General features: G+C 56.8%; 56 protein-coding genes, 1 tRNA gene and 1 riboswitch (1 of these 58 cut by a window edge). Of the genes, 26 read left to right on the forward strand and 31 right to left on the reverse strand.

Features of this window, described 5'->3' with window-relative positions:
* Positions 1-175: 175 nt before the first annotated feature.
* Genes ACSVHP_RS17045 through ACSVHP_RS17065 form a run of 5 tightly spaced genes read right to left on the reverse strand, consistent with a single transcriptional unit; the run spans position 176 to position 4,852 of the window.
* On the reverse strand, positions 176-1,063 hold the full coding sequence (locus tag ACSVHP_RS17045; protein WP_417315641.1) for a MurR/RpiR family transcriptional regulator: 888 nt from the start codon (positions 1,061-1,063) through the stop codon (positions 176-178).
* Positions 1,060-2,010 (reverse strand): iron-siderophore ABC transporter substrate-binding protein, encoded by a 951-nt coding sequence (locus ACSVHP_RS17050; RefSeq protein WP_447552521.1) that lies wholly within the window; start codon positions 2,008-2,010, stop codon positions 1,060-1,062. The genes ACSVHP_RS17045 and ACSVHP_RS17050 overlap by 4 nt, the downstream gene beginning before the upstream one ends.
* A gap of 12 nt (positions 2,011-2,022) precedes the next feature.
* Positions 2,023-3,063, reverse strand: coding sequence for a FecCD family ABC transporter permease (locus tag ACSVHP_RS17055; RefSeq protein ID WP_447552522.1), 1,041 nt, complete (start codon positions 3,061-3,063; stop codon positions 2,023-2,025).
* Positions 3,060-4,043, reverse strand: a complete 984-nt coding sequence (locus ACSVHP_RS17060) for a FecCD family ABC transporter permease (protein WP_447552523.1) — start codon at positions 4,041-4,043, stop codon at positions 3,060-3,062. The genes ACSVHP_RS17055 and ACSVHP_RS17060 overlap by 4 nt, the downstream gene beginning before the upstream one ends.
* Positions 4,040-4,852 (reverse strand): ABC transporter ATP-binding protein, encoded by an 813-nt coding sequence (locus ACSVHP_RS17065; RefSeq protein WP_447552524.1) that lies wholly within the window; start codon positions 4,850-4,852, stop codon positions 4,040-4,042. Before ACSVHP_RS17065 ends, ACSVHP_RS17060 begins: the two co-directional genes overlap by 4 nt.
* Before the next feature lie 385 nt (positions 4,853-5,237).
* Between ACSVHP_RS17065 and ACSVHP_RS17070 the strand changes: the two genes are divergently transcribed.
* Positions 5,238-7,367 carry a TonB-dependent siderophore receptor gene (locus tag ACSVHP_RS17070; RefSeq protein WP_447552525.1) on the forward strand — a complete coding sequence of 710 codons (2,130 nt, stop codon included), beginning with the start codon at positions 5,238-5,240 and terminating at the stop codon, positions 7,365-7,367.
* A gap of 85 nt (positions 7,368-7,452) precedes the next feature.
* Here ACSVHP_RS17070 and parE read toward each other — a convergent pair whose 3' ends face one another.
* From parE to nudF, 5 genes are read right to left on the reverse strand one after another with little or no spacing between them, the layout of a single operon-like run.
* Complete coding sequence (parE, locus tag ACSVHP_RS17075) at positions 7,453-9,345, reverse strand: DNA topoisomerase IV subunit B (protein WP_234674329.1); 1,893 nt, start codon at positions 9,343-9,345, stop codon at positions 7,453-7,455.
* Positions 9,346-9,373: 28 nt separating this feature from the next.
* Positions 9,374-9,955 (reverse strand): esterase YqiA, encoded by a 582-nt coding sequence (gene yqiA, locus ACSVHP_RS17080; protein ID WP_447552526.1) that lies wholly within the window; start codon positions 9,953-9,955, stop codon positions 9,374-9,376.
* On the reverse strand, positions 9,955-10,782 hold the full coding sequence (gene cpdA, locus ACSVHP_RS17085; RefSeq protein ID WP_234674327.1) for a 3',5'-cyclic-AMP phosphodiesterase: 828 nt from the start codon (positions 10,780-10,782) through the stop codon (positions 9,955-9,957). Before cpdA ends, yqiA begins: the two co-directional genes overlap by 1 nt.
* A 27-nt stretch (positions 10,783-10,809) precedes the next feature.
* Positions 10,810-11,232 (reverse strand): DUF1249 family protein, encoded by a 423-nt coding sequence (locus ACSVHP_RS17090; protein ID WP_003862516.1) that lies wholly within the window; start codon positions 11,230-11,232, stop codon positions 10,810-10,812.
* The gene (nudF, locus tag ACSVHP_RS17095) at positions 11,229-11,861 is read right to left on the reverse strand and encodes an ADP-ribose diphosphatase (RefSeq protein WP_447552528.1); all 633 of its coding nucleotides are present in this window, start codon (positions 11,859-11,861) and stop codon (positions 11,229-11,231) included. The genes ACSVHP_RS17090 and nudF overlap by 4 nt, the downstream gene beginning before the upstream one ends.
* Before the next feature lie 195 nt (positions 11,862-12,056).
* Between nudF and tolC the strand changes: the two genes are divergently transcribed.
* The 3 genes from tolC (at position 12,057) to ACSVHP_RS17110 (ending at position 15,541) form a co-directional block, all read left to right on the forward strand.
* On the forward strand, positions 12,057-13,541 hold the full coding sequence (tolC, locus tag ACSVHP_RS17100) for an outer membrane channel protein TolC (RefSeq protein WP_234674325.1): 1,485 nt from the start codon (positions 12,057-12,059) through the stop codon (positions 13,539-13,541).
* A gap of 171 nt (positions 13,542-13,712) precedes the next feature.
* Positions 13,713-14,378 (forward strand): DUF1190 family protein, encoded by a 666-nt coding sequence (locus ACSVHP_RS17105; protein WP_234674324.1) that lies wholly within the window; start codon positions 13,713-13,715, stop codon positions 14,376-14,378.
* 2 nt (positions 14,379-14,380) lie between these two features.
* Positions 14,381-15,541, forward strand: a complete 1,161-nt coding sequence (locus tag ACSVHP_RS17110; RefSeq protein WP_447552529.1) for a glutathionylspermidine synthase family protein — start codon at positions 14,381-14,383, stop codon at positions 15,539-15,541.
* A gap of 88 nt (positions 15,542-15,629) precedes the next feature.
* On the opposite strand, the gene ygiD is transcribed toward ACSVHP_RS17110, so the two are convergent.
* On the reverse strand, positions 15,630-16,421 hold the full coding sequence (gene ygiD / locus ACSVHP_RS17115) for a 4,5-DOPA-extradiol-dioxygenase (RefSeq protein ID WP_447552530.1): 792 nt from the start codon (positions 16,419-16,421) through the stop codon (positions 15,630-15,632).
* 196 nt (positions 16,422-16,617) lie between these two features.
* Between ygiD and zupT the strand changes: the two genes are divergently transcribed.
* From zupT to ACSVHP_RS17140, 5 genes are all read left to right on the forward strand, one after another.
* Positions 16,618-17,391, forward strand: a complete 774-nt coding sequence (gene zupT / locus ACSVHP_RS17120) for a zinc transporter ZupT (protein WP_417315661.1) — start codon at positions 16,618-16,620, stop codon at positions 17,389-17,391.
* A gap of 374 nt (positions 17,392-17,765) precedes the next feature.
* On the forward strand, positions 17,766-18,341 hold the full coding sequence (locus ACSVHP_RS17125; RefSeq protein WP_417315290.1) for a fimbrial-like protein: 576 nt from the start codon (positions 17,766-17,768) through the stop codon (positions 18,339-18,341).
* An 87-nt stretch (positions 18,342-18,428) separates the two neighbouring features.
* Complete coding sequence (locus ACSVHP_RS17130) at positions 18,429-20,948, forward strand: fimbria/pilus outer membrane usher protein (protein ID WP_447552531.1); 2,520 nt, start codon at positions 18,429-18,431, stop codon at positions 20,946-20,948.
* Positions 20,949-20,963: 15 nt separating this feature from the next.
* Positions 20,964-21,698, forward strand: a complete 735-nt coding sequence (locus ACSVHP_RS17135; RefSeq protein ID WP_447552532.1) for a fimbrial biogenesis chaperone — start codon at positions 20,964-20,966, stop codon at positions 21,696-21,698.
* Positions 21,699-21,700: 2 nt separating this feature from the next.
* Entirely contained in the window at positions 21,701-22,753 is a 1,053-nt protein-coding gene (locus ACSVHP_RS17140; RefSeq protein WP_447552533.1) for a pilus assembly protein, read from the forward strand.
* A 55-nt stretch (positions 22,754-22,808) separates the two neighbouring features.
* Here the strand turns inward: ACSVHP_RS17140 and ribB are convergent, their stop codons facing one another.
* Positions 22,809-23,462: a 3,4-dihydroxy-2-butanone-4-phosphate synthase gene (gene ribB / locus ACSVHP_RS17145; RefSeq protein ID WP_234674320.1), complete on the reverse strand. Its 654-nt coding sequence runs from the start codon at positions 23,460-23,462 to the stop codon at positions 22,809-22,811.
* Between the two features lie 106 nt (positions 23,463-23,568).
* Positions 23,569-23,719: riboswitch (FMN riboswitch) on the reverse strand.
* 121 nt (positions 23,720-23,840) lie between these two features.
* On the opposite strand from ribB, the gene ubiK reads away from it, so the two are divergent.
* Positions 23,841-24,137 (forward strand): ubiquinone biosynthesis accessory factor UbiK, encoded by a 297-nt coding sequence (gene ubiK, locus ACSVHP_RS17150; protein ID WP_417315297.1) that lies wholly within the window; start codon positions 23,841-23,843, stop codon positions 24,135-24,137.
* 76 nt (positions 24,138-24,213) lie between these two features.
* On the opposite strand, the gene hldE is transcribed toward ubiK, so the two are convergent.
* The 3 genes from hldE to ACSVHP_RS17165 are packed head-to-tail and all read right to left on the reverse strand — an operon-like array spanning position 24,214 to position 29,863.
* Positions 24,214-25,644 (reverse strand): bifunctional D-glycero-beta-D-manno-heptose-7-phosphate kinase/D-glycero-beta-D-manno-heptose 1-phosphate adenylyltransferase HldE, encoded by a 1,431-nt coding sequence (gene hldE / locus ACSVHP_RS17155; RefSeq protein ID WP_447552535.1) that lies wholly within the window; start codon positions 25,642-25,644, stop codon positions 24,214-24,216.
* 40 nt (positions 25,645-25,684) lie between these two features.
* Positions 25,685-28,540 carry a bifunctional [glutamate--ammonia ligase]-adenylyl-L-tyrosine phosphorylase/[glutamate--ammonia-ligase] adenylyltransferase gene (gene glnE / locus ACSVHP_RS17160; protein WP_447552536.1) on the reverse strand — a complete coding sequence of 952 codons (2,856 nt, stop codon included), beginning with the start codon at positions 28,538-28,540 and terminating at the stop codon, positions 25,685-25,687.
* Between the two features lie 21 nt (positions 28,541-28,561).
* A complete protein-coding gene (locus ACSVHP_RS17165; RefSeq protein ID WP_447552537.1) occupies positions 28,562-29,863 on the reverse strand; it encodes a CYTH domain-containing protein in 1,302 nt (433 codons plus the stop codon).
* A 237-nt stretch (positions 29,864-30,100) separates the two neighbouring features.
* Here ACSVHP_RS17165 and ACSVHP_RS17170 point away from each other — a divergent pair, with 237 nt between their 5' ends.
* Positions 30,101-30,721 carry a TIGR04211 family SH3 domain-containing protein gene (locus tag ACSVHP_RS17170; protein WP_234674315.1) on the forward strand — a complete coding sequence of 207 codons (621 nt, stop codon included), beginning with the start codon at positions 30,101-30,103 and terminating at the stop codon, positions 30,719-30,721.
* 62 nt (positions 30,722-30,783) lie between these two features.
* On the forward strand, positions 30,784-32,025 hold the full coding sequence (locus tag ACSVHP_RS17175) for a multifunctional CCA addition/repair protein (protein ID WP_447552539.1): 1,242 nt from the start codon (positions 30,784-30,786) through the stop codon (positions 32,023-32,025).
* Between the two features lie 10 nt (positions 32,026-32,035).
* On the opposite strand, the gene bacA is transcribed toward ACSVHP_RS17175, so the two are convergent.
* On the reverse strand, positions 32,036-32,857 hold the full coding sequence (bacA, locus tag ACSVHP_RS17180; RefSeq protein WP_234674313.1) for an undecaprenyl-diphosphate phosphatase: 822 nt from the start codon (positions 32,855-32,857) through the stop codon (positions 32,036-32,038).
* A 106-nt stretch (positions 32,858-32,963) separates the two neighbouring features.
* The gene (gene folB, locus ACSVHP_RS17185) at positions 32,964-33,332 is read right to left on the reverse strand and encodes a bifunctional dihydroneopterin aldolase/7,8-dihydroneopterin epimerase (RefSeq protein WP_234674312.1); all 369 of its coding nucleotides are present in this window, start codon (positions 33,330-33,332) and stop codon (positions 32,964-32,966) included.
* 107 nt (positions 33,333-33,439) lie between these two features.
* Between folB and plsY the strand changes: the two genes are divergently transcribed.
* The 9 genes from plsY (at position 33,440) to ureG (ending at position 39,800) form a co-directional block, all read left to right on the forward strand.
* The gene (plsY, locus tag ACSVHP_RS17190) at positions 33,440-34,054 is read left to right on the forward strand and encodes a glycerol-3-phosphate 1-O-acyltransferase PlsY (RefSeq protein ID WP_234674311.1); all 615 of its coding nucleotides are present in this window, start codon (positions 33,440-33,442) and stop codon (positions 34,052-34,054) included.
* Positions 34,055-34,316: 262 nt separating this feature from the next.
* Positions 34,317-35,144, forward strand: coding sequence for an urease accessory protein UreD (locus ACSVHP_RS17195; protein ID WP_447552540.1), 828 nt, complete (start codon positions 34,317-34,319; stop codon positions 35,142-35,144).
* Positions 35,145-35,154: 10 nt separating this feature from the next.
* Positions 35,155-35,457: an urease subunit gamma gene (locus ACSVHP_RS17200; RefSeq protein ID WP_181620843.1), complete on the forward strand. Its 303-nt coding sequence runs from the start codon at positions 35,155-35,157 to the stop codon at positions 35,455-35,457.
* A 9-nt stretch (positions 35,458-35,466) separates the two neighbouring features.
* A complete protein-coding gene (locus ACSVHP_RS17205) occupies positions 35,467-35,781 on the forward strand; it encodes an urease subunit beta (protein WP_417314990.1) in 315 nt (104 codons plus the stop codon).
* Positions 35,774-37,477 (forward strand): urease subunit alpha, encoded by a 1,704-nt coding sequence (gene ureC / locus ACSVHP_RS17210; protein ID WP_447552542.1) that lies wholly within the window; start codon positions 35,774-35,776, stop codon positions 37,475-37,477. Before ACSVHP_RS17205 ends, ureC begins: the two co-directional genes overlap by 8 nt.
* A gap of 9 nt (positions 37,478-37,486) precedes the next feature.
* Entirely contained in the window at positions 37,487-37,951 is a 465-nt protein-coding gene (ureE, locus tag ACSVHP_RS17215) for an urease accessory protein UreE (RefSeq protein WP_447552543.1), read from the forward strand.
* 9 nt (positions 37,952-37,960) lie between these two features.
* On the forward strand, positions 37,961-38,500 hold the full coding sequence (locus tag ACSVHP_RS17220) for a HupE/UreJ family protein (RefSeq protein WP_447552544.1): 540 nt from the start codon (positions 37,961-37,963) through the stop codon (positions 38,498-38,500).
* Positions 38,500-39,174 (forward strand): urease accessory protein UreF, encoded by a 675-nt coding sequence (locus ACSVHP_RS17225; RefSeq protein WP_447552545.1) that lies wholly within the window; start codon positions 38,500-38,502, stop codon positions 39,172-39,174. Before ACSVHP_RS17220 ends, ACSVHP_RS17225 begins: the two co-directional genes overlap by 1 nt.
* 8 nt (positions 39,175-39,182) lie before the next feature.
* Positions 39,183-39,800, forward strand: a complete 618-nt coding sequence (gene ureG, locus ACSVHP_RS17230; RefSeq protein WP_417314999.1) for an urease accessory protein UreG — start codon at positions 39,183-39,185, stop codon at positions 39,798-39,800.
* A gap of 33 nt (positions 39,801-39,833) precedes the next feature.
* Here ureG and ACSVHP_RS17235 read toward each other — a convergent pair whose 3' ends face one another.
* The gene (locus ACSVHP_RS17235; RefSeq protein WP_447552546.1) at positions 39,834-41,933 is read right to left on the reverse strand and encodes a serine protease; all 2,100 of its coding nucleotides are present in this window, start codon (positions 41,931-41,933) and stop codon (positions 39,834-39,836) included.
* A gap of 308 nt (positions 41,934-42,241) precedes the next feature.
* On the opposite strand from ACSVHP_RS17235, the gene ACSVHP_RS17240 reads away from it, so the two are divergent.
* On the forward strand, positions 42,242-42,928 hold the full coding sequence (locus ACSVHP_RS17240) for a LuxR C-terminal-related transcriptional regulator (protein WP_417313781.1): 687 nt from the start codon (positions 42,242-42,244) through the stop codon (positions 42,926-42,928).
* A gap of 21 nt (positions 42,929-42,949) precedes the next feature.
* Here the strand turns inward: ACSVHP_RS17240 and tsaD are convergent, their stop codons facing one another.
* Complete coding sequence (gene tsaD, locus ACSVHP_RS17245; protein WP_447552547.1) at positions 42,950-43,963, reverse strand: tRNA (adenosine(37)-N6)-threonylcarbamoyltransferase complex transferase subunit TsaD; 1,014 nt, start codon at positions 43,961-43,963, stop codon at positions 42,950-42,952.
* A gap of 237 nt (positions 43,964-44,200) precedes the next feature.
* Between tsaD and rpsU the strand changes: the two genes are divergently transcribed.
* The 3 genes from rpsU to rpoD all read left to right on the forward strand — a co-directional run bounded on the left by rpsU (position 44,201) and on the right by rpoD (position 48,291).
* The gene (gene rpsU / locus ACSVHP_RS17250; protein WP_001144069.1) at positions 44,201-44,416 is read left to right on the forward strand and encodes a 30S ribosomal protein S21; all 216 of its coding nucleotides are present in this window, start codon (positions 44,201-44,203) and stop codon (positions 44,414-44,416) included.
* Between the two features lie 115 nt (positions 44,417-44,531).
* Positions 44,532-46,277 carry a DNA primase gene (gene dnaG / locus ACSVHP_RS17255; RefSeq protein WP_234674300.1) on the forward strand — a complete coding sequence of 582 codons (1,746 nt, stop codon included), beginning with the start codon at positions 44,532-44,534 and terminating at the stop codon, positions 46,275-46,277.
* A 130-nt stretch (positions 46,278-46,407) separates the two neighbouring features.
* Positions 46,408-48,291, forward strand: coding sequence for an RNA polymerase sigma factor RpoD (gene rpoD / locus ACSVHP_RS17260; RefSeq protein ID WP_420536306.1), 1,884 nt, complete (start codon positions 46,408-46,410; stop codon positions 48,289-48,291).
* 512 nt (positions 48,292-48,803) lie between these two features.
* Here rpoD and mug read toward each other — a convergent pair.
* A complete protein-coding gene (mug, locus tag ACSVHP_RS17265) occupies positions 48,804-49,310 on the reverse strand; it encodes a G/U mismatch-specific DNA glycosylase (protein ID WP_234674298.1) in 507 nt (168 codons plus the stop codon).
* A 124-nt stretch (positions 49,311-49,434) separates the two neighbouring features.
* Here mug and ACSVHP_RS17270 point away from each other — a divergent pair.
* Positions 49,435-49,510, forward strand: a tRNA-Ile gene (locus ACSVHP_RS17270).
* A 161-nt stretch (positions 49,511-49,671) separates the two neighbouring features.
* On the opposite strand, the gene ACSVHP_RS17275 is transcribed toward ACSVHP_RS17270, so the two are convergent.
* The 11 genes from ACSVHP_RS17275 to ACSVHP_RS17325 all read right to left on the reverse strand — a co-directional run.
* Positions 49,672-50,211, reverse strand: a complete 540-nt coding sequence (locus ACSVHP_RS17275; RefSeq protein ID WP_309470651.1) for a hypothetical protein — start codon at positions 50,209-50,211, stop codon at positions 49,672-49,674.
* A gap of 111 nt (positions 50,212-50,322) precedes the next feature.
* Positions 50,323-50,673, reverse strand: a complete 351-nt coding sequence (locus ACSVHP_RS17280; protein WP_309470652.1) for a hypothetical protein — start codon at positions 50,671-50,673, stop codon at positions 50,323-50,325.
* Positions 50,670-51,284 carry a tail assembly protein gene (locus tag ACSVHP_RS17285; protein ID WP_309470653.1) on the reverse strand — a complete coding sequence of 205 codons (615 nt, stop codon included), beginning with the start codon at positions 51,282-51,284 and terminating at the stop codon, positions 50,670-50,672. The genes ACSVHP_RS17280 and ACSVHP_RS17285 overlap by 4 nt, the downstream gene beginning before the upstream one ends.
* 13 nt (positions 51,285-51,297) lie before the next feature.
* Complete coding sequence (locus ACSVHP_RS17290; RefSeq protein ID WP_309470654.1) at positions 51,298-52,959, reverse strand: terminase large subunit; 1,662 nt, start codon at positions 52,957-52,959, stop codon at positions 51,298-51,300.
* Complete coding sequence (locus tag ACSVHP_RS17295; protein WP_086598361.1) at positions 52,943-53,299, reverse strand: phage terminase small subunit P27 family; 357 nt, start codon at positions 53,297-53,299, stop codon at positions 52,943-52,945. The genes ACSVHP_RS17290 and ACSVHP_RS17295 overlap by 17 nt, the downstream gene beginning before the upstream one ends.
* Complete coding sequence (locus ACSVHP_RS17300; RefSeq protein ID WP_447552548.1) at positions 53,257-53,448, reverse strand: terminase; 192 nt, start codon at positions 53,446-53,448, stop codon at positions 53,257-53,259. Before ACSVHP_RS17300 ends, ACSVHP_RS17295 begins: the two co-directional genes overlap by 43 nt.
* Positions 53,430-53,582: a hypothetical protein gene (locus tag ACSVHP_RS17305; protein WP_086598403.1), complete on the reverse strand. Its 153-nt coding sequence runs from the start codon at positions 53,580-53,582 to the stop codon at positions 53,430-53,432. Before ACSVHP_RS17305 ends, ACSVHP_RS17300 begins: the two co-directional genes overlap by 19 nt.
* Complete coding sequence (locus ACSVHP_RS17310) at positions 53,575-54,018, reverse strand: HNH endonuclease signature motif containing protein (protein ID WP_136484878.1); 444 nt, start codon at positions 54,016-54,018, stop codon at positions 53,575-53,577. The genes ACSVHP_RS17305 and ACSVHP_RS17310 overlap by 8 nt, the downstream gene beginning before the upstream one ends.
* Entirely contained in the window at positions 54,018-54,311 is a 294-nt protein-coding gene (locus ACSVHP_RS17315) for a head-tail connector protein (RefSeq protein WP_447552549.1), read from the reverse strand. Before ACSVHP_RS17315 ends, ACSVHP_RS17310 begins: the two co-directional genes overlap by 1 nt.
* The gene (locus tag ACSVHP_RS17320; protein WP_447552550.1) at positions 54,304-54,642 is read right to left on the reverse strand and encodes a phage head closure protein; all 339 of its coding nucleotides are present in this window, start codon (positions 54,640-54,642) and stop codon (positions 54,304-54,306) included. Before ACSVHP_RS17320 ends, ACSVHP_RS17315 begins: the two co-directional genes overlap by 8 nt.
* A protein-coding gene (locus ACSVHP_RS17325) for a phage portal protein (protein ID WP_447552551.1) crosses the window boundary here: on the reverse strand, positions 54,639-55,783 show its 3' portion. 91 nt of this gene lie beyond the right edge of the window; only the last 1,145 of its 1,236 coding nucleotides appear in the window; the start codon falls outside the window, past its right edge; the stop codon is at positions 54,639-54,641. Before ACSVHP_RS17325 ends, ACSVHP_RS17320 begins: the two co-directional genes overlap by 4 nt.

A 55,783-nucleotide genomic window follows, 5' to 3' on the forward strand; every position in this document is an offset into this window, starting at 1 on the left:
TGCCGGGAGCCCGGGTTGTCAGGGCGGTGGCGGTGAACCGCCCTGACACGTTCACGAGTATTGTGGCGACAGAGAAGCAAGGAACGTAAGGTGAACGGAATGACCACGATAGCCGTATGTTTCCCCTCACCCCTGCCCTCTCCCAAAGGGAGAGGGAGTAAACAGTGCCTGGAAATCACCCGCTCTTCTTCCCCGGCTTTAACCCGCGGTGAAGCTCGTTAATCCGCTTCATCGACTTAATGGTGCGCTGCGGCTCGGTGGAGGCCACCGACAAAATAATCATCTCCAGACACAGCAGCACCGTCCCGTGCAGGGGGATTTTGCCCTTCTCGCCGCCGCGCGGAACGTGGATCACCACGCTCGCCTCTTTGCTAAAGCGCGAGTCCGTCGCGTTGGTCAGCAAAATGGTGGGAATGCCCAGACGCTTTGCCTCGCGCAGCGTGGTTTGCCCTTCCCGGTGCGCCGATTTCTGCGCCATCATCACCAGCACGTCGCCGCGCTGAAGCGCAATCAGCTGCTCGGCAAGCCCTATCCCGGTGCGGTTAAGCGGCGTGGCGGGTAGGCCCATACGACTGAACAGCCGGGCGGTGTAGTCCGCGAGAATGCCCGATGCGCCAATGCCAAAAATCGCCACCTGCCGCGCCTGAGCCAGCAGTGATACCGCCTGCGCCATCGCGTAGCGGTTGCCCGGCTCGGACAACACTTCGCAGGTGTGCTGATGCCCTTCGAGCACGAAGTCGATGCTCGCGTTGACGTCGCTGGTGAGCGTATTCACCGTGGTGGAGATCTTCTCGCTGGAGGTCACCACCGGGCCAAACCACTGCTCCAGCGTCTGCTTCAGGTCGCGCAGCCCGGCAAAGCCGAGCGCCTGGATCGTTCGCACCACGGTGGCGTCCGAGGTTTTAAGCTGCCCGGCAATTTCCATTGCCGTCTGCTCCATCACCGCTTCCCGGTTTTCATTGATATAGCGCGCCACCTGCAACATACGCGGCGTGAGCTGGTGGGCGCGCGAGCGAAACCGCTCGCCGTAAACGTCAACCCGCGCTTTGTCCTTGCGGATCATTGCGATCCCTCCGGCAGCGGACGCCCGGCGATCTGCGACTGCACCTGCGCCGCCATCAGCCCTAAGGAGGCAAACGAGTTCGAAATGGCCTCTTCACGGGAGATCAGCACGTAATGCCCGCGACGACAGGCGTTGAGGAACTGGCACCAGCCCGGCATTACCGCCTCCATCGCCTTTAGCTCGTCCTGCGGCGTACCGCCCGTGTCGCCGCGCCAGGTGGCGAACACGAAATCGGCGTCCAGCTCCGGCAGGCGCTCGGCGCTGACGTCAATGCGCCCGCCCTCCGGGATGCTTTCAATCAGCGGCGGGAAGCGAAAACCGGCATCGCGCAGCACCCGTCCGAGAGAGTGATAGCTGTGCATGGCGGTGATTTTCCCCTGGTTGGCCTGGATCACCGACACGCTGATGTTGCGGGTGTCGATGGTCGCCTTCAGCGCCGCGATCTGCGCCTGATACCGACGCTCCAGAATCGCCAGCCGCGCCTGCGTGCCCGTCAGCTGCGCCAGCTTGCGGTAAATCTCCGGCGCGCCGCCGTCCAGGTGATCGATGCTCACCGTCGGGGCAATTTTTTCCAGCTGCTCAACGGGCGTGTTGCGGGTCGGCTCGGTAATGATCAGATCCGGTTTAGCGGCTGCGATGGCTTCGATATCAATATCCGCCGTGCCGATAAATTTAATCGTGGAATGATCAAAATCGACGCCCGTTAGCAGGCTGCCGGAGCGGATAAAGTGGCTGCCGTCCGGACGCGTGCGCCCGTGGCTCGCGACCGGCGGCACGCCAAGCTCAATCAGCGGAATGGTGATATCCAGATCGTGCAGCGAGACTATCCGCTGCGGATGAAGCGGCACGGCCACCTTGCGCCCCAGATCGTCGGTAAAGGTCCGGGTCGGCTCGGCGGCGTGCAGCGAAAAGCCCACCAGCAGCAGCATTGAAAACAGTAAGCGCATGATTATTCCTCGTTAAAATCTGTCCCGGCGCTGCCACAGCAGCAGCAGGAAAAACGGCCCGCCGATCAGGGAGATGACAATGCCTGCGGGCAGCTGCAACGGCAGAAACGCCAGACGCCCGACGTTATCCGCTACCAGCACCAGCAGCGCGCCGAGCACCGCGCTGCCGGTCAGCAACGCGGTCTGCCCGCCGCGCAGCAGGGCGCGCGCCATGTGCGGGGCAATCAGTCCGACAAAGCCAATGCTGCCCACGCAGGAGACGCAGGCGGCGGTCAGCAGCACGGGCGCGAGCACGCGCAGCAGCGCCAGCCGGGAGGTCGATACGCCTAACCCCGTCGCCGCCGGGTTGCCGAGCAGCGCCACGTCCGCCGCCCGGGCGGTAAACAGCAGCAGCGCAAAGGCGGGGATCGCCCAGCCCGCGGCGATAGCCACCAGCGTCCAGTTTGCCGCATGCAGGCTGCCCGCCAGCCACAGCATCGCGGTCTGCACGTCGCGCACGTCCGCGGTGGTCATAAAAACGCCCATTGCCGCCGCAAACGCCCAGGAGACACCGATGCCGATCAGAATAAATCGCGGGCGCGAGATATCCCGCGCCAGCACCACCACCAGCAGCGCCGTCAGCAGCCCGCCCGCCATGCCGATTACAGGACGCCAGAACAGGCTCACCGCCGGAAACTGGAAAATCAGCAGCAGCACCGCCGCGCTACAGCCCTCTTTCACGCCGATGAGCCCCGGGTCGGCAAGCCCGTTGCGGGTGATGGACTGCATCGCCGCCCCGGCTATGCCGAGCATCGCGCCGCACAGCAGCGCCATCAGCAGGCGCGGCAGACGAATATCCAGCACGATGTAGCGGGTATCCGCAGGCAAAGCGTCCGGATGAAACAGCGCGCGCCCGATGGCGGAAGCGGGAATGGGCAGCGAGCCGTGCGTCAGGCCGACGCCCAGCAGCACCAGCGCTACAAGTGAAAACAGCAACAGGCTCGCCAGCGTGCGGGGGCGGACAAGCCGTGAGAAGCCGCCCAGGCGCAGCGCGTGAAACCCCGCCCGGCTCATTTGAACAGCCTCGATGCCATCAGGATGAACACCGGCGCACCGACCAGGGCGGTCATCACCCCGGTGGCCAGCTCGTAAGGGGTAAAGAGCGTGCGGGCGGCGATATCCGCGAGCAGCAGAACCAGCGCGCCGCAGAGCGCGGAGAGCGGCACCATCACCCGAATATCCGCCGACACCAGACGGCGGATCAGCTGGGGCACCACCAGGCCGATAAAGCCGATCGGCCCGGCAATCGCCACCGCCGCGCCACACAGCAGCGCAACGGAGAGCAGCGCGAACAGGCGGGTTTTCAGCAGCGACACGCCCAGCCCCTGCGCCATTCTGTCGCCCAGCGCCAGCATGTTAAGCGACGGCGAAAGCCAGAGCGCCAGTGTAAAACCGATGCCTGCCACCCACGAGGCGGAGCGGATAGTCTCGCCGTTTAGCCCGGCTAAATCGCCCGCCAGCCAGGTGCGCAGGGCGAGCAGCGTCTGCTCATCCAGGATCAGCACCGCCGCGGTAATGGAGGAAGCAAAGGCCGACAGCGCCACGCCGCACAGGGTCACTTTCATGGGCGTTAGCCCGGCGCGCCCGGCGGAGGAGAAGGCCAGCACCAGCAGAAACAGCGCGGCGGCACCGGCGGCGGCAATCAGCGGGCGACCAAACGGCAGCGCCACCCCGAACGCGCTGGTCAGCACCACCGCCAGCGCCGCGCCCGCGTTCAGCCCGAGAATATGCGGCTCGCCTAACGGATTGCGGATCACCGATTGCAGCAGCACCCCCGCCACCCCAAGCGCCGCGCCGACGATCAGCGCCGCGCCCAGACGCAGCAGGCGCAGGTTAATAATGACGTTATGGTCAAAGCTGCGCGGATCGAAATGGACGAAGGCCTGCACCACCGTTTGCGGTGCGATGACGCGTGCGCCGGTGCCCAGGTGCGCGATCGCCCCGGCTAACAGCAGCAGCGTAAAGAGCACAACCGCCAGAGAGGTGCGGATCATGATGTCGCCGCCGTCTGGCGAAACGGCATAAAGAAGGGCTTGCCGGTCAAGGGGTTAATCGACATATGCACGTCGACGTCGAACACCGCTTTGATCAGCTCCGGCGTGCAGGCGTCGCCTTCGTGCAGCACGCCCTCTACTTTGCCCTGACGTAAAAAGACCAGCGAATCGCCGTAGTTCACGGCGAAATTCAGATCGTGGAGCACCACCACCACGGTGCGCCCGTGATCGCGGGTCAGCGCGTGCAGCAGTTCGAGGATCTCCACCTGATAGCGCAGATCGAGGTACGTCGTGGGTTCATCCAGCAGGATATAGGGCGTTTGCTGCGCCAGGGCCATCGCTATCCAGCAGCGCTGACGCTGGCCGCCGGAAAGACTTTCGACGGGCAGATGGGCAAATTCGGCGGTGCCCGTCAGGCGCAGCGCCTCTTCCACCGCGCGTTCGTCCTCCTCCGTCCACTGGCGCATCAGGTTCTGCCAGGGAAAGCGCCCGCGCGACACCAGCTCAAACACGGTTAGTCCTTCAGGCAACAGCGGGGACTGCGGCAGAATACCGAGGCGGCGGGCAACGGTTTTGGTGGGCTGGTCGTGGATCGCCTTGCCGTCGAGCAGCGCGCAGCCGCCCAGCGGCTGAAGCAGACGCGCGATGGTATTAAGAAGCGTGGATTTTCCGCAGCCGTTCGCCCCGACCAGGACGGTCATTTTCTGCTGCGGGATCGCAAGGGAGATATCATCAACGATGATTTTTTTCTGGTAGCCAGCAGAGAGGTTTTGCAAAACCAGCCCCGGCTTTGTCGTGTTATGAGCCACGTGAACGCCAACTTAATAAAATAACGAACAAATAAAAATAAAAATCATTCTCTTTTGAAAGTTTGCCGCTGCGCCCTGTAGTAGTCAAGCGGATAAACACCCTGCTTATGCCAGGGAATTAGCTACGCCACTAACATAGTCAACCTTATTTTTATTCCTTTAAATTCATAAAGTTAACTATTAACTAAACGTACCCGTCATCACGCAAACCCGCTGTAGCCGATTTTTTCGTTTTTCCATTTACTACTACATATCCGCATGATTGAATGATTCTCAATTACAAGTTCGATGCCTGAACAGGCTAACGAACAGCGCAGTAAGGGCAATGACTCACACATTTTTCTGCGAACAGCGCTTCGCAGAGTATTTCGGGAAAACAGATGTAATGGCTACGTTCACACCTTCTCTCTCCGGGATTAAAGGGCGCGCGCTCTTTTCGCTGCTGTTTATAGCTCCTCTGGTACAGGCGGCGACGCAGGACGGCGAAACGCTCACCGTAACCGCCGATCCTGATGCCGCGACCGAGGCCACGAACGGCTATCAGCCGCTCAACACCTCTACCGCCACGCTGACCAACATGCCGATGCTGGATATTCCGCAGGTGGTAAATACCGTGAGCGATAACGTGCTGGAGGATCAGCACGCCACCACGCTTGATGAAGCGCTGTATAACGTCAGCAACGTGGTGCAAACCAACACGCTCGGCGGCACGCAGGACGCCTTCGTGCGCCGCGGGTTTGGCGCGAACCGTGACGGCTCGATCATGACCAACGGCCTGCGCACCGTGCTGCCGCGCAGCTTTAACGCCGCCACCGAACGGGTAGAGGTGCTGAAAGGCCCGGCCTCGGCGCTGTACGGCATTCTCGATCCCGGCGGGCTGATCAACGTGGTGACTAAACGCCCGGAAACCCGCTTCGGCGGCGCGATCTCAGCCACCTCGTCGAGCTTTGGCGGCGGCACCGGGCAGCTGGATGTGACCGGGCCGATTGAGGGGACGCGTCTGGCGTACCGTCTGACGGGGGAGTATCAGGACGAGGATTACTGGCGCAATTTCGGCACCGAGCGCAGCACCTTTATCGCGCCGTCCCTGACCTGGTTTGGCGATGACGCGACCGTCACCGTGCTCTATTCCCATCGCGACTACAAAACGCCGTTCGATCGCGGGACGATCTTCGATCTCAACACTAAGCAGCCGGTAAAGGTCGATCGGGAAACCCGCTTCGATGAGCCGTTTAACGTCACCGACGGGCAGTCGGATCTGGCCCAGCTGAACGCGGAATACCGGCTGAACAGCCAGTGGACGGCGAAGTTCGATTACAGCTTTAGCCAGGATAAATACAGCGATAATCAGGCGCGCGTGATGGCCTACGATGCGAAAACCGGCAACCTGACCCGCCGTGTCGATGCCACCCAGGGATCGACCCAGCGGATGCACGCCACCCGCGCCGATTTGCAGGGCAATGTGGATATCGCGGGCTTCTACAACGAGATCCTCACCGGCGTGTCGTACGAGAATTACGATCTGCTGCGCACCGACATGATCCGCTGTAAGAACGTCAAAGATTTCAATATCTACAACCCGAGCTACGGCAATCTCGGGAAATGCACCACCGTGTCGGCCGCCGACAGCGATCAGACCATCAAGCAGGAGAGCTACTCCGCCTACGCGCAGGACGCGCTGTATCTGACCGATAAATGGATCGCCGTGGCCGGGCTGCGCTACCAGTACTACACCCAGTACGCGGGCAAGGGCCGTCCGTTTAACGTCAACACCGACAGCCGCGACGACCAGTGGACGCCGAAGCTTGGCCTGGTCTACAAGCTGACGCCGAACGTGTCGCTGTTCGCCAACTACTCCCAGACGTTTATGCCGCAGTCGTCCATTGCGAGCTACATCGGCGATCTGCCGCCGGAAACGTCAAATGCTTATGAAGTGGGCGCGAAGTTTGACCTGTTCGACGGCGTTACCGCCAATATCGCGCTGTTTGATATTCACAAGCGCAACGTGCTTTATACCGAAAGCGTGGGGGATGAAACCATCGCCAAAACCGCGGGCCGCGTGCGTTCGCAGGGCGTGGAGGTGGATTTAGCCGGGTCGTTGACCGAGAACACCAACATTATCGCCAGCTACGGCTATACGGATGCGAAGGTGCTGGAAGATCCGGACTACGCGGGCAAACCGCTGCCGAACGTGCCGCGCCATACCGGATCGCTGTTCCTGACCTACGATATTCAGAATGCGTTTGCCGGGAATACCCTGACGCTTGGCGGCGGCGGGCATGGCGTGAGCCGCCGCTCGGCCACCAACGGCGCGGATTATTACCTGCCGGGCTATTTCGTGGCGGACGCGTTTGCGGCGTACAAAATGAAATTGCAGTATCCGGTGACGCTTCAGCTGAACGTTAAGAACCTGTTTGATAAGACCTATTACACCTCGTCTGTCGCGACCAACAACCTGGGCAACCAGATTGGCGATCCGCGCGAAGTGCAGTTTACGGTGAAGATGGAGTTTTGACGTAAAAAAGCCCGGTGGCGCTAGCGCTTACCGGGCCTACGATTTTTCCCCTCTCCCTGTGGGAGAGGGTCAGGGTGAGGGGCTATCAGGCCTCAATATCCGCCATATCGCCTTTCTCCTGCAACCAGTTACGTCGGTCTTCCGAACGTTTCTTGGCAAGCAGCATATCCATCATGGCGTTGGTTTGCTGTTCATCTTCGTCGCTAATCGTCAGCTGCACCAGGCGGCGCGTGTTCGGATCCAGCGTCGTTTCACGCAGCTGCATCGGGTTCATCTCGCCCAGCCCTTTAAAGCGCTGCACGTTTGGCTTGCCCTTCTTACGCTTGAGCTGTTCCAGCACGCCCGCTTTCTCTTCTTCCGTCAGCGCGTAATAGACCTCTTTGCCGAGATCGATACGGTACAGCGGCGGCAGCGCAACGTGGACGTGACCGTTTTTCACCAGCGTGCGGAAGTGCTTCACGAACAGCGCGCACAGCAGCGTGGCGATGTGCAGACCGTCGGAGTCCGCATCCGCGAGGATACAGATCTTGCCGTAGCGCAGCTGGCTCAGATCGTCGCTGTCAGGATCGATGCCGATCGCCACGGAGATATCGTGAACTTCCTGCGAGGCCAGCACTTCATCTGACGACACTTCCCAGGTGTTCAGGATCTTACCTTTGAGCGGCATGATCGCCTGATACTCGCGATCGCGCGCCTGTTTGGCCGATCCGCCCGCTGAGTCACCTTCCACCAGGAACAGCTCGGTACGGTTAAGATCCTGCGCGGTGCAGTCCGCCAGCTTGCCCGGCAGCGCGGGGCCGCTGGTCAGCTTTTTACGCACCACTTTTTTCGCCGCACGCAGACGACGCTGGGCGCTGGAGATCGCCATTTCGGCCAGCATTTCTGCCGCCTGCACGTTCTGGTTCAGCCACAGGGTAAAGGCATCTTTCACCACCCCGGAGACAAACGCCGCGCACTGGCGTGAGGACAGACGTTCTTTGGTCTGCCCGGCGAACTGCGGATCCTGCATCTTCACGGAGAGCACGTAGGCGCAGCGATCCCAGATATCTTCCGCCGACAGCTTCACGCCGCGCGGCAGAATGTTGCGGTATTCGCAGAACTCGCGCATCGCGTCCAGCAGGCCCTGGCGCAGGCCGTTAACGTGCGTACCGCCGAGCATGGTGGGGATCAGGTTGACGTAGCTTTCGGTCAGCAGCTCGCCGCCTTCCGGCAGCCAGAGCAGCGCCCAGTCCACCGCTTCGGTGTCGCCGCTAAAATTACCGACAAACGGTTTTTCCGGCAGCGTTGGCAGGCCGTTGACCGCTTCGCACAGGTAGTCGTTCAGGCCGTCGGCGTAGCACCAGGTCTGTTCGGTATTGTTAACGTGGTCTTTAAAGGTAATTTCAACGCCCGGACAGAGCACCGCTTTGGCTTTCAGCAGGTGGGTCAGGCGCGAAACGGAAAAGCGCGGGCTGTCGAAGAAACTTTCGTCAGGCCAGAAGTGGACGCTGGTACCGGTGTTGCGCTTAGCGCAGGTACCCACGACCTTCAAATCCTGCACTTTTTCGCCGTTTTCAAAGGCGATATTGTAGATTTGCCCGTCGCGGCGAACGTTCACTTCCACGCGCTTAGACAGGGCGTTAACCACGGAGATCCCCACGCCGTGCAGGCCGCCGGAGAACTGGTAGTTTTTGTTGGAGAATTTACCGCCCGCGTGCAGACGACAGAGGATCAGCTCAACGGCCGGGACACCCTCTTCCGGGTGAATATCCACCGGCATCCCGCGCCCGTCGTCGATGACTTCCAGCGACTGATCGGCGTGCAGGATAACGTCGACGCGTTTGGCATGGCCTGCCAGCGCTTCGTCCACACTGTTATCAATAACTTCCTGGCCCAGGTGGTTTGGGCGCGTGGTATCGGTGTACATCCCAGGACGGCGGCGAACCGGCTCAAGCCCGGTGAGTACCTCAATGGCATCAGCGTTATAGGTTTGCGTCATGATTTAAACTAGCAATTCGCAGCGATTGTCAGAGGCTGTGCAGTCCAAGAAAATCGACAATCTGGGTGAAATGATCCTCAAAGCCCGTGAAAGCATGGTTTCCGCCCTCTTCTATAGTCTGGCGGCAGGATGCGTAATACGCCACTGCCTGGCGGTAATCCAGCACTTCATCTCCCGTTTGTTGCAATAGCCAGATAAGATCCGGCGCTTCAAGCGGGTCGACCTGCATAACTTTGAGATCGTAAATATGGCGTGACTCTAGCACATATTGCTGTCCGGTGTAGGGGTTCTCGTTTTGCCCAAGAAAGTCCCGTAACAGCTTAAACGGCCGCACCGCCGGGTTGACCACAACCGCTGGCAGCATGAAGCATTGCGAGAGCCAGGTGGCGTAATACCCCCCCAACGAGGAGCCGACCACGCCGAAGGATTCTCCGCCGTGTTCGAGAACGATGGATTCCAGCATCTCCGCCGCGTCCGCCGGGTAAGGCGGCAGCTGCGGGATAATCATCTCAATGTGCGGATGATGCTCGCCCAACCACGCACGAAACTGCGTTGCCTTTGCCGAGCGCGGGGAGCTGTTGAACCCATGTAAATAAAGAAGCGTAGACATCAATAGCCTTCTGAAGCGGTGTCAGGACGAAATTGCGTCCCCGACAGGCGGCACACTTCGGTGGTCAGCGAGCCGTCGGCGTGAAGTTCCAGCCAGCGCCAGCCCGGTGCGATGGTGTCCAGGGTGAAGTTGGCGCAGTGCGGCTTAAACTGAACGCAGGTGGAAGGCGTCGCCAGCAGACGGCGGCCATTCCAGTCGAGATCCTGTTCCTGATGAATGTGTCCGCAAAGCAGATTTTTCACGCGCGGGAATTTCACCAGCACGCTGTCGAGCGCCGCAGAGTTGCGCAGACTGTGCTGATCGAGCCAGCTACAGCCCGCAGGCAGAGGATGATGATGGAGCAGAAGCAGCGTATGGCGCTCTGGCTCGGCCGCGAGCCGGGTTTCCAGCCAGTCGAGCTGGAACTCGCTCAGCTCACCGTGCGGCACGCCAAATACCTGGCTATCGAGCAGCAGGATTTGCCACTGGTCACCCGTGAAAACGGTCTTTGCCGGAGAGATGCCCGCGTCATGGAGCGCGCCGAACATCGCAGGCTGGAAGTCATGATTACCCGGCAGCCAGACGCAGGGTGCGCTGAAGCTCGCGATGCCCTCAGCGAAGTGCTGATACGCCGCGGCGGATTGATCCTGCGCCAGATCGCCCGTCGCGACAATCAAATCGCACGGACGGTTTTCCGCATGAATCGCGCTCAGAACAGCCTGATAGCTCTCCCAGGTATTCACGCCAAGCAGGGTTTCATGCTTTTCGGCAAAGAGGTGGGTGTCGGTGATTTGTAATATCCTGACTGGCGCCCCACCAGCAACAGTCAGGTTCAACAGGCTTTCCAAATGGTGTCCTTAGGTAGGTTTATGACGCTAACAAACCGGAATCGCCATTGCTCCATGTGCTAAACAATATCTTAGCCAGTCAGCTAAAAACTGGTTAATTTGATGCTTTTCGTCGCGTTGATGCAACTTTTTATTCGGGTAATCATACCGCGCTTTGAAGCGAAAGATCTGCTGACTTGAACACACTTCAGCCACCATCGCGTCGTGATACAGGCGCACCGTCATTGACGGCAGGCTCCAGTAGCTAATGCTGGGCGCGGTTTGCTCGATTTCCACCAACGTAGTGTAGCGCGTTGATTCTGTAATCGTTAATCGATACTGCGCGTTGCTCACCTGATAGCTTACCGTTTCGCCGGGTGCGTCGTTTCGCGGCAGCAGGCGGCGCAATTGTGCGAAATTGGTCTCGCACAGGCGCATCATTTCTGGGAAGTCAGGTGTATAACGCTTCATTTTTTCCACTCGTTTCGTAATCTCTCATAATGCAGCTGTAGCCATTGCAGGGCGATGACAGACGCCGCGTTGTCGATTTTCCCCTCTTCTACCCATTGGTAAGCCTGCTCCCGGCTCACCACATGAACACGAATATCTTCGTTTTCATCAGCCAGACCGTGAATACCTTCCGCGGTCGTGGCGTCCACTTCACCCACCATAATAGACAAGCGCTCGCTGGTCCCACCCGGGCTTGCCAGATAGCTCAGCACCGGTTTCGTGCGGCCCACAACCAGACCCGCCTCTTCCTGCGCTTCGCGTCGCGCCACGTCTTCTACCGATTCGCCTTCTTCGATCATCCCGGCCACCATTTCCAGCAGCCACGGGCTTTCGCTGGTGTCATACGCGGCAATACGGATTTGCTCGACCAGCACAACTTCATCACGCACTGGGTCAAAGGGTAGCAAGACTGCGGCGTGACCGCGCTCAAAAATTTCACGACGGATTTCACCACTCATTTCGCCGTTGAAGAGGCGGTGCCGGAAACGGTAAAGATCCATTGAAAAAAAACCGCTATAGAGCGTTTCTCGTGCAATAATTTCTACATCGTTTTTGGCGAATGTCACTGGCAACTTACCTGGTTTTTGCATGAGTCATGTCCTGCTTGCAAATTGTGATGAAATCATGAATTTCAAGGCTGTGAGTAAGGCTATATGATAGATTGGTGCAAATTACAGCCGGATGGCACGTAACGCCAACCTTTTGGTGTGGAAGATTCTGTTAGAATCGACAAATATTTTTTTAATTAGATCAGCGCTAATACTGCTTCACAACAAGGAATGCAAATGAAGAAATTGCTCCCCATCCTTATCGGCCTGAGCCTGACGGGCTTCAGCGCAATAAGCCAGGCAGAAAACCTGTTACAGGTCTATCAGCAGGCACGTCTGGGTAACCCTGATCTCCGTAAGTCAGCGGCCGACCGTGATGCTGCGTTTGAGAAGATTAACGAAGCACGTAGCCCACTGCTGCCGCAGTTAGGTTTAGGTGCAGATTACACCTACAGCAATGGTTTCCGCGACTCTAACGGCGTGAATTCCAACGCCACCAGCGCATCGCTGCAATTAACCCAGACGCTGTTTGATATGTCCAAATGGCGCGCCCTGACGCTGCAAGAAAAGAGCGCGGGCATCCAGGATGTGACCTATCAGACCGATCAGCAGACGCTGATCCTGAACACCGCGACCGCCTACTTCAACGTGCTGAGCGCGATCGACTCGCTCTCCTACACCGAAGCGCAGAAACAGGCAATTTACCGCCAGTTGGATCAAACCACCCAGCGCTTCAACGTGGGCCTGGTGGCGATCACTGACGTGCAGAACGCCCGTTCACAGTACGACAGCGTGCTGGCGAACGAAGTGACCGCGCGTAACAACCTGGATAACGCACTGGAATCCCTGCGTCAGGTCACCGGCAACTACTATCCTGAGCTGGCGTCGCTCAACGTCGACAGCTTTAAAACCGACAAGCCGCAGGCGGTTAACGCGCTGCTGAAAGAAGCAGAAAACCGCAACCTGGCCCTGTTGCAGGCGCGTCTGAGCCAGGATCTGGCCCGTGAGCAAATCCGTCAGGCGCAGGATGGCCATCTGCCAACCCTGAGCCTGAGCGCATCTACCGGCGTGTCTGACACCAGCTACAGCGGTTCTAAAACTAACTCTGCCCAGTATGACGACAGCAATCAGGGTCAGAACAAAGTTGGCCTGAGCTTCTCTCTGCCGCTGTATCAGGGCGGCCAGGTGAACTCCCAGGTGAAACAGGCGCAGTACAACTTTGTTGGCGCGAGCGAGCAGCTGGAAAGCGCGCACCGCAACGTCGTGCAGACCGTGCGTTCCTCCTTCAATAACGTCAACGCGTCTATCAGCAGCATCAACGCCTATAAACAAGCGGTTGTCTCTGCGCAAAGCTCTCTGGATGCGATGGAAGCGGGTTACTCCGTGGGTACGCGTACCATTGTTGACGTGCTGGATGCGACCACCACGCTGTACAACGCAAAACAGCAGCTTTCCAGCGCTCGTTACCAGTACCTGATCAACCAGCTGAACATCAAGCAGGCGCTGGGTACGCTGAACGAGCAGGATCTGCAAATGCTGAACAGCACGCTGGGCAAACCGGTTTCAACGTCGCCTGAAAACGTTGCTCCGGAAAACCCACAGCAGGACGCCGCGGTTGATAACTTCAACGCTGACGGCGGCACCGCTCCGGCTGTACAGCCAGCGGCTGCGCGCGCTCCTGCGCCAGCCAGCAATAACGGTAAAAATCCGTTCCGCAATTAAGCCTTGCGAATTCCCTCTCCCGATGGGAGAGGGATCATAGAAATCACCTCTAAACGTAAGCCAACGTAAAGATCTCCCGCTTTACGCCCCTCTTAGCTTCATTTTCGACCACTCATCCTCTATCCTGAGCCTTATTTCCTTCGTTCTACCACTGGGTCCTGGAAGACAAAAATGAAACGGACAAAAACGATTAATCACGCGTCGTTCCGCAAAAGCTGGAACGCACGTCACCTCACTCCCGTCGCCTTCGCGATCACCGCTGCTTTTATGCTGGCGGGCTGCGAACAAAGCGACGAAACGGTATCCATGTACCAGAATGCGGACGACTGCTCTGCCGCCACCGGTAAAGCCGCAGAATGTACCACCGCGTATAATTCTGCGCTGAAGGAAGCGGAACGCACGGCACCGAAATACGCGTCACGCGAAGACTGTATCGCCGAGTTTGGCGAAGGCCAGTGCCAGCAGGCTCCGGCCCAGGCGGGCATGGCACCTGAAAACCAGGCGCAGGCGCAGTCCAGCGGCAGCTTCTGGATGCCGCTGATGGCCGGTTACATGATGGGCCGTATGATGGGCGGCGGTGCGGGCTATCAGCAGCAGCCGCTGTTCAGCTCGAAAAACCCGAACAGCCCGGCCTACGGCAAATACACCGATGCCAGCGGTAAAAACTACGGTGCAGCTACGCCAGGCCGTACCACGACCGTTCCGAAAACCGCGATGGCACCAAAACCAGCCACCACCAGCACCATCACCCGTGGCGGCTTTGGTGAGTCTGTTGCCAAACAAACGTCTATGCAGCGTAGCGCAACCGGCTCCTCTACCCGCTCAATGGGTGGCTGATCATGGAACGAGTCAGTATTATCGAGCGCCCGGACTGGCGCGAAAAAGCGACCGAGTATGGCTTTAACTTCCACACCATGTACGGCGAGCCGTACTGGTGTGAAGACGCTTACTACAAGCTCACCCTCGCGCAGGTTGAGAAGCTGGAAGAGGTCACCGCCGAGCTGCACCAGATGTGCCTGAAGGTGGTCGAGAAAGTCATCGACAGCGACGCGCTGATGACCAAATTCCGCATCCCTAAGCACACCTGGAGCTTCGTGCGTCAGTCCTGGAAGACGAACCAGCCTTCCCTCTATTCTCGCCTCGATCTGGCGTGGGATGGCGCTGGCGAACCTAAGCTTCTGGAAAACAACGCCGATACGCCAACCTCCCTGTATGAAGCCGCGTTTTTCCAGTGGATCTGGCTCGAAGATCAGGTTAACGCCGGGAACCTGCCGGAAGGCAGCGACCAGTTTAACAGTCTCCAGGAAAAGCTGATTGAGCGTTTCGCCCAGCTGCGTGAACAGCACGGTTTTAACCTGCTGCACCTCGCCTGCTGCCGTGACACGGAAGAAGACCGTGGCACCGTGCAGTACTTGCAGGACTGCGCCGCAGAAGCCGAGCTTGCCACCGAGTTCCTCTATATCGAGGACATTGGTCTGGGGGAAAAAGGCCAGTTCACCGATACCCAGGACCAGGTGATCAGTAACCTGTTTAAGCTCTATCCGTGGGAATACATGCTGCGCGAGATGTTCTCCACCAAGCTGGAAGACGCTGGCGTGCGCTGGCTGGAGCCTGCCTGGAAAAGCATTATCTCCAACAAAGCGCTGCTGCCGCTGCTGTGGGAAATGTTCCCGGATCATCCAAACCTGCTGCCGGCATACTTCGGGGAAGACGACTTCCCGCCGATGGATAAATACGTGGTGAAGCCTATTTTCTCTCGTGAAGGGGCTAACGTATCGATCATCGAGAACGGCAAAACGCTGGAGGCGGTCGAAGGGCCATACGGCGAAGAGGGCATGATCGTACAGGGGTTCTGTCAGTTGCCGAAGTTTGGCGATAGCTATACGCTGATTGGCAGCTGGCTGATCAACGACCAGCCCGCCGGGATCGGCATCCGCGAAGATCGCGCGCTGATCACTCAGGATCTGTCACGATTTTATCCGCATATATTTGTTGAGTAGAGTGCGGCCTGATGCCCTCACCCCAACCCTCTCCCACGGGAGAGGGTGCAAACACTAAAAACGGCAACCACAGGTTGCCGTTTTGCTTTTATTCCCCCACCTGCACCGACAGCATACTCAGGCTACCCATCTCAACACCGTCAACCGGGATCGAAATCGGCTCCTGGCCATCCCACGCCCCCAGCACATAAAGCAGTGGCAGGAAGTGTTCCGGCGTCGGGTTAGAGAGCGAGCCGCCCTCGTGATCCAGATAGTTCACCAGCGGGTGCGCCTCGGCAGGGCCCTGCCACGTCAGATTCTCTTTCACAAATTCATTGAACGATGTAGCCCACGGATAAGGCGTATTCTCGCCGTGCCAGCGCGCGGTGCGCAGGTTATGCACCACGTTACCGCTTGCCACCAGCATGATGCCTTCATCGCGCAGCGAGGCGAGCTTACGGCCCATCTCCAGATGCCACGCGGCGGGTTTGGTGCTGTCGATACTGAGCTGCACCATCGGGATATCCGCGTTCGGGTACATTTTGATCAGCACGCCCCATGAACCGTGGTCAAAGCCCCAGGCCTCTTTATCCAGCGTGACCGGAACAGGAGCCAACAGCTCGACCAGGCGCTGCGCGAGCTCAGGGGAGCCAGGTGCCGGATAATGCGTGTCATACAACGCCTGCGGGAATCCGCCGAAATCATGGATGGTTTTCGGGGCTTCCATCGCGGTAACGCCGGTACCACGGGTAAACCAGTGTGCGGAAATCACCACGATCGCTTTCGGGCGCGGTAATGTCTCCCCCAGATGCTGCCAGGTGCGGGTATAGACATTATCTTCCAGAACGTTCATTGGGCTGCCGTGGCCTAAAAACAGTGCTGGCATACGAGAAGAAGTCATGGTGATATCCTTACATAAGGTGTCATTTTGATGGGTCTACATTACGCGCAATCCGCTAAAGATGAACGCTGATAACCGTGAAGATCATCATCAGGAATTTTGAATGTAAGGAATCTGTAAATGCGAAGGTCGCCTCTCGCTTTGCGGACGATGAGTCATTAATATAAATGATAATCATTATCATAAGGAGTGATAAATGTCAGTTCCACTTCTCCTGACCATACTCGCGGGCGCAGCGACCTTTATTGGCGCGATCCTCGGCGTCATTGGGCAGAAACCGTCAAATCGCGTGCTGGCCTTTTCACTCGGTTTTGCCGCCGGGATCATGCTGCTGATCTCCCTGATGGAGATGCTGCCTGCGGCGCTGGCAGCGGAAGGTATGTCGCCCGTGCTGGGCTATGGCATGTTCGTTATCGGCCTGCTGGGCTACTTCGCTCTCGACCGTATGCTTCCGCACGCGCATCCGCAGGATCTGATGCAAAAAAGCGTGACGCCGCTGCCGCGCAACATCAAACGCACGGCCATTCTGCTCACGCTCGGCATTAGCCTGCACAACTTCCCGGAAGGTATCGCCACCTACGTTACCGCCAGCGCCAACCTGGAGATGGGGTTCGGTATTGCCCTGGCGGTGGCATTGCACAATATTCCTGAAGGACTTGCGGTAGCGGGCCCGGTGTATGCGGCAACGGGGTCTAAACGCACCGCCGTATTCTGGGCCGGTATTTCGGGTTTGGCGGAAATTCTGGGCGGCGTTCTGGCCTGGCTTATTCTCGGCAGCCTGGTATCGCCGGTGGTCATGGCGGCCATCATGGCAGCGGTGGCGGGCATTATGGTCGCGCTTTCGGTGGACGAGCTCATGCCGCTTGCCAAAGAGATTGATCCAAACAACAACCCGAGCTATGGCGTCTTATGCGGCATGTCGGTGATGGGTCTGAGCCTGGTGTTATTACAAACGGCAGGCATTGGTTAATTTTAACGAGCGCTTTACTTAAAGCGCTCTTTTTATTTTTGCAGCGTGATAAGCAATGTTCTTTATTATAAAAAACATATCATTCACTTGAGTGATAATATTATATTCCTGCAAGTATCATTCCGGATAATTTATTCCCCCTTCTGTTGGCGCGGACAGGTCAAAATTCGATTAAAAAACCCGCTTTCAATATGCCACCTAAATTCTTTCAAATAAAATAAAAGTTAGTTTAATTAAAGCTAAAATGCATTATTTTATCCAGAATGGTAAATTCTGTTACGCTGCATTATTTAACAAAAATTTTAAAATCATCCTAAAGATAGTTCACTGTTAACGCAATACATATTTAAAGCTGATTATAAAGGATTATATTAATGCGAAATAACACTGTTTTAGCATACCTCACCGCGGCCATTATATCCGGAACTGTCTGTAACGCTTTCGCTGCTGACGATCAGGGGGCTGGTACTATAACCTTTACCGGCAACATCATTAGTGCGCCTTGCTCCATTGCTTCAAGCGATCTCAATCAGACCGTCGAACTGGGCAATGTTTCTGACAGCATTATTAAGAGCGGCAACACCTCTTCCCCGGTTGATTTCAGCATCCATCTTCAGGACTGTATTTTATCCACCCGGAGCGGCGAAAGCACGACCACAATCGATAAGGTCAAAGTGACTTTCACCTCTTCAGCTACAAACACCACCGACACTAGCCTGATGAAAAACTCGCTAGAGGGTAGCCTGGGCGGCGCAACGGGCGTGGGCGTGCGTCTGCTCGACAGCAACAGCAAAAACGTGACGCTGGGCACCCCTGTTGCAGTGAATTTTGCCAACACTAACGCTAACCAGGAATTGAATTTTAAAGCACGTATGGAAACAGTAGCGGGCAGCACTGTCACGCCGGGCGCCGTACAGGCGCAGGCAAATTACGTTTTAGATTATAAATAATCCTTTTACGCACTTGCTTTCGTTTTACATTCAGTCAGCGCAAATTGTCGACAGAATGAGAAAGGATTGTTAAAAGGAATGGATTCCATGCTTATATTATCTAAAAATTTCTCCAACACCCCGCCCGTTTTAATAAAACGTTGCCTGTCTGCGTTTATTTTTACGTTTACACTCCCACTTTCCGTAGCGGCTGTTGAATTCAACGTTGATATGATTGATGTGGAAGATCGCGATAATATTGATATTTCCCGATTCGAAAAGAAAGGTCATATCACGCCCGGTAATTACCTTGTCAGGGTTCAAATAAATAAAAACACGTTGCCTGCACCGATCGCCATGACGTGGTTTGCCGCTGATAATGAATATGGCTCGCGGCTTTGCTTAACGCGGAAACATCTCATTCAATTTGGGCTTAACGACGATTTTATCAATGGTCTTAAGGCGTTAGAGGGTAGCGACTGCCTGGATCTTAGCGCTAATACTGAGCTGACCTGGTCGCTGAACAAAGCCAATATGGTGTTGCAGATCGTCGTGCCGCAGGCATGGATGAAATATCAGGCGCAAAACTGGACGTCACCAGAGTACTGGGATGAAGGCGTAACGGGAATGCTGCTGGATTACAACGTCTATGCCAGTCAGTATAACCCCGACAGCGGAAACACCAGCCAGAACGTCAGCGCCTACGGTACGCTGGGTTTTAACCTCGGTGCGTGGCGGCTGCGCTCCGATTTTCAGCACAACCAAAACTTCATCAACGGCCAGTCTGTCTATGCTGACAGCAGCCTGCCAAGAACCTGGCTCTATCGCCCTATCCCTTCGCTGGCGGCTAAGCTGTCGATGGGGCAATACAATCTGAGTTCGGACATTTTCGATACGTTCCAGTTTACCGGCGCCTCTCTGGAAAGTGACGAAAGTATGCTGCCGCCAGATTTAAAAGGGTACGCCCCACAAATCACCGGTATCGCGGAAACCAACGCCAAAGTCACCGTGTCCCAGTCCGGTCGCGTTCTCTATCAAACCAACGTCCCACCCGGCCCGTTCGTCCTGTCCGATCTTGGTGAAACCTATCAAGGTCAGCTGGATGTCGAGGTAGAAGAGGAAGACGGGCGTAAAAGCACCTTCCAGGTGGGCTCTGCCTCGGTTCCTTATCTCACCCGAAAAGGTCAGGTTCGCTACAAAACATCGGTGGGTAAGCCAGGCACCTCGGGCAGAAATAATCTGGTAGACCCGCTTTTCTGGACGGGGGAAGCCTCCTGGGGCTGGCTCAGCAACGTTTCTCTTTACGGAGGGGCACTGCTGACCGTCGAAGATTATCAGTCCTTAACCTCAGGCGTAGGTTTTAACCTTAACGCATTGGGCGCCCTGTCGGTCGATGCCACGGGGTCGCAGGCGCACCTGGGCCAGGAGAGCGAAAAGCAGCGCGGATTTAGCTACCGGGCAAACTACGCGCGGCGCTTTGAGTCCACCGGCAGCCAGATCAGTTTCTCCGGGTATCGCTTCTCCGATGAAAACTATGTCTCCATGAATGAGTATCTGGCCTCACGCAGCGGTAGTTCTTCGCAGAACAATGAGAAGGAGAGCTACGTGCTCTCCTTTAACCAGTACGTTGATGCGCTGGCCCTGAATACCTATCTGAACATCGCGCGCAATACCTACTGGGATGCCAGGAGCAGTACCTACTACTCGCTATCGCTCAGTCGGAGTTTTGATATAGGTCGCCTCCGGGGACTCTCTACGTCCCTGTCGCTCAGCCGCGTTCACTGGAATAACGAGGATGAAAATCAGCTCTACTTTTCGTTCAGCCTGCCGCTGGAGCCGGGTCGCAACCTGATGTACGGCTACCAGCGCTCGGGCAGTCACTCCCCTTCCCATATGGCCTCTTTCTACGACGTCACGGACAGGAACAACACCTGGAATTTATCGACAACGGCGACAGAGGATGACATGGGTAACGGCGAACCGTCCCTGCGCGCGGGTTTCCAGCACTACTCGCCGTATGGTCGCATGAGCGTCAACGGCAGCCTGCAACCCCATCATTACAACGCCGCTAACCTGGGATGGAACGGCTCATTCACCGCCACCCGTTTTGGTATGGCGCTGCACGATTACAGCCCGTCAGATGGCGCGCGCATGATGGTCGATGCGCAGGGCGTGCAGGGCATTGAGGTCAATAGCACCCGTTCGGTCACCAACAGCCAGGGGATCGCCGTTGTGCCTTCTCTTACCAGCTACTCCACCGCTACCGTTAGCGTAGACAGCAGCAAATTGCCTGAAGGGGTAGACATCACAACTCCGGTGCTCAGTACCACCCTCACTCAGGGTGCAATAGGTTATGCGCAGTTAAGCGCCACGAAGGGTTACCAGATCGTCGGCATTGTGCGCACGCAGGAGGGGAATGTTCCGCCGCTCGGTATTAGCGTCATCGAGGCGTCTTCCGGCAGGGAGGCAGGGATCGTTGCCGAGGAGGGGTTTGTATATCTTAGCGGTATTCAGGAAAACAGCACCTTGCGGCTCTCCTGGGCGGATAACACCTGTGAAATCACCCCGCCAAACCAGAGCAACATTCACGAAAGCGCCATTATTTTACCCTGTAAAACAGGACGTTAAATCAGGATGAATACTATGAAATTTCAACACCGTCTGGCCGGTCTGCTGTGTCTGATTTTTATCAGCAGCACCGCGTCAGCCATCGTTTCTCCAGACAGAACGCGCCTTATCTTTAATGCTTCCGATAAAAGCGTGTCGATGCGTCTGACCAACCAAAGCAAAAGCGATCCTTACCTTGCGCAGTCCTGGATTGAAGACAGCAGCGGCAAGAAAACGCGCAGCTTTATCTCCGTCATTCCTCCGATGCAGCGAATTGAGCCAGGCGAGCAGGCGCAGGTGCGGATGATGGCGCTGGCCGAACTGAATCAACTGCCCCAGGACAGAGAAACGCTGTTCTTCTACAACGTGCGCGAGATCCCGCCAAAAGCACAGGGAACCAACGTCATACAGATTGCCATGCAGAGCCGGTTGAAGCTTTTTTATCGTCCCGGAAACGTTGAGCTGAAATCAGGGGACGTAGTGCCGGTACAGAAGGTGCTGGTATCACGCACCGCCGGGGGAATGCGCATCAATAATCCGACGCCCTATTACATAACAATTGGCTATATCGGGATAAACGGAAAAACGCTGATGCCGGGTGCAGAGAGCGTCATGGTCGCTCCGTTCAGCCAGGCGGAGCAGCAGGTTAAAAACCTTCCGGCGCAGTTTCAGATTGGATTTGTCACCGATTATGGCGGCCTGGCGATGTTCAAAATCAGCTGCAACGCGGTTGAGTCTGCCTGTAAAAATACGCCCGTTCAGAGAGGCTAAAAATGATTCACTTTCTTCGTGTGCTGGTTGTGTTGAGTGCGCTTATTGCCTGCCCGGCATTTGCAGTCAATTGCTACCATAACAATATAGGTGGCGAAACCAACGTCACGACAACGCTCCCCCCTTTCACTATCCCTGCGAACGCGAAACTGAGGCAAAAATTCTGGGAAACGCCCGACATCACGGTCACCGTTTACTGTGATAACGCGAAGAGCTGGGAGGAAAATAACGCCACTGAAAACATTCATGCCTGGATCATGCTTGCTGCGTTTAACAGCGAAAGCGTAATCAACAACCCTTATCTCACCTTCGGGGTGACCTACGCAGGCGTGGATCATGATATGGCCGGACAAGGTATTGACACAGGCGCCTGTCTGGACAGATACGACAACTTATATAAAGAGACCTGGCGTAGCCCTGGCTGTAACGGCAGTACCTTACAAAAGAACGTCACGTTTACTGTCACTTTTCGCCTTTACATCAAGCTGAAAGCGTTGCCTCCCTCAGCAGGGTATACCTGGGACTTTGGTTCGGTAAACGTGCTCCAGTTTGATGGAGCAGGCGGCGCAAACCTGTTGAAGGGAGCGAAAAATTTTCGCTATTACATTACCGGGTTAGACAACATTCACTTTCTTGACTGCGGGGTGAATATTAAAATTTTCCCGGAGAGCCAGATTGTGGATTTTGAGGAGATTAGCGATAACGCCTTCTTACGGGGACAGCGGATCAGGATGCCCTTTAGCATCTCAACGGTCCGTGATTTGGAGGCTGACTGTACGGAACAGTTCGACGTTACCACCAGCTTTTACACCACTGACGCGCTCTATAATGATACCCATCTTGATATGGGAAATGGTTTGCTGATGCGTATCACCGATACCGTTGCGGGAGATGTGATTTACAACAGCTACCAGCCTTTTGCTTCATACCAGAGCGGTGACAACGTGGTCGTCGTAACCCATGATTATCTGGCGGAGCTTACCCAAAAACCAGGCAGCGATCTGGTTCCCGGGCCTTTCAGCAAAGACCTTATTATCAAGATCAACTACCAGTAGGTTCTGACAGACACAAAAAAGCCGGGATTCACCCGGCTTTTTTATTTCAGCATTTTCAGCTGGCTTTGCGCTCGTGCGCCTGGCGGTACTCAACCAAATCTTCAATCGTGACGACCGGCATGTTGTGCAGACGGGCAAAGGTGACGCACTCCGGCGCGCGGGCCATCGTACCGTCATCGTTGGTCAGTTCACACAGCACACCCGCAGGTTTGAAGCCTGCCAGGGTCACCAGATCGATAGTCGCTTCGGTATGGCCACCGCGCGTCAGCACGCCACCCGCCTGCGCGCGCAGTGGGAAAACGTGGCCAGGACGGTGCAGATCGGAAGGTTTAGCATCATCAGCAATCGCAGCACGAACCGTGGTCAGACGGTCAGCGGCAGAAACACCGGTGGTAACGCCGTGCGCCGCTTCGATGGTCACGGTAAACCCGGTACCAAAGGCGCTGGTGTTGTTTTCAACCATCATCGGCAGGTCGAGCTGCTTACGACGGTCTTCGTTGATACACAGGCATACGATGCCGCTGCCGTGACGGATGGTCAGCGCCATCTGCTCAACGGTCATGTTCTCGGCGGCGAAAATCATGTCGCCTTCGTTTTCACGGTTTTCATCGTCAAGCACCATCACACCGCGGCCTTCGCGCAGTGCATCGAGTGCATGTTCAACACGTTGAGTTGAAGTGCCAAAAGAGGAAAGTAGCGTCTGATTCATGGTAAAAAAAACCTCATTAAAATTATGGTTACCAGAATCAGGGCAGTCTTAGGAGCGCCGTATGTGCGGCAAAAAAATAACGTGAGCGGGCCTCGCCCGACTGGATCGTTACTCTCTCCCATCCGGACTCTAACCGTCGGCCCCGGAATTACACCGGATCTGCTGACCTTTGAGTGTTCACTCAAAGCGCTCGCGGGCTTTCAGCATGACGCTGATTTACCGCCGGTGGGGAATTTCGCCCCGCCCTGAGAATAAGCGGGATAACTATAACGCTATTGATTAACCTGGGCAATGCATAAGCTTCAAACAATATTGGTTTATCCTGCGCGATGACGCGCTACAATGTTTATTAACATTGTTTCATCAAGGGAAGCCACAATGATCGACCCGAAGAAAATTGAGCAAATTGCGCGTCAGGTTCATGAGTCCATGCCAAAAGGCATTCGTGAGTTTGGTGATGACGTTGAAAAGAAAATCCGCCAGACGTTGCAGGCGCAGTTGGTCCGTCTGGATCTGGTCAGCCGTGAAGAGTTTGACGTGCAGACGCAGGTGCTGCTGCGCACCCGCGAAAAGCTGGCGCTGCTGGAACAGCGTCTGAGCGATCTGGAAAACCGTCAGGCGCCGGACGAAGTAAAACCGGCTCCGGCAATCCCACCGGTGGATGACCAGGAGTAAGAGCAGCCTGATGCCCTCACCCAGCCCTCTCCCACAGGGAGAGGGTGAAAAACGAACGGGCCAACTGGCCCGTTTTTTACTGACTGTCTTTCTGGATCTTCTTAATGATGTTGGTGGTTGAACACCCGTCCTCAAAGTTGAGCACCATCACTTCGCCGCCGTTGGCCCAGACCTCTTCGCTGCCCGCGATTTGTTCCGGCTTGTAATCTCCGCCTTTTACCAGCAGATCCGGCAAGATCCCCGCAATCAGGCGCTGCGGCGTATCTTCTTCAAACGCGACCACCCAGTCCACCGCCTCCAGCGCGCCGAGCACGATCATGCGCTGCTCAAGCGGGTTAACCGGACGCGTTTCGCCCTTCAGGCGCTTCGTAGAGGCATCGCTGTTCACCGCCACAATCAGGCGATCGCCAAGCTTGCGCGCATTCGCCAGATAGGAAACGTGGCCCGCGTGCAGAATGTCGAACACGCCGTTGGTCATCACGACCTTCTCGCCGCGCTTGCGCGCAGCGGCGACGGCCACCTTCAGCTCATCTTCGCTCATCACGCCAAAGCCGGTATCGGCGCGACCGCGCACCGCATTTTCCAGCTCGATAGGGGAAACGGTCGATGTTCCGAGCTTGCCAACCACCACGCCCGCCGCCGCGTTCGCAAAATAGCAGGCCTCTTCGAGGGAATTACCCGCCGCCAGCGTTGCCGCCAGCACGCCGATAACCGTGTCTCCCGCACCCGTCACGTCGTACACTTCCTGCGCCTGGGTTGGCATATGCAGCGGGGCTTTACCCGGCTGGATCAGGGTCATACCCTGCTCGGAGCGGGTCACCAGCAGCGCTGACAGCTCGAAGTCGGCGATGATCTTCATGCCGCGCTCAACGATTTCCGCTTCGGTTTTGCACTTGCCCGCCACCGCCTCAAACTCAGAGAGGTTCGGCGTCAGGAGCGTAGCGCCACGGTAGCGCTCAAAATCGGTGCCTTTCGGGTCGATCAGCACGGGTACATTGGCTTTACGCGCCAGCTGAATCATGGTCTGCACGCTTGCCAGCGCGCCTTTCGCGTAGTCAGACAGCACCAGCGCGCCGATATTGCCCAGCGCCTGGCTGATGCGCTCGTGCAGCGGCTCAGGATCAACGCCTTCAAACCCCTCTTCGAAGTCGAGGCGGATCAGCTGCTGGTTGCGCGACAGCACGCGCAGCTTGGTGATCGTCGGGTGGGTTGGAACAGAAACGAAGTCGCACTTCACGTTCACGTCCGCCAGCGACTTGCTCAGCGCACGCGCCGCATCGTCGATGCCGGTCAGGCCCACCAGACGCGAATGCGCGCCCAGAGAGGCAATGTTCATCGCCACGTTTGCCGCGCCGCCGGGACGCTCTTCAATGGTATCGACCTTGACCACCGGAACGGGTGCTTCCGGGGAGATGCGGCTGGTCGGCCCATACCAGTAGCGATCCAGCATCACATCACCGACAACCATAACCCCAGCACGTTCAAACTCTGGCAGTGTTACTTTCATTCCTGACTCCAGAAAGATTCACAATTTGCGCGCGATAATATCACACTTGTTTTGTTACGCACGGTTCCACCAGCCACTTCTGCCAGCTGGCGGTGACCCGGGCGCGTTCCTGCGCGAAACAGTCCAGCGCCACGTGGCCCGGCTGTTCCTGTAGCGCCAGATGGTGCAGCTCGTCACGCAGCGTGGTGTAGGCGCGAGTTAAGGCCATCGCCTCCTGCTCGTCCATAATGTCGTTTTGCGCCAGCAGTTCCAGAATGCGCACGTTATCAGACCAGCGCGTCAGCTTCGGCTTGTCGTGTGCGTGGAGCAGCACCAGATACTGGGTAATAAACTCAATATCGGTAATACCGCCCTCGTCGGCTTTGATATCAAAACGATCCCGGTGCTTGTTGCCTAAATGCGAGCGCATTTTCTCGCGCATCTCGCGCACTTCCGTTTGCAGCGTCGCGCCGTCGCGCAGGGTGGTCATCACGTCGCGCCTAATCGCGTCGAACTGCACGTTAAGCTGCGGATCGCCGTAGACCACGCGAGCGCGCACCAGCGCCTGATGCTCCCACGTCCAGGCTTCGTTCTTCTGATAATCGGCGAAGGACTCCGTGGAGGTGACCAACATGCCCGCCGCGCCGGACGGACGCAGGCGCGCGTCCACCTCATACAAAATACCCGACGAGGTGCGGGTGCTGAACAGGTGCATGATGCGCTGCGCCAGGCGCAGATAGAACTGACGCCCGTCGATTTCCCGCTCGCCGTCGGTCATCACGTCGACCGGGCAGTCGTGCAGGAAGATCAAATCGAGATCCGAGCTATAGCCCAGCTCCCAGCCGCCGAGCTTGCCGTAACCAACCACCGCAAACCCGCGCCCTTCGCGTTCGGCCAGATGTTTCGGCTGGCCGTAGCGCGCCACCATCTGCACCCACGCCTGATGCACTACTGCGTCGATCATCGCTTCTGCAAGCCAGGTTAAGTGATCGCTCACTTTCATTACCGGCAGCGTGCCGGCGATATCCGCCGCCGCCACGCGCAGCATCTGCGCCTGCTTAAACTGGCGCAGCGCTTCAAGCTGTTGCTCTTCGTCCTCTTCCGGCACGCGCAGCAGATACTGGCGCAGCTCGTCGCGGTAGGCGTCGGTCGCCGTGGGCTGATAGAGGGTGTTCGGATCGAGGAGTTCGTCCAGCAGCAGCGGATAGCGCGCCAGCTTGTTGGCAACCATCGGCGACGCCGCGCAGAGGGAGATCAGGTGTTTGAGCGCGCCGGGGAATTCGCTCAGCAGCTCCAGATAGGTGGTCCGCGTGATAATCCCGCTCAGCAGCGGCATCATGCGCGACAGCGGCACCGGGGCGTCCGCGCGGGAGCAGACGTCGCTCAGCAGATGCGGCATCAGATGATCCAGCACCTGACGGCCGCGCGGGCCAATGGCGCGCTTGTTCAGCTCCAGACGGAAATCAGCAATCAGCGCCACCACGCGATGGCGGTCGTCGTCGCTCAAGTGCGTCAGCACTGGCGTGGTGTCGTCTTCCTGGAGCGCATCCTGCCACAGCTCGCGCCAGTGCTCGGACAGGTTATCGTCCTGGGATTCGCTCTCATCGTCGCCGATCAGGTCGTTAAAGATCCGCCGCACGCCCGCCATATGCACGTCGAGCCGTTCGGTCAGCGTCGCCCAGTCGTCCACGCGCATCCCCCACGCCAGACGGGCGCGGTTGAGATCGTCCCCCGGCAGGGTCTGGGTTTGTTCGTCATTAATACTTTGCAGCAGGTTCTCCAGACGACGCAGGAACAGGTAGGCGTCGCGCAGCGTCTGCGCGTCCTGCTCGGGCAGCAGGTGAAGCTGCTCGATAGCGGTAAGGGTTGGCAGCAGCGAACGGGATTGCAGGGACGGCTCGCGTCCGCCGCGGATCAGCTGGAAAACCTGAACGATAAATTCGATTTCGCGAATGCCGCCCGCGCCGAGCTTAATATTGTCCTTCAGGCCACGGCGGCGCACCTCGCGGGCGATCATCCCTTTCATGTTACGCAGGGACTGGATCACGCTGAAGTCGATATAGCGGCGGAAGACGAACGGGCGCAGCATGGCGCGCAGTTCGTTAGCGTACACGTCGTCGCTGTCGCCCATGATCCGCGCCTTGACCATCGCGTAGCGTTCCCAGTCGCGCCCCTGCTCCTGGTAGTAATCTTCCAGCGCGGCAAAGCTCAGCACCAGCGGGCCGCTGTCGCCGAACGGGCGCAGACGCATGTCCACGCGATAGACAAAACCGTCCTGCGTCGGCTGATCCAGCGCCTTGATCAGCCGCTGCCCCAGGCGGGTAAAGAACTGGGCGTTGTCCAGCTCGCGTCGCCCGCCGCGGGTAGAGCCTTTTTCCGGCCAGGCAAAAATCAGATCGATATCGGAGGAGAAATTGAGTTCCCCGCCGCCAAGCTTGCCCATTCCCAGAATCAACAGCGGTTGAGGAACCCCCTCTTCGCTGCACGGCGTCCCCCACTCTTTACAGCAGGCGGCGTAGAGCCAGTCGCGCGCGGCGACAATCAGCGTCTGCGCCAGCTCGCTGAGCTGCTGCAAGGTGCTCTCTTCCGTTACCAGCTCCAGCGCCTGCGCCCAGGCAATGCGCACCATCACCCGACGGCGGAACTGGCGCAGCTCGCGCATCAACGTGGCTTCATCGGCCACCTCGTCAAGCGATGCCCGCAGCCAGCTGGCGTAATGCCGCCATTCGTCGGCCTGCGGCGGGGCGCTTTCCAGCTCCGCCAGCCAGTCAGGATTCGCCGCCACGCTTTCTTGCACAAAATCACTGAAAGTGAGCACGCTTTTCGCCTGCTCGCTTAAGGATGACGCCGGTAATGACTCAGGCAGACGTTCGCAAACGGTCTGCCACTGCTGCTGTAACTGCAAAGAGAGCGGCATTGTAGGGGTTCCTTGCCAGAATTAACGTTTTCCGCTGTGCAGCCAGAAAGGCTCCTGCGAAATGGCCTCGTTTCGGAAATGCTCAATTTCAATATGCTGGCGGGTTTCGATGGCGTGCTTCAGCCCCTGCCAGTTTTCCAGCCAGGCCTGCGCCTTCACCTCGTCGTACGCGCCGGAGAGCAGCACCATGCTGTCGATATTACGCGCCAGACGCGGCAGCTGGTCGGCGTACTGATCGCCCAGCGGGTAAGCAAAGGTGGTTTTCAGCTCGGCGGCATGGCGTGACAGGTGAATATCGGCAAAGCGCTTGAAGGATTCGCCGATTTTGGTCTGGGCTTTTGCGTCGAGGAAGGCGCGCCAGCCTCGGGTCACCAGAAACTCGGTTAACGCCAGTTTTGCTGTGGCGGACTGCGGGCTGTAGATAGCGGTCTGGGCAGAGACGTCGGAGATCATTAGCGCTTCGGTCTGCACCAGAAGATCACGTAAGTGAGTACTCGCTTTACGTGGAACGATACCGCCGAAAAGGGCCAAAGTATGACGCACCAGGCCAATCGCTTCCTGCACGCTGGTTTTCGCGTTTTTCACGCCGCGCGCCCACAGCTCTTCGTGGTAGAGCCACTGGGACAGCGCCAGCTCCAGCGAGGCTTCCAGGCCCTGTTCAACGCTGGCCTTCGGCGCAACGTGAAGGATGGTGGTCGGTTTCAGCACGCGCGGCGCATTCCCGGCGGCGAGGTGATATCCACGCGCCGCTTTGCTCAGGCTGCCCTGACGTAAGCCGGACTGATTCACCAGCTTGCGCGCCAGCTTCAGCACGTCCTCGGCATCGCCTTCGAGCAGTTCAAGCTCCAGCTCGCAAATAGGTTCCTGATACTCTCCCGCCTTGACCTCGCCCAGATCGAGGGCGATTTCAATACGGCTTTTCCCTTCATTCACCAGCCATTTTTCACGCAGGAAATCGGTGCTGAATAAAGGCTGCACCTGCGCGCTAAGATCGTCAGGCAATTTGCCCTCCGGCCATGCTTCAGCCGGGAAACGATCCAGCTCCAGCTCAGGTTTAGCAATGTCGATGTTGTATTCCGGACGCTGATGCAACCCGCCGACCACGCGGCCCGCAATTTTCATCGTCATCTCATAACGACCGCTCGCCCCACGGATGCGCAGCCCCATGTCGTGACGACGCAGCCAGTTTTCCGGCGTTTCGTAATAGATATTCAGCAGCTGTTCCGGGTCAGAATGTTCACCGGAGAGCTGATGCAGGTGCTGACGCAGGGCATCAACGCTGTCTTTTTCGACGATAAATTTTAATTCAATCTCTTGAGCCATAGCCTTGTACTTTCGGTTGCGTCACAGCGGAAACAATTAAGGCGAACTATCTCGCCACATTCTTGTCAGTACATAGTATTTTGCGCCAAATTGCCACGCAATGAGCAATTTGACGGGCGTAAAAGTTTGAAGCAGTGATTATCAGGACACAGACGATTCCGATTGATGATGAATCCTTTGCGTAGAGACACTGATACCACTACTATCGTTCCACTTTTTATGAAAATAACGACTGATATGCTTAAATTACGCCTGATTGGACTCACTTTACTTGCTTTTAGCGCCGCAACGGCGGTCCACGCTGAAGAGAAACGCTACGTTTCTGATGAACTGAACACCTGGGTACGCAGCGGCCCCGGAGACAATTATCGCCTCGTGGGTACGGTAAATGCCGGCGAGGAAGTGGTTCTGTTACAGACCAACTCTGATACCAACTATGGCCAGGTTCGCGACAGCAGCGGCCGGACGTCCTGGATCCCCCTGAAAGAGCTGAGCAACGTGCCTAGCCTGCGCACCCGCGTACCGGATCTGGAAAACCAGGTGAAAACCCTGACCGACAAGCTGAACAATATCGACACCACCTGGAACCAGCGCACGGCTGAAATGCAGCAGAAAGTGGCGCAGAGCGACAGCGTGATCAGCGGCCTGAAAGACGAGAATCAGAAGCTGAAAAACGAACTGATTGTCGCGCAGAAGAAGGTCAACGCCGCGAATCTGCAACTCGATGACAAACAGCGCACCATCATCATGCAGTGGCTAGTGTATGGCGGCGGCGTGCTGGGTGTGGGTCTGGTGATGGGCCTGGTGCTGCCGTTCATCATTCCAAGCCGCAAGCGTAAAGACCGCTGGATGAATTAATTCGTTTTCGATGCCAGACTTACGTACTATCTTGCGAAAAGAGAAAACGGGAGTGTGGTGTCGTGAAGAGTTATTTGGTCGGTGGTGCGGTTCGTGATGCGTTGTTAGGTCTGCCGGTCAAAGACAGAGACTGGGTGGTGGTCGGCGCCACCCCGGAAGAGATGCTCGACGCGGGCTACCAGCAGGTAGGCCGCGATTTTCCTGTTTTTCTGCATCCACAGAGCCGCGAAGAGTATGCCCTGGCGCGCACCGAGCGGAAATCTGGCTCCGGCTATACCGGTTTCACCTGCTACGCCGCGCCGGACGTGACGCTTGAACAAGATTTACTGCGCCGCGATCTGACGATCAACGCCCTGGCGCAAGACGAACAGGGCAACATCATCGACGCCTACGGCGGCCAGAACGATCTGCGCGACCGCCTTTTACGCCATGTGTCCCCTGCCTTTTCTGAAGATCCGCTGCGCGTGCTGCGCGTGGCGCGATTTGCCGCACGTTACGCCCATTTGAGCTTCCGCATCGCCGACGAAACGATGGCGCTGATGACCGCCATGACGGACGCGGGCGAGCTGGAGCACCTCACGCCAGAGCGGGTGTGGAAAGAGACAGAAAACGCCCTCACCACCCGCAATCCGCAGGTCTTTTTCCAGGTATTGCGCGACTGCGGTGCATTAAAGGTGCTGTTCCCGGAAGTGGACGCCCTGTTCGGCGTCCCCGCCCCGGCGAAGTGGCACCCGGAAATCGACACCGGCGTGCATACCCTGATGACGCTCAGCATGGCCGCGATGCTCAGCCCGGATGTGGACGTGCGTTTTTCCACGCTGTGTCACGATCTGGGCAAGGGGTTAACGCCAAAAGCGCTCTGGCCGCGCCACCACGGACACGGCCCGGCTGGCGTAAAGCTGGTCGAAGGATTGTGCCAGCGCCTGCGCGTGCCGAACGAGATCCGCGACCTTGCGAAACTGGTCGCCGAATTCCACGACCTGATCCACACCTTCCCGATCCTCAAACCGGCCACCATTGTGAAGCTGTTCGATAACATCGACGCCTGGCGTAAGCCGCAGCGCGTGGAGCAAATCGCGCTCACCAGCGAAGCGGACGTGCGCGGTCGCACCGGGTTTGAGGCCAGCGATTATCCGCAGGGGCGTTTGCTGCAGGAAGCCTGGCTGGTTGCAAAAGCGGTGCCGACTAAAGCGGTCGTAGAGGCGGGCTTTAAAGGGCCGGAGATTAGGGAAGAGATGACAAAACGTCGAATTGATGCCGTTGCGGCCTGGAAGGAAACGCGTTGCCCTCAGCCCAAAGACTGAGGGCCGTTTTTCAGAAGAAGACCACGTAAACCGCTGCCGCCACGATAAAGCGGTAGATCGCGAACGGGATAAACGAGATCCGTTTGATCAGTTGCAGGAAGGTTTTAATCGCAATCAGCGCCACGATGAAGGCGGTGATAAAGCCGACGGCAAACATTGGGATATCGCCTGCGGTCAGGAAGTGGTAGCTCTTATACACGTCGAGCACGGTGGCGCCCATCATCATCGGCACCGCCAGCAGGAACGAAAACTCTGACGCCGCATAGCGGCTCACGCCCATCAGCATCCCGCCTGAAATGGTTGCCCCGGAACGGGAGAAGCCCGGCCACAGCGCCAGACACTGGAAGCAGCCGATGATAAAGGCCTGGCGATAGGTCATATCGTCGAGGCCTTCCGCACGCGGGGTTTTCGGCTTCAGCATTTCCGCCGCAATCAGCAGGAAACCACCGACCACCAGCGCATACATCACGTTAATCGGGTTAAAGAGCGATTTGATGGCGTCGTGGAATACCAGCCCCAGCACCACCGCCGGGATCATCCCGAGCAGAATATGGATCAGCGAGAGGCGGCCTTTGCCTAAGCCCTCATGCTGCGGCGGGCGACCAAAATGGATCCCAATCAGCCCGAACAGACGACGCCAGAACATCACCACCACGGCCAGAATAGAGCCGAGCTGGATAACCACTTCAAACGTCTTTGCCGTATCGCCCTCAAAGCCCAGCAGGTGGCCCACGATAATCATATGGCCAGTGCTGGAAACGGGCAGAAACTCCGTCAATCCTTCGACCACACCCAGTATTGCCGCCACCAGCAGCGAGTGCATATCGCTCATCTATAAACCCCTAAAAAGATATAAAAAAAACGGCGTACCCAAAGGCCCCCGTGAAAGATACAGCTTTAAGACCGGTATATCCGAAAATGGTTTAGCTATTATGACGTTAAATGTTTCCTTTCAGATTATTGCTACGCTCAATAACCACGCCGACATTTGCCGCGCGCGCCACGGCGCCTGGCTTACTGAGTTTGATACGTACCCAGGGTGAATTAAAACGGGTCAGCAGCAGCTCCGCGACCTCTTCAGCCACGCGTTCTACCAGCGCAAAACGCTGACCTTCCACATGACCGACCACCGCGTCACTGATGTCGGCATAGCTCAGACAGTCGTTCACGTCATCGCTTTTTGCCGACGTGCGATTATCCCAGCCCATTTCGATATCGAACACCAGCTTCTGTTCGATGGTCTGTTCCCAGTCGTAAACACCAATAGTGGTGATTACCGAAAGTTGCTCTATAAATACAATATCCATCACGACCTGCCTGCTTTTTGGCTAAACCGGATACCACTTCCGGCGAATTATGCGTATTATCCACAGATGCTGAGACTACAGATACATTTTCACAACGGAACAGCGTTATGAGTGCAATCGCGCCTGGAATGATCCTCCTCGCCTACCTTTGCGGCTCAATCTCCAGCGCCATTCTGGTCTGCCGCATCGCCGGGTTACCTGACCCGCGCGTCAGCGGTTCCGGGAATCCCGGGGCGACCAATGTACTACGAATTGGCGGCAAGGGAGCAGCCGTAGCGGTTCTGATTTTTGATGTATTGAAAGGAATGTTACCCGTCTGGGGCGCATATGCTCTGGGCGTCACGCCGTTCTGGCTTGGCCTGATCGCCATCGCCGCCTGCGTGGGCCATATCTGGCCCGTCTTTTTTGGTTTTAAAGGCGGCAAAGGCGTTGCCACCGCGTTTGGGGCGATTGCGCCTATCGGCTGGGATTTAACGGGCGTGATGGCGGGCACCTGGCTGTTGACGATCCTGCTGAGCGGCTATTCGTCGCTCGGGGCGATTGTGAGCGCGCTGATTGCCCCGTTTTACGTCTGGTGGTTTAAGCCGCAGTTCACCTTCCCGGTCTCGATGTTGTCTTGTCTTATTTTGCTTCGCCATCACGATAATATTCAGCGCTTGTGGCGCAGACAGGAAACGAAGATCTGGACGAAGCTGAAGCGCAAGAAGAAAGAGCCGCAGTAGCTGCCTGCAAATGCCGGGTGGCGCTGACGCTTACCCGGCCTACGAACTGACATTCCCTCAACCTTTTGTGCTGCCTGCAAATGCCGGGTGGCGCTTGCGCTTACCCGGCCTACGTGTTCGAGCTTTTTGTAGGCCGGGTAAGGCGAAGCCGTCACCCGGCTTTTTTATTGCCGATACCCCATCCATAAGCGACTCATATGACCCCGTTCATTTCCGCCAGGGCATACTAAAACCATCCCGAACACGCCCAAATGGATGCAGCATGTCAGCACCTCAGGTCACTGATAACGCACATAAAGGCTGGCAAGCATCCCTTGACCTGCGGTTTTGCCACACCCCTGAAAAAACCATCCTGTTCTCTGCTCACCACGTCGGTCCGCTCACCGTTCAACGCCCGTTTTATCCTGAAGACGAAACCTGCCACCTTTACCTGCTTCATCCCCCGGCGGGGATCGTGGGCGGCGATACGCTCGATATCGCCGTTCACCTGGACGCCGCGTGTCACGCGCTGATCACCATGCCCGGCGCGAGCAAGTTCTACCGCAGCAGCGGCCAGCTGGCGCGCCTTGAGCAGCATTTTTATCTCGACGACGATGCCACGCTGGAGTGGCTCCCCCAGGACACCATTTTCTTTCCCGGCGCGAACGCCCGGCTGCGATCCGTCTTTCATTTACAGCCCTCCAGCACCCTGCTGGCCTGGGAGCTGTACTGCCTGGGCCGCCCGGTGATTAACGAAACCTTCAGCCACGGCACGCTGGAGAGCCGCCTTGAGGTCTGGCGCGACGGCGAGCCGCTGTTGATTGAGCGTCAGCATCTTGCCGCCGGGGATTTATCCCCCGTGGCGCACCAGCCGTGGGTGGGGACGCTGCTGTTCCATCCCGCCAGCGACGACATGCTCGAGCGGGTGCGCGAGCAGCTTTCCCCCTTTGAGCATTTCGCCGGAGCCACGCTTACCGACGGCCTGCTGTCGGTGCGTTTTCTCTCTGACGACAACCTGATTTGCCAGCGGGTGATGCGCGATATCTGGCAGTCGCTGCGCCCGCTTTTAACCCCGAAAACCGCCTGTTCGCCCCGCATCTGGCAGACATAAGAGAAACGTTATGGAACTGACCCCCAGAGAAAAAGACAAGCTGTTGTTATTCACCGCCGCGCTGGTCGCCGAACGCCGCCTTGCGCGCGGGGTGAAGCTCAACTACCCGGAATCGGTCGCCCTGATCAGCGCCTTCATTATGGAAGGCGCGCGCGACGGCGAAACCGTGGCGGCATTGATGGAAGCGGGCCGCCACGTGCTTACGCGCGCCCAGGTGATGGAGGGTGTCCCGGAGATGATCCCCGACATTCAGGTCGAGGCCACCTTCCCGGACGGATCGAAGCTCGTCACCGTTCACAATCCGATCGTGTAAGGAGCCGTCATGATCCCAGGCGAATATCAGATCCAGTCCGGCACCATCGCCCTGAACGTCGGGCGAGAAACGCTCAGCGTTGTCGTTGAAAACCACGGCGACAGGCCGATTCAGGTCGGATCGCACTACCACTTTTACGAGGTCAATCCGGCGCTGAAGTTCGATCGGGAAGCGACCCGGGGCTATCGGCTGAATATTCCGGCAGGCACCGCGGTGCGTTTTGAGCCCGGCCAGAAGCGCGAGGTCACGCTGGTGCGGGTTGCAGGCGCGCAGCGGCTGTTCGGCTTTCGCGGTGAGGTCATGGGAGAGATGAAAAATGGCTGAAATATCACGCCGGGCCTATGCGGACATGTTCGGCCCCACCACCGGCGACAGGGTGCGTCTGGCCGATACCGAACTGTGGATCGAGGTGGAAAACGATCTGACGGTTTACGGTGAAGAGGTCAAATTCGGCGGCGGAAAAGTGATCCGCGACGGGATGGGTCAGGGGCAGATGACCGCAGACGACTGCGTGGATCTGGTGCTCACCAACGCGCTGATTGTCGATCACTGGGGGATCGTGAAGGCCGATATCGGCGTCAAAAACGGGCGGATCTTCGCCGTGGGCAAAGCCGGAAACCCTGACATTCAGCCGGGCGTAACGATCCCGATTGGCGCCGCGACGGAGGTAATCGCCGCCGAAGGGAAGATCGTCACCGCTGGCGGGATCGACACCCATATCCACTGGATCTGCCCGCAGCAGGCGGAAGAGGCGCTGGTGTCCGGCGTGACGACGATGATCGGCGGCGGCACCGGGCCTGCGGCAGGCACCAACGCCACCACCTGTACGCCGGGGCCGTGGTACATCGCCCGCATGTTGCAGGCCGCCGATACGCTGCCGGTGAATATTGGCCTGCTCGGTAAAGGCAACGGCTCGAACCCGGACGCCCTGCGCGAGCAAATCGCCGCCGGCGCTATCGGCCTGAAAATTCACGAAGACTGGGGCGCGACGCCCGCCGCGATTAACTGCTCGCTGACGGTTGCCGACGAGATGGATATTCAGGTGGCGCTGCACAGCGATACCCTGAACGAGTCCGGGTTTGTCGAAGACACGCTGGCGGCCATTGGCGGGCGCACTATCCATACCTTCCACACCGAAGGGGCGGGCGGCGGCCACGCGCCGGATATCATCACCGCCTGCGCGCACCCGAATATTCTGCCCTCCTCCACTAACCCGACGCTGCCCTACACGGTCAACACCATCGACGAGCATCTCGACATGCTGATGGTCTGCCATCACCTCGATCCGGATATCGCCGAGGACGTGGCCTTTGCCGAGTCGCGCATTCGCCGGGAGACCATCGCCGCCGAAGATGTGCTGCACGACATCGGCGCCTTCTCGCTCACCTCGTCGGATTCCCAGGCGATGGGGCGCGTGGGCGAGGTGATTATCCGCACCTGGCAGGTGGCGCACCGCATGAAGGTGCAGCGGGGTGCGCTGCCGGAAGAAACGGGCGATAACGATAACTTCCGCGTGAAGCGCTACGTCGCCAAATACACCATTAACCCGGCGCTGACCCACGGTATCGCCCACGAGGTCGGCTCCATCGAGGCGGGCAAGCTGGCGGATCTGGTGGTCTGGTCCCCCGCGTTCTTTGGCGTGAAGCCCGCCACCATTGTTAAAGGCGGGATGATCGCCTGCGCGCCGATGGGCGATATCAACGCCTCGATCCCCACGCCGCAGCCCGTTCACTATCGCCCGATGTTTGGCGCGCTGGGTGCCGCACGCCACGCCACGCGACTGACGTTTATCTCGCAGGCCGCAGACGCAAACGGCCTTGCCGGACGGCTCAACCTGCAAAGCGCCACGGCGGTGGTCAGAGGCTGTCGCAGCGTGAAGAAGGCCGACATGATCCACAACGGCCTGCAACCGAACATCACCGTTGATGCCCAGACCTACGAGGTGCGCGTCGACGGGGAATTAATCACCAGCGAACCGGCTGAGGTTTTGCCGATGGCACAACGCTATTTTCTGTTTTAAGGAGCGACGATGATCTACCTGACCCAACGCCTTGACCATGCCCACCGCGCCACCGCCAGCGTCACGCTGCCCATCGACGTGCGGGTTAAAAGCCGCGCCAGAGTCGCCCTGAGCGACGGCCGGGAAGCCGGGCTGATGCTGCCGCGCGGGCTGCTGCTGCGCGGCGGGGATCTTCTGGCAACGGAGGACGGCCGCGACGTGGTCGAAGTGATCGCCGCCCCGGAATCGGTGTCGGTGGTGCGCTGCGCCGACCCTTTCCTGCTCGCCCGCGCCTGCTATCACCTGGGCAATCGCCACGTTCCGCTGCAAATCATGCCCGGCGAGCTGCGCTATCACCACGACCATGTTCTCGACGATATGCTGCGCCAGTTCGGGCTGGAGGTGACTTACGCCAGCCTGCCGTTTGAGCCGGAAGCGGGCGCTTACGCCAGCGATGCCCACGGCCATAGCCACTCTCACGCCCACTCACATTAAGGATTAATCATGCGTAAGTACTTACCTCTGCTGCTGCTGGCCTTTTCCGTTCCTGCACTGGCGCATCCGGGCCACGGCGCGGACAGCTTCCAGGCCGGTTTTTTCCATCCGTTGACCGGGCTCGATCACCTGCTGATGCTCACCGGCGCGGGCGTGCTCTCGGCCCTGAGCGGCCGCAAACTGCTGCTGCCTTTTGCCACCCTCGGCATGATGCTGGCGGGCGCTATTGCGGGCAGCCTGCTCGGCGGCTTTAGCGGCATGGAAATGCTGATCATCGCCTCGCTGGCGGTCTGTGGCGTGATGATGTTTAAAACCGAAAACCGCCTGCTGCTGGCCGTCCCGGCGCTGGCGATGTTCCACGGCTGGGCGCACGGCGTAGAGATGTCTGGCCACAGCTTCTGGCTGTTCACCAGCGGCTTTATGCTGGCCAGCGCCACGGTGCTGTGCGCGAGCTTCGCCGCCGGATTGCTGCTGCGCCGCCACGACGGCCTGCGTAAAACCTTTGGCGGCGGGCTGATTGTCTCCGCCCTGCTGGCGCTGATGAGCTAATGGCGCACGCCCGTCGGTGGCTGCGCCTGATGCAGCTCTCCAGCAGCAGCCTGCCGATCGGGTCGTTTACCTGGTCGCAGGGGCTGGAGTGGGCCGTCGAAGCGGGCTGGGTCACCAGCGTGGACGCGTTCCGGCGCTGGCAGACGCAGCAGATGGAGCAGAGCTTTTTCTGCGTCGATCTGCCGCTGTTCGCCCGCCTTTACCGGGCCTGCGAGGAGGAGGATCTGGCGGCGGCAAGGCGCTGGACCGCGTATCTCCTCGCCTGTCGGGAAACCCGCGAGCTGCGCGAAGAGGAGCGCAACCGCGGGGCGGCCTTTACGCGGCTGGTTAAAAGCTGGGAGCCGGACTGCCCGGCCGCGTGGCTGACGCTGATGGCGCAAAGCCAGCTCGGCGGTATGGCGTGGCTCGGCGTGCGCTGGGGCATTGACGCGCGCGAGCTGGCGCTCAGCCTGGGCTACAGCTGGATCGAGAGCGCGGTGATGGCGGGCGTCAAGCTTGTTCCCTTCGGACAGCAGGCGGCGCAGCAGCTTATTATCGATCTGAGCGATCGCTACGCCGCAGGATTTGAACAGGCCTTTTTCCGCGCCGATGACGAACTGGGGGCCGCCACGCCGCTCTCGGCTATCGCCTCCGCGCGCCACGAAACACAATATTCACGGATCTTTCGTTCCTGAGGTACAACATGGCTGATTACAAACATCCCCTGCGCGTTGGCGTGGGCGGCCCGGTAGGCTCCGGCAAAACCGCCCTGCTGGAAGCCCTCTGCAAGGCAATGCGCGACACCTACCATCTGGCGGTGGTGACTAACGATATCTACACCAAAGAGGATCAGCGCATCCTGACCGAAGCGGGCGCGCTGGCGCCGGAACGCATCGTCGGGGTGGAAACCGGCGGCTGTCCGCATACCGCCATCCGCGAAGACGCCTCGATGAACCTGGCGGCGGTAGAAGCCTTAAGCGAGAAGTTCGGCAATCTAGATCTGATCTTCGTGGAAAGCGGCGGCGATAACCTGAGCGCGACCTTTAGCCCGGAGCTGGCCGATCTGACGATCTACGTGATCGACGTGGCCGAAGGGGAGAAGATCCCGCGCAAGGGCGGGCCGGGGATCACCAAATCCGATTTTCTGGTGATCAACAAAACCGATCTCGCGCCGTACGTGGGCGCGTCGCTGGAGGTAATGGAGCGCGATACTAACCGGATGCGCGGCGAACGCCCCTGGACCTTCACCAACCTGAAGGCGGGTGACGGCCTGGCGAATATTATTGCGTTTCTCGAAGTGAAAGGGATGCTGAAGGTATAAAAAAAGCCTGGCGAGATGCCAGGCTTTGCGCGGTTATTTACAGCTGTTGCCGGTCGCGCCCTGCGCGCGCCAGGCGCCCCAGGTGCCGCCTTTGCCCGGCTCTTCCTGGCCCGGGTTGACGTACCACTGGTTGAACCAGATTTTGCCGTTATGCGAAACCTTCGTACACTTGATCGGGTAGGCGATTTTCGCGTTGTAGGCGGGCACGGTGACCACCACGGGCTCGTCTTTCGCAGGGGTTGTATCCTGCGCCGGGGTGTTATCTTTTGCCGACGTGTCGTCCTTCGCAGGGGTGTCGTCTTTCGCTGGCGTATCATCCACCACAGGCGCAGCAGGTTTGGTGACGTGGATGGTCATGCTGTCCTGCGCGGTGCGGCCGTCTGCGCCGGTGGTGGTCAGCGTAAAGGTCGCGTCACCTTCGGTATTAGCCGGGATCACCGCGTAGGCGGTTGCCGAATTGACGCTGTTCACCAGCGTGCCGTTCAGTTTCTCCTCCACGAAGAAGGTCCCCGCCCCTTTGGTGACGGTCCAGTTCCAGGCTTTCGCGTTATGGCTTTGGCTACCGTCCAGCGGATAGACCTTCACGCCGCTGGTCGCGGAAACCATGCTGTAATCCGCGCCCGCCGCGGCGGTTGGCGCAGGCAGCGTATCCCCGCCATTTTTCAGCGCCAGAATGCGGGCGACCGCGCGCTCCATGTCCGGCTGGGTGCCGATTTTTGTCGATTCACTTCCCGCCAGCGGCGTTCCGGTTTCCTGCAAAATGGTACGCATCTGCACTGGCGTTACGGTGATGCCGTTCGCTTTGGCAATGCCAGACAGGCTCGCGACCACGCCGGCGATAATTGGGTTCGCAGAAGATGTCCCCGCGAAGGAGCGCGTGTAATGCGTCGCCAGGCCGGCGCCTTTATAGAGATCGCCGCCATAGCCGGTGGTGGCTACGTCCCAGCAGCCCCATGATGAACTGGTCACGCGAGAGCCGTAGGTGCTGAAATAGGCGCGCTTGCCGTCTTTCGCGCAGAAAGCGCCGGCGATGATGGCCCCTGAATCGCGCACGCTGGTATCAAATTTCCCCTTCCAGCTGGGGTGATCGAGGTCGATGTTGCCGTTGCCCGCCGCTTCGATAACGTAAACCCCCTTATCGGTGAGCGCCTTAAAGACGTCGTAATACAGCGCCTTCTCTTCCTGCGGCACGAAACAGCTTGATTGACACGACCCGGTGATTTCCCCGCCACCGGTTTGCATCCCCACCTGCACCACGTCCCCGGCCTTGAGTTTCGGGATCAGGTTATAAAGGTCGTAATACTGGGCGGTGGAATACCCCATACGGCTTTTCCAGGTCAGGCCGCGCATGCCGGTGCCGATGTCACGCGCTGCCAGGATGCCCACCGAGGCGGTATCGTGATCTTTATTGTCTCTATAGGTGCTGTTGCCGCTGCTCAGGCTAATCGGCGGCAGGTTAACATGGTTGTAGTTCCATGGGTCGTTCTCCATAGAGATAATAGTAATACCTTCTCCGTCATTCCCCGGATAACCGAGAACGCTGTCGCGGTTCACGCCGCCCATATAATATCCCGAACGTTTATCACTCGGGGAATTCATATAATCCTGGTAGTCGCGTAAATCCGGTACGGCTGCCGCGCCTGCATTATTCACTGGCGTTGATTTTAAAAGCTGTCGTGCTTTCAGACCGTTGCCGATTTCGTCCAGAGAAACGGGCATTGACTCTGGATAAACAATTTCAACGTTTGGATTATGCTCAAGCTCGGAAATAACATGGTTGATAAAGTTTTTATCAGTACTTTTATCTTCCGTTAATTCAATGCGTCTGTAACGATCGAAACCGTAGCGTGCATCCGTCGCGATATCATTACCCGACGCGGTGCTGCGTAGTTTGTTTGAGCGGAATATGGGGGTCGCAGTTAATGACGGGTCGCTCAAGGTTAACTCAGTAGACGTGGCAGTGGTCGCGGCGGCATTCGATGACTTAAGCAGAGCCTTAGTGGGTTTAAGCTTAACGATGATCGCCGAGTAGGTTACGCCATCCTGAGCAAATTCAGCGTCCGGGGTCGTCTGGGCATGTACAGGTCCGGTTACCGCTGCGCAAATCAAAATAGATAAAAGACTTTTTTTCATTTTAACCAACGTTCCTTAATGGGCTTTAATTATGTGAGTTCCTTTAGTCAGAATGAATGAAAAAAAAGCAGGCGCCAATCAGAGCGCTCTTTTTATGATTAAGACTATTCTCTATGAATTTATAAAAACAAATCCGCCTTTTTCGCGTCAAGAAAAAGAAAAGATAAAAATGGTCAAATGAATTATTCAGGAAAAGCGGAAAAACAGAGTCATTGCAAGCTGCATTTGTTATTAAATTAACTTTTCGCGCACATTAAATAAAAGTCATCTCCAGGTAAAATCCGTCCCCCCTTTGCTGGAGAAAGAGAATGGCCGTTAATATCATCGTCGCCGACGAAAATACCCTTATTCGCAGGGGCGTGAGGGCTATTGTTCAGGCTATCGACGCTCTGCCGACGGATCCCAACAGTAAGCTGACGTTCTCGCTGGTGGCGGAAGCGCGATCGACGGCCGATCTGTTAGATCTCATCGCCCTGCACTCGCCGGATATTCTGCTGCTGGGCTATACGCTTAACCCCGCTGCTGGCCCTAATCCGCTGAGCGGTATGGACGGGCTGGCGCTGGTCAAAGGGCTGAGCCAGAAATTTCCGGGGCTGAAAATTATCCTCTTCGCCCCCTATACCAGCCCGCAGCTGATACGCATGGCGATGGAAGCAGGCGCAAACGCCTACGTGAGCCGTAATATCAACGAAAAATGCCTGCGCGATGCGATGAACGCCGTGATGAACGGTGAGGTCTATATCGAACCGGTCTTAATGAAACTGCTGTTACAGGGCGGAAAGCTGGCAGGAGAAGCGCTGTCACCCCGCGAGATCGACGTGCTGCGCTTAATGTGTCGCGGGCTGAGCCTGACGGATATTTCAACGCGAATGCACATCAGCATTAAAACCGTGAGCGCGCACAAGATTCGGGCAATGGAGAAACTGCGGGTAGAGAATGATTGCGAGCTTTACTGCCTGCTGGCGAGAACCCGGATGTTCGATATTGCTATCTGACATCCGGGGTCATTCAGGCAATCAGGCCTCTGGCAGCTCCGCCAGCGGCCAGCGCGGACGCACGGACACGCTCAGATCGGCGGTGGCCCCTGCGTTCAGGCGTACCATTCCCGCATAGGCAATCATCGCGCCGTTATCGGTACAAAATTCCGGACGGGCGTAGAACACTTCGCCCCGGCGTTTTTGCATCATCTCAGCGAGCTTCGCGCGCAGCGTGCGGTTAGCGCTCACGCCCCCCGCCATCACCAGACGCTTAAAGCCGGTCTGATCCAGCGCGCGCTTGCATTTGATCATCAGCGTATCCACTACCGCATCTTCAAACGCCCGGGCGATATCCGCGCGGGTCTGCTCGCTGTCGTCGTTATTGCGGATGGTATTGGCCGCGAACGTTTTCAGGCCGGAGAAGCTGAAATCCAGACCCGGGCGATCGGTCATCGGACGCGGAAAGATAAAGCGCCCTTCCGTTCCCTGCGACGCCATTTTTGAAAGCATCGGGCCGCCGGGGTAATCCAGACCCAGCAGCTTGGCGGTTTTATCGAAGGCTTCACCGGCGGCATCGTCAATGGATTCGCCCAACAGTTCGTATTTGCCGATCCCGGTCACGCTAATCAGCTGGGTATGACCGCCCGACACCAGCAGCGCCACAAACGGGAACGCGGGGGGGTTATCTTCCAGCATCGGTGCCAGCAGGTGCCCTTCCATATGGTGAACCGGAATAGCAGGAACATCCCATGCAAACGCCAGCGAACGCCCCACCGTCGCGCCGACCAGCAGCGCGCCCACCAGGCCGGGGCCAGCGGTATAGGCCACGGCGTCGATCTCTTTGGCGCTCAGTCCGGCCTCTTTCAGCGCCGCCTGAATCAACGGAACGGTTTTACGCACATGGTCACGAGAGGCCAGTTCCGGTACCACGCCGCCGTAGTCAGCGTGCAATTTCACCTGACTATACAGTTGGTTGGCCAGAAGCCCTTTTTCGTCGTCGTAAATCGCGATGCCGGTTTCATCGCAGGATGTTTCTATACCCAGTACACGCATGACTTGTTTTACCTCGTTTCAATACCGCCGCAGTGTAGGGCCAATGCGGGTTGATGTAAAACTTTGTTCGCCCCAGGAAGAAGGCTCGTGTATACTCCTCACCCTTATAAAAGTCCCTTTCAAAATCGCATCGGTGCTTTACAAAGCAGCAGCATTTGCAGTAAAATTCCGCACCATTTTGAAATAAGCTGGCGTTGATGCCAGCGGCAAACCGAATTTATCAAAGGTGAGAGTTACATGCCGGTAATTAAAGTACGTGAAAACGAGCCGTTCGACGTAGCACTGCGTCGCTTCAAACGTTCATGCGAGAAAGCAGGTGTTCTGGCTGAAGTTCGTCGTCGTGAGTTTTATGAAAAACCAACGACCGAACGTAAGCGCGCTAAAGCTTCCGCTGTGAAACGTCACGCGAAGAAACTGGCTCGCGAAAACGCACGCCGTACTCGTCTGTACTAATCCGTTGAGGACCTCAGTCCTCAATTGACAGACAGAGTAGTAGTCGTAAGGCCGTGCTTCCGGAAGGAATGCGCGGCTTGTTTTCGTTTATAAGTCGCTTAAAATTTTGGGGCATATGGCCGGAAGAATCCCACGCGTTTTCATTAATGATCTGCTTGCCAGAACCGACATTGTCGATCTCATCGACGCGCGGGTAAAGCTGAAAAAGCAGGGCAAGAACTACCATGCGTGCTGTCCGTTCCACAACGAAAAAACCCCCTCTTTTACCGTAAACGGTGAAAAACAGTTTTACCACTGCTTCGGCTGTGGCGCTCACGGTAACGCCGTCGATTTTTTAATGAACTACGACAAGCTCGAGTTCGTTGAAACCGTCGAAGAGCTGGCCGCGATGCACAATCTTGAAGTGCCGTATGAAGCAGGCAGTGGGCCAAGTCAGATAGAGCGCCATCAACGCCAGACGCTGTATCAGCTGATGGACGGCCTGAACTCATTTTACCAACAGTCTCTTAAGCACTCTGCTGCTGAGCCTGCGCGTCAATATCTGACACAGCGCGGACTGAGTGATGAGGTTATTGCGCGTTTCGCTATTGGTTACGCCCCGCCCGGCTGGGACAACGTGTTAAAGCGTTTTGGCGGCAATAGTGAAGATCGTAAATCCCTTATCGATGCGGGAATGCTGGTCACAAATGACCAGGGACGAAGCTACGACCGCTTCCGCGAACGGGTGATGTTCCCCATTCGCGACAAGCGTGGCCGGGTGATTGGTTTTGGTGGACGCGTGCTGGGCGATGCCCTGCCGAAATACCTTAACTCCCCGGAAACCGATATTTTCCATAAGGGCCGACAGCTTTACGGTCTTTATGAGGCGCAGCAGGATAATGCGGAACCTCCGCGCCTTCTGGTCGTCGAAGGGTATATGGACGTCGTTGCGCTGGCGCAGTACGACATCAACTATGCCGTAGCATCGCTGGGCACCTCGACGACAGCCGACCATATTCAGCTGCTGTTCCGGGTGACCAACAACGTCATCTGCTGTTACGACGGCGACCGCGCCGGACGCGATGCCGCATGGCGCGCGCTGGAAACCGCGCTGCCGTATATGACCGACGGACGTCAGCTACGCTTTATGTTCCTGCCCGACGGTGAAGACCCGGATACGCTGGTGCGTAAAGAGGGCAAAGCGGCGTTTGAAGCGCGGATGGAGCAGGCTCAGCCGCTCTCCACGTTTTTGTTTAACAGCCTGATGCCGCAGGTCGATTTGAGTACGCCTGACGGGCGCGCGCAGCTCAGTACGCTGGCGCTGCCGTTAATCAGCCAGGTGCCCGGCGAAACGCTGCGCATCTATCTGCGTCAGGAGTTAGGCAACAAGCTCGGCATTCTGGATGACAGCCAGCTTGAACGTTTAATGCCTAAACTGGCTGAAAGCGGTGCGGTTCGCCCCGCGCCTCAGCTAAAACGCACAACCATGCGTATACTGATAGGGTTACTGGTGCAAAACCCCGAACTTGCTCCGCAAGTGCCATCGCTGGCGGGTTTGAACCACGAAAAATTGCCTGGACTTGGCTTATTTTCAGAACTGGTCAACACTTGTTTGTCTCAACCAGGTCTGACCACCGGGCAACTTTTAGAGCATTATCGCGGCACAAAAGAGGCCGCTACCCTTGAAAAACTGTCGATGTGGGACGATATAGCAGATAAGGATATCGCAGAAAAAACGTTCACCGACTCGCTCAACCATATGTTTGATTCGATGCTTGAACTGCGCCAGGAAGAGTTGATAGCTCGCGAGCGCACACACGGTTTAAGCAGCGAAGAGCGCCGGGAGCTCTGGATGATTAACCAGGAACTGGCGAAGAAATAGAAAAGAAAGCGAAAGACAAAAGTATTTAACGGCTTAAGTGCCGAATATCGATCGGGGAGCCCCCGGCAGCCGCACTGAGAGGCAGCGGCAAAAATACAAGTACGCCCTCGCTTTAAAGGTTGGCAGCCCCATCGCCGACACCAATCAAACGAATAAGTGTGGATACCGTCTTATGGAGCAAAACCCGCAGTCACAGCTGAAACTTCTTGTCCAACGCGGTAAGGAGCAAGGCTATCTGACCTATGCCGAGGTCAATGACCATCTGCCGGAAGATATCGTCGATTCAGATCAGATCGAAGACATCATCCAAATGATCAATGACATGGGCATTCAGGTGATGGAAGAAGCACCGGATGCCGATGATCTGTTGCTGGCTGAAACCTCCAACAACACTGACGAAGATGCGGAAGAAGCTGCTGCACAGGTACTGTCCAGTGTGGAATCTGAAATCGGGCGCACCACTGACCCGGTCCGCATGTACATGCGTGAAATGGGTACCGTTGAACTGCTGACCCGCGAAGGCGAAATCGACATCGCGAAACGCATCGAAGACGGGATCAACCAGGTTCAGTGCTCCGTTGCTGAATATCCTGAAGCGATCACCTATCTGCTGGAGCAGTACGACCGCGTTGAAGCTGAAGAAGCGCGTCTGTCCGACCTGATCACCGGTTTTGTCGATCCTAACGCTGAAGAAGATCTGGCGCCTACCGCCACCCACGTTGGGTCTGAACTGTCTCAGGAAGAGATGGATGATGACGAAGACGAAGACGAGGAAGAAGAAGACGACAGCGATGACGACAACAGCATCGACCCTGAGCTGGCGCGTGAGAAATTTGGTGAGCTGCGTACCCAGTACGAATTAGCCCGCGACACCATTAAGGCCAAAGGCCGCAGCCACGCCGCCGCGCAGGAACAGATCCTGAAACTGTCTGAAGTCTTCAAGCAGTTCCGTCTGGTGCCAAAACAGTTCGACTACCTGGTTAACAGCATGCGCGTGATGATGGATCGCGTCCGTACCCAGGAACGCATCATCATGAAGCTGTGCGTTGAACAGTGCAAAATGCCGAAGAAGAACTTCATCACCCTGTTCACCGGCAACGAAACCAGCGAAACCTGGTTCAACGCGGCTATCGCGATGAACAAGCCGTGGTCTGAAAAACTGCACGACGTGAAAGAAGACGTGCATCGCGGCCTGCAAAAACTGCAACAGATTGAAGAAGAAACCGGCCTGACCATCGAGCAGGTTAAGGACATCAACCGTCGTATGTCTATCGGTGAAGCGAAAGCCCGCCGTGCGAAGAAAGAGATGGTTGAAGCGAACTTACGTCTGGTTATCTCTATCGCCAAGAAGTACACCAACCGCGGTCTGCAATTCCTGGATCTGATTCAGGAAGGTAACATCGGTCTGATGAAAGCGGTTGATAAGTTTGAATACCGTCGTGGTTACAAGTTCTCAACCTATGCAACATGGTGGATCCGTCAGGCGATCACCCGCTCTATCGCAGACCAGGCGCGTACCATCCGTATTCCGGTGCATATGATTGAGACGATCAACAAGCTCAACCGTATCTCCCGCCAGATGCTGCAAGAGATGGGCCGCGAGCCAACGCCGGAAGAGCTGGCTGAGCGTATGCTGATGCCGGAAGATAAGATCCGTAAAGTGCTGAAAATTGCCAAAGAGCCTATCTCCATGGAAACGCCAATCGGCGACGATGAAGATTCGCATCTGGGTGATTTCATCGAGGATACCACCCTCGAACTGCCGCTGGACTCTGCAACCACCGAGAGCCTGCGCGCCGCGACGCACGACGTACTGGCTGGCCTGACAGCCCGTGAAGCAAAAGTTCTGCGTATGCGTTTCGGTATCGATATGAACACCGACCATACGCTGGAAGAAGTGGGTAAACAGTTCGACGTAACCCGCGAACGTATCCGTCAGATCGAAGCGAAGGCGCTGCGTAAACTGCGCCATCCAAGCCGCTCTGAAGTGCTGCGTAGCTTCCTGGACGATTAATCTGTCCTGCTGTGAAAAAGCTCCCAATCGGGAGCTTTTTTTTTGTTTATTCCCTCTATCAATGGGCTGAGAGATCCCCAGTAATTTTTTCTCATAAAGCGATGAGAAGAATTTCATAAAGATAAATGCGTTACAGCGACACCATTGTCCGGCTGTAAATCGCCGAAGCGTTTCCGCAATGCCGGGGCGAGGCGCATGGACGCGCCGAGAGGGCATAGCCTGCATGGATGCAGGCTGGTGCCCGACCCGATAGCATGAAGGAATAAGCTGAGGGCCACCGCGAAGCGGCGATTTTCTTGCCGGGAGCCCGGGTGGTCAGGGAGGCGGCGGTGAGCCTCCCTGACACGTTCACAAGCATTGTGTCAACAGAGAAGCAAGGAACCTAAGGTGAACGGAATGACCACCACAGCCGTATGTTCCCCCTCACCCTAACCCTCTCCCCAAAGGGGCGAGGGAACTGTTCCGTGCCTACATTTTTTCTGGGGTACCCTCAGGTATCAGGCCGCAGAGGATTACAGCCCCCGCACCATCAGCGCTTCATCCAGCTCACGATACGCCTCCACCAGCTTATCCAGCGTCGCCCGGTTCAGCCCGCTCGGGTTTGGCAGTACCCATACCTGCGTCACGCCGATACTGATGCTCTGCTTGCCCCACTGCGCCCCGCGCTGGCTAAACGCCTGCTCGAAGGCCTGCTTGCCGAGGATCGCCAGCGCGGCAGGCTGATAGTCCTCAATCTTTTTAATCAGCTCCCGCCCGCCGGTGCGCAGCTCGTGCAGATTCACCTCGCTCGCCTGCACCGTGGGGCGCTCCACCAGCATGGTGATCCCGCAGCGCGTATCCAGCAGATGCTGCTCCTCTTCCGGCTTGAGCAATCTGTCGGTGAAACCGGCCTGATGGATCACCTTCCAGAAGCGGTTTCCAGGATGAGCAAAGTGGTAGCCCGTGTGCGCCGAAGACTTGCCCGGATTGATACCGCAGAAGACTACGCGAAGGCCAGGGGCCAGAATATCGTTGATCATCTTTACTCCAGTTTATGCATCATCAGTAAAGTATAAAGGATTGATTATGCATTGTTTATAAAATCAGCAGGCAGGAGTGAATGGCTGGATTGCTGAAGGGAGTTACTTTATAATTCACCGCCACGGCCCCTTAGCTCAGTGGTTAGAGCAGGCGACTCATAATCGCTTGGTCGCTGGTTCAAGTCCAGCAGGGGCCACCAAATATCAAGGGCTTACGTTAATTCGTAGGCCCTTAGTCTTTTCTAGGATACCTATAGGATACTTCAGAAGAGTATTAGCAGGTACAAAAAAGGCCGCACGCGACCTTTGAATCAAACATCTGCTTCAGGGTTTAAAAAAACCTCACACAATCGGCGATTATTTAATCAATGAAAGTGTCAAGAGCCTCCTCAACACTTTGATATTTATGAGTGGTCACTCCATTTGTTGCATTTTTCACTTTTGAATAAAGCACCACAGCTCCGCTCAGATCGGAAACTCCAGCATTTTGTAAGTAAGGTACAAGCTTTTCCTCGTAATACTCGATTTCTCTTTGCATTACATCCTCAGGACTTCCCGCAAAAGAGCCTCGAGCAGGAGCATCTCCTCGCGCCACTTGATATTCAAGTACAAAAGTTTTTTTCTCATACTTAAATTCAACTACGCCATCGCAACCCCAAAAATTACCTTTGAGGTTGGAAAAATCGATGGAAGTCTCAAGCCCACCATTATAGGTAGCCTTAACTTTCGGCATCTGTCCGCTGATGGTAAAACCTTTAGATGTAAAATATGCTAAAGAGGCTTCTTGAATCGTCGAAGCGGCATCTCCCATCTGTTTTGCTAAAAGGTCACGACGAGCGGTACTCAGCTCTTCAATTTTCGACTTAAGGTCTTGCAATTTCATTTTCTGGGCTAATGACATAAAAAATCCTTGTTTATACAGAATGTTAGCTGTGCATAATCTATGCTTTCTTATATTACTGCTATAAAAAATCAAATACCATCAATCCAGTTTTCCACCTAAATGCTCAAGTCAATGTATCGTTACCGAAATGCTTTGTAAAACCGACATGCTTGTTGCTAAGGATTCTTTCATGTACTCACACCACCCGGCAAAAATAGCTTCATCTGTACCGGGGTAAGCTGTCAGAAAGCACATGAGGATATCGTCGGTGAGTTTGTCCTGCTGATCCCAGTCAACAATGAACTGTCTAAACAGAGCGTAAGCCTTCGCCGGGTCTTTGTTCTGCCATGTCTCTACAACATTATCGAAAGGAGGAACGATGTAAGTTATCTCCACCGGCAATGGCTCGTATTTTGTCGGTATCAATACCTCTCGGGTAAATACCTCACCTTCTGGCCAGAGTTGCACCTGATTTGTCAAAGCTGATCCTCCACATAGATGCCCGCCGATATGATTGCACCGCCGATACGGCGCTTTCCATATAGCAATGGTACCGGATAACCTTGCGCAGCAGTATTAGTAACGCCGCCAAATGCGTATGAAGCCTTGTTATCTGCACCCTGTTTGCTGGCCAAGCCCGTGGGCTGAGGGGATAGCATTTGCACAATTCCGCCAGCAATCATCGCTGCGCCAAGCTTCCATGCAACCGGCCCCCACGTGCCGCCGCCCCAGGCCTGACCAACCGTAACCCCAATTGCACCTACCACTACCAGCACCGCGCCGAGAATAGTTTGCAGTACCCCCGCTTTTTTGCTGCCGATTAACACAGGCACAATATGAATCTCGCGCCCATTATTCGGAAACTCCAGATCATCTTCTCCAATATTCTTTTTCCCGACATAAATCGCATACGTTAAACCGCGAGCCCTGCTTGAATTCATGTAATTTTCGAATCCTGGAATCGTTACGGCCAGAGCGCGGAAAGCCTCATGAGTAGTCCGTACCAGGCGCTGGTGAGTTTTACCGAAGGTCTTGCCTAGCGGGCCAAACATACGGATGGTCGCAAGTGTTTCATTGTTAGCTAAATTCATCGTTCTACTCCTGTCAGATACCGTTAAATGTCGCCAGCCGTTGTTTATGGCTGTCGCTCATATCGAAAGCAAAATCCTCATGCTCAGCCTGGAAGGTGCCGAACGCCATAAGCGCAGATACCGCCGGGTCTATCTTGTTAGAGGATTTCTTTTTATTGGGCTTGATATTGGCGTTGGCGTCAGACTCCATCACCACGTTTCCAATCGCCCAGGCCAGAACCGGATCGCCACGATGGCGCACCACTCTGCGATTAACGAACACCTCAAAGGATTTCGCTACCGGACTGAATTTGAGATAGGTTTGCGGGAACGGTTCTACATCGAGCCCTGCCCCCTGTAGCTGGGTGCGTAGGTGTGTGGCGTTCCACGTATCGAAGCCCACCAGCCGGATATTGAAAGTTTCAGCGTCGCGCAGGATATCGTCACGGATGCGGTCATAGTCGATACAGTCACCGGGTGTTGTGCGTATCCAGCCCGCTTTCACCCATTGGCGGTAGATGGCACGGTTTTTGTTGGCGACGTTAAGCAGCTGCGCTTCCGGCAGATAATGGCGGGTCAGCAGGCGGATCTCCCTGTCGAACGGGAACGCGTAGCTCACGCTGGTAATGTCGCTGGTTGAGGACAAGTCAAATCCGGCATAACACTCCATTCCGGCCAGATCATCTTCGGTATAGCCGATCGCACAGGCATCCCATGCACCGGCACCCATCCAAGGCGTGGAGCCCTGACACCAGATATTGAAACGTTTGGTCAGCATTTCCACCCACTGCGACGGTATGCCCCGTGCTTTCTGGATGGTGGATTCCAGCTTCGCCGCGTCAACGGACACATGCAGGTTAGGGTTAGCCTTGATCCACATTTCCGGCTGCTCAACCTCGCTTTCGTCGTCCAGCTCGTAGATCAGGACAAACAGCGAATCGTTGCTTTCTTCCCCGGCCAGTATCTGGCAGCAGTAGTCATAATGCTGTTTACAGGCGGAGACAACGTTACTTCCGGCGGTCGTGATAGCGAATAAAATCGCCTCAGGACGTGCGCCCATACCCAGCTCAAGCGCGGAATAAACGCCGTTATCCGGGTGAAGGTGGTATTCATCGACAATCGCTAGGCTGGGGTTAGTCCCCTCAATGGTGGCCGCTTTCGCCGCCAGCGGCTTTAACAGGCTGTTGCTCTTCGGGAAAATGACCTTATGCGCCTGGATATTGACGCGCTTTTTCAGCGGTTTTGACAGCAGGCACATCTGGCGGGCATCGTCGAACACGATTCGGGCCTGATCACGACTCACCGCCGCTGTGTAGATATCCTGCTGGCCCTTCTCCATCACCAGAAACCAGTTAGCCAGCATGGCGGCCACGGTTGATTTGGCGTTCTTGCGCGGTACTTCAATAAAGGCGCTGCTGTACTTGCGGCGCCCTGACTCCCTGACCTTAAAGCCCAGCAGGTTAGCAAAGGCGAACTGTTGCCACGGCTCCAGATCGATTGGCTGGCCCCGCAGAGGGCCTTTGACGTGTGGACAGAGCCGGGAGAAGGCAATAAACCGCTCTACGGTCGCCGTATCGAACTCATAATGGGGGTCATTCAGGTCTGAAAAGTACCTTTCCACAGCCTGTTTTACGCGCTTACAGGCCGGAATCTCGCCCGTTTTTATCGCATTTGCGTACTCATCCCAGACGGTCAAGCTCGTCTTCCTCTTCCGTTTCTACCGGGTTACGGCGGCGGCTTACCGGATCAAAGCCCAGCAGCGACGACATTTTAATCATGATTTTTTCAGCATCGGCCTTTGCGCTCAGCGCCGGATTTCGGCTCTCGCCGCCCTGGCTGTTCACAATGCTGAATCCACGGCTGGCAAGGTCTTCCACGGCTTTGCGGTACATCGAATAGTTAACGCAAAAAAGCTCAAGGTTGTTCCAGTCGGCGGGAGTCAGATCACCGCGTTCGGCCAGTTGCTTCGCCTTTGCTTTCCACTGCTGCGCGGCTAACTCATCAAGGTAAGCTGGCGGTTTTGGTGGTCTTGCCATAAAAATTTCTCGTTTCCATCGCGTTTTATTTTCAAAAAAATCACCGTGCGTAAAAATTTGAGGGGGCAGGCGGTGCCTTGCAGCAGGGGGGTTGTCTTTAAAACCTCCCCCACCCCGCCCATGCCGCCTGTCAGCGGTTGCGGAAGCATTCCATCACCTCCCGATCACGTTCACTCATGCGCTTTGCTACGGGATTCGTGTGCGCTCTCTGTCTGGCAGGTTGCCATGCCTCGCGCTGCTTTATCAGCCCACTAATCAGCCGCTGCTGTTCCTGCTCAGTCATTGTCAGCCTCATACATCCAGTCATTGCGACGGGCTGCACGCTCTTCCTGCTCACGGTACAACCCTGCTTTGCGCTTCGCTTTGGTGGTTGGGTCTTGCTGTGTGGTCTTCTGGTTATGATGCACCTGGCATAACGGCTGGTGATTCCACTCTGGCCAGAACAGAACATCATCACCGCCGTTGATAGGGATGATGTGATCGACAATCTTTGCAGGAACGTAGAGGCCATGCTTCTGACACTCAACGCACAGCGGATAGCGCTTAAGGTACTGAGCGCGGTACTTCTCCCATGAGGCTGAATAGCCACGGGCGCGACGGTGGCCGCGTCTGGCATCCTCTGCCCGCCACGCTTCCCGCTTATGCTCGTCACACTTGCCAGACTTCACCCGCTTATTGCATCCCGGCTCTGTGCACCGGCGTAGTGGTTGCCACGGCATCAGTACACCCCCACATCTCGGTAGACAGACCACAACGCAGAGACAGCCATCGGTATCTCTTTGGCGTCGGTGTCACCAATCATCGTGCGGTACTCGTACAGCTGAGAGACGTACATCAGACAGCCAATCTTGATAGCAGGGGTGAACTCCAGACCGTTATAAAATCGCTTGCCAATATGCTTCTGGCAGACCTCCAGCGCAGCTTCGATGTACGCCTGTATCAGCGTGTCTTCATAATCGTCATCAATACGGCAATGCAGCTTTGCTTCTTCCAGACCGATTAACTCACTCATTGAAAATGCCTCCCTTGCACAGCAGCTCAAGCCGGGTGTGATCCACATCAGGAATCACGGCCACAATGCCGTAAACCTGCCCCCGGACGTTTGGCGAGCGGTACAGAATGCGGTTTGCGGTGGTTATATCGTCGCGGTAGCGCGTCCAGATTCGCACTGTAGCCTCGGAGTAAAGTGCCCCGGAAGACATGCGCTCACGCCCGCTGATAGCTCGAATTTCAGCCCAGACGGTGGCAAGGTCAGCCCATTCATAGATAACCTGACCAGTCGGGTCGCGGTGAGATTCAGACTTCTGAAAGGTAACGCGGCGTTTCAACTTTCCGGCTCTCATTCGTCACCTTCCTTGCCGTCTTTGCTGATCTTCACTTCTTGCTTCCATGCCTGGCTGAATTCGTCACCACCTTCACGCGGCGGCATCCCCTCACGTTCACGGGCTTCGTTCGGGTTCATGATCCCGTTCTTAATGCCGCGCTCATATGTGGCGTAACGTTCGGTTGGCGTGGCGCGGAGAAGGTCAGCAGAGTCGAACTCCACCTGGTAGCGGGTTCCCGGAACCGGAGAGGCCACCAGCAGCGCAGATTTGATTTGTTGTTCGAAGTTCGCCAGCCACGGGCGCATGGTCATGGTAAGAAATGCGCGGCTCGCTTCGCTAAAGTTGCTGTAAGTGCTGTTGCTGTATTCCTGGAGGAAAATAGGCGACACGTTGAACATGCGGGCAATGTCTTCAATGGTGAAGCGACGTGAGGCCAGCCATTCAGCATCCTGATTGCTCATGCCAAGCTGCTTGTAGTCCATCCCCCCTTCAAGGATCGGCGTTTTCCCGGCGTTTTTGGCCCCTTTGTAGCGCTCCAGAGCATCCATTGCCTGTTTGCCCTTCACGCTGTCGAGCCACTCTTTAGTGACCACCACACCCGCCGCCATCATGCCATCTTTCATAATGCTGGCACCGTGGCGCTGCTGTGCAAGACCTAACCCCAGCGCCTCACGGCAGATGGAGATCGGGGAGCGCCCCAGAAAGCCATCATCGGTGGAGTAACGCAGGTGCAGGATCTCTTCCTGCAGGTAGGTGCGCACAGCCCCGGTAAACGGCTCGGTAACGGTATATTTGTACTTATGCTGGCCGATACGCTCAGGAATAACCGCCCCCGGCGCATACGGGTGCAGGGATTGCGGCTGGCCGTCGCGGCCCCACTGGATCACCGCATAGGCGTTACCGTTCAGCAGACAGTGGCGCATCATCGTGCGTTTAAACTGGTAAGGCGTCTGGCAGTCGTTCGGCTGCTCGTTCAGGAGAAAATCTACCGGATGATTGCTCAGCCATTCCCGCGCTTCTCTTCCGTTATCGTTGCGCACGCGGTACAGATAGCAGGGCATTGTTGCCACCGCCTCACTGATAACTGATACGGCGTTCATGACCGCCGGCAGAGATTCCGCAGTACCCGCAGACACATACTCGCCTGATCCGGTATTTG

The sequence above is a fragment of the Enterobacter sp. 186315 genome (genome assembly GCF_053290175.1).

Excerpts from the sequence above, each read along its gene's own strand:
- ACSVHP_RS17140 (WP_447552533.1), top strand. The coding sequence starts at position 21,701 with ATGATTCACTTTCTTCGTGTGCTGGTTGTGTTGAGTGCGCTTATTGCC.
- folB (WP_234674312.1), bottom strand. The coding sequence starts at position 33,332 with ATGGATATTGTATTTATAGAGCAACTTTCGGTAATCACCACTATTGGT.
- glnE (WP_447552536.1), bottom strand. The coding sequence starts at position 28,540 with ATGCCGCTCTCTTTGCAGTTACAGCAGCAGTGGCAGACCGTTTGCGAA.
- ACSVHP_RS17295 (WP_086598361.1), bottom strand. The coding sequence starts at position 53,299 with ATGGCAAGACCACCAAAACCGCCAGCTTACCTTGATGAGTTAGCCGCG.
- ACSVHP_RS17300 (WP_447552548.1), bottom strand. The coding sequence starts at position 53,448 with ATGCTTCCGCAACCGCTGACAGGCGGCATGGGCGGGGTGGGGGAGGTT.
- zupT (WP_417315661.1), top strand. The coding sequence starts at position 16,618 with ATGTCAGTTCCACTTCTCCTGACCATACTCGCGGGCGCAGCGACCTTT.
- tolC (WP_234674325.1), top strand. The coding sequence starts at position 12,057 with ATGAAGAAATTGCTCCCCATCCTTATCGGCCTGAGCCTGACGGGCTTC.
- ACSVHP_RS17090 (WP_003862516.1), bottom strand. The coding sequence starts at position 11,232 with ATGAAGCGTTATACACCTGACTTCCCAGAAATGATGCGCCTGTGCGAG.
- nudF (WP_447552528.1), bottom strand. The coding sequence starts at position 11,861 with ATGCAAAAACCAGGTAAGTTGCCAGTGACATTCGCCAAAAACGATGTA.
- ACSVHP_RS17205 (WP_417314990.1), top strand. The coding sequence starts at position 35,467 with ATGATCCCAGGCGAATATCAGATCCAGTCCGGCACCATCGCCCTGAAC.
- ACSVHP_RS17310 (WP_136484878.1), bottom strand. The coding sequence starts at position 54,018 with ATGCCGTGGCAACCACTACGCCGGTGCACAGAGCCGGGATGCAATAAG.
- bacA (WP_234674313.1), bottom strand. The coding sequence starts at position 32,857 with ATGAGCGATATGCACTCGCTGCTGGTGGCGGCAATACTGGGTGTGGTC.
- ACSVHP_RS17170 (WP_234674315.1), top strand. The coding sequence starts at position 30,101 with ATGCTTAAATTACGCCTGATTGGACTCACTTTACTTGCTTTTAGCGCC.
- ACSVHP_RS17070 (WP_447552525.1), top strand. The coding sequence starts at position 5,238 with ATGGCTACGTTCACACCTTCTCTCTCCGGGATTAAAGGGCGCGCGCTC.
- ACSVHP_RS17285 (WP_309470653.1), bottom strand. The coding sequence starts at position 51,284 with ATGAATTTAGCTAACAATGAAACACTTGCGACCATCCGTATGTTTGGC.
- ACSVHP_RS17130 (WP_447552531.1), top strand. The coding sequence starts at position 18,429 with ATGCTTATATTATCTAAAAATTTCTCCAACACCCCGCCCGTTTTAATA.
- ACSVHP_RS17320 (WP_447552550.1), bottom strand. The coding sequence starts at position 54,642 with ATGAGAGCCGGAAAGTTGAAACGCCGCGTTACCTTTCAGAAGTCTGAA.
- ACSVHP_RS17105 (WP_234674324.1), top strand. The coding sequence starts at position 13,713 with ATGAAACGGACAAAAACGATTAATCACGCGTCGTTCCGCAAAAGCTGG.
- ACSVHP_RS17195 (WP_447552540.1), top strand. The coding sequence starts at position 34,317 with ATGTCAGCACCTCAGGTCACTGATAACGCACATAAAGGCTGGCAAGCA.
- ACSVHP_RS17315 (WP_447552549.1), bottom strand. The coding sequence starts at position 54,311 with ATGAGTGAGTTAATCGGTCTGGAAGAAGCAAAGCTGCATTGCCGTATT.
- yqiA (WP_447552526.1), bottom strand. The coding sequence starts at position 9,955 with ATGTCTACGCTTCTTTATTTACATGGGTTCAACAGCTCCCCGCGCTCG.
- ACSVHP_RS17225 (WP_447552545.1), top strand. The coding sequence starts at position 38,500 with ATGGCGCACGCCCGTCGGTGGCTGCGCCTGATGCAGCTCTCCAGCAGC.
- ureG (WP_417314999.1), top strand. The coding sequence starts at position 39,183 with ATGGCTGATTACAAACATCCCCTGCGCGTTGGCGTGGGCGGCCCGGTA.
- ACSVHP_RS17135 (WP_447552532.1), top strand. The coding sequence starts at position 20,964 with ATGAAATTTCAACACCGTCTGGCCGGTCTGCTGTGTCTGATTTTTATC.
- ACSVHP_RS17055 (WP_447552522.1), bottom strand. The coding sequence starts at position 3,063 with ATGAGCCGGGCGGGGTTTCACGCGCTGCGCCTGGGCGGCTTCTCACGG.
- ACSVHP_RS17110 (WP_447552529.1), top strand. The coding sequence starts at position 14,381 with ATGGAACGAGTCAGTATTATCGAGCGCCCGGACTGGCGCGAAAAAGCG.
- ubiK (WP_417315297.1), top strand. The coding sequence starts at position 23,841 with ATGATCGACCCGAAGAAAATTGAGCAAATTGCGCGTCAGGTTCATGAG.
- ACSVHP_RS17165 (WP_447552537.1), bottom strand. The coding sequence starts at position 29,863 with ATGGCTCAAGAGATTGAATTAAAATTTATCGTCGAAAAAGACAGCGTT.
- ACSVHP_RS17235 (WP_447552546.1), bottom strand. The coding sequence starts at position 41,933 with ATGAAAAAAAGTCTTTTATCTATTTTGATTTGCGCAGCGGTAACCGGA.
- rpsU (WP_001144069.1), top strand. The coding sequence starts at position 44,201 with ATGCCGGTAATTAAAGTACGTGAAAACGAGCCGTTCGACGTAGCACTG.
- ACSVHP_RS17045 (WP_417315641.1), bottom strand. The coding sequence starts at position 1,063 with ATGATCCGCAAGGACAAAGCGCGGGTTGACGTTTACGGCGAGCGGTTT.
- ygiD (WP_447552530.1), bottom strand. The coding sequence starts at position 16,421 with ATGACTTCTTCTCGTATGCCAGCACTGTTTTTAGGCCACGGCAGCCCA.
- ACSVHP_RS17220 (WP_447552544.1), top strand. The coding sequence starts at position 37,961 with ATGCGTAAGTACTTACCTCTGCTGCTGCTGGCCTTTTCCGTTCCTGCA.
- ACSVHP_RS17200 (WP_181620843.1), top strand. The coding sequence starts at position 35,155 with ATGGAACTGACCCCCAGAGAAAAAGACAAGCTGTTGTTATTCACCGCC.
- ACSVHP_RS17240 (WP_417313781.1), top strand. The coding sequence starts at position 42,242 with ATGGCCGTTAATATCATCGTCGCCGACGAAAATACCCTTATTCGCAGG.
- ACSVHP_RS17275 (WP_309470651.1), bottom strand. The coding sequence starts at position 50,211 with ATGTCATTAGCCCAGAAAATGAAATTGCAAGACCTTAAGTCGAAAATT.
- parE (WP_234674329.1), bottom strand. The coding sequence starts at position 9,345 with ATGACGCAAACCTATAACGCTGATGCCATTGAGGTACTCACCGGGCTT.
- ureE (WP_447552543.1), top strand. The coding sequence starts at position 37,487 with ATGATCTACCTGACCCAACGCCTTGACCATGCCCACCGCGCCACCGCC.
- ACSVHP_RS17060 (WP_447552523.1), bottom strand. The coding sequence starts at position 4,043 with ATGATCCGCACCTCTCTGGCGGTTGTGCTCTTTACGCTGCTGCTGTTA.
- hldE (WP_447552535.1), bottom strand. The coding sequence starts at position 25,644 with ATGAAAGTAACACTGCCAGAGTTTGAACGTGCTGGGGTTATGGTTGTC.
- ACSVHP_RS17305 (WP_086598403.1), bottom strand. The coding sequence starts at position 53,582 with ATGACTGAGCAGGAACAGCAGCGGCTGATTAGTGGGCTGATAAAGCAG.
- ribB (WP_234674320.1), bottom strand. The coding sequence starts at position 23,462 with ATGAATCAGACGCTACTTTCCTCTTTTGGCACTTCAACTCAACGTGTT.
- ACSVHP_RS17050 (WP_447552521.1), bottom strand. The coding sequence starts at position 2,010 with ATGCGCTTACTGTTTTCAATGCTGCTGCTGGTGGGCTTTTCGCTGCAC.
- mug (WP_234674298.1), bottom strand. The coding sequence starts at position 49,310 with ATGATCAACGATATTCTGGCCCCTGGCCTTCGCGTAGTCTTCTGCGGT.
- plsY (WP_234674311.1), top strand. The coding sequence starts at position 33,440 with ATGAGTGCAATCGCGCCTGGAATGATCCTCCTCGCCTACCTTTGCGGC.
- dnaG (WP_234674300.1), top strand. The coding sequence starts at position 44,532 with ATGGCCGGAAGAATCCCACGCGTTTTCATTAATGATCTGCTTGCCAGA.
- ACSVHP_RS17125 (WP_417315290.1), top strand. The coding sequence starts at position 17,766 with ATGCGAAATAACACTGTTTTAGCATACCTCACCGCGGCCATTATATCC.
- ureC (WP_447552542.1), top strand. The coding sequence starts at position 35,774 with ATGGCTGAAATATCACGCCGGGCCTATGCGGACATGTTCGGCCCCACC.
- tsaD (WP_447552547.1), bottom strand. The coding sequence starts at position 43,963 with ATGCGTGTACTGGGTATAGAAACATCCTGCGATGAAACCGGCATCGCG.